At 64.0% G+C, this 54185-nt stretch carries 59 protein-coding genes (1 of these 59 running past the window's edge); 31 read left to right on the top strand and 28 right to left on the bottom strand.

Annotated features, from left to right (window positions below):
- Window positions 1-85: 85 nt before the first annotated feature.
- Window positions 86-523, top strand: coding sequence for a DUF1810 domain-containing protein (locus tag GPL20_RS31520; RefSeq protein ID WP_157335129.1), 438 nt, complete (start codon window positions 86-88; stop codon window positions 521-523).
- A gap of 6 nt (window positions 524-529) precedes the next feature.
- Here GPL20_RS31520 and GPL20_RS31525 read toward each other — a convergent pair whose 3' ends face one another.
- Complete coding sequence (locus tag GPL20_RS31525) at window positions 530-1306, bottom strand: crotonase/enoyl-CoA hydratase family protein (protein ID WP_157335131.1); 777 nt, start codon at window positions 1304-1306, stop codon at window positions 530-532.
- 40 nt (window positions 1307-1346) lie between these two features.
- Window positions 1347-1862, bottom strand: coding sequence for a tautomerase enzyme (locus GPL20_RS31530; RefSeq protein WP_246251113.1), 516 nt, complete (start codon window positions 1860-1862; stop codon window positions 1347-1349).
- A gap of 91 nt (window positions 1863-1953) precedes the next feature.
- Here GPL20_RS31530 and GPL20_RS31535 point away from each other — a divergent pair, with 91 nt between their 5' ends.
- The 3 genes from GPL20_RS31535 (at window position 1954) to GPL20_RS31545 (ending at window position 5628) form a co-directional block, all read left to right on the top strand.
- Complete coding sequence (locus GPL20_RS31535; RefSeq protein WP_246251115.1) at window positions 1954-2541, top strand: TetR/AcrR family transcriptional regulator; 588 nt, start codon at window positions 1954-1956, stop codon at window positions 2539-2541.
- A 15-nt stretch (window positions 2542-2556) separates the two neighbouring features.
- On the top strand, window positions 2557-3342 hold the full coding sequence (locus GPL20_RS31540) for a 2-keto-4-pentenoate hydratase (protein WP_157335135.1): 786 nt from the start codon (window positions 2557-2559) through the stop codon (window positions 3340-3342).
- 204 nt (window positions 3343-3546) lie between these two features.
- A complete protein-coding gene (locus GPL20_RS31545; RefSeq protein ID WP_157335136.1) occupies window positions 3547-5628 on the top strand; it encodes a methyl-accepting chemotaxis protein in 2082 nt (693 codons plus the stop codon).
- A gap of 141 nt (window positions 5629-5769) precedes the next feature.
- Here GPL20_RS31545 and GPL20_RS31550 read toward each other — a convergent pair whose 3' ends face one another.
- Window positions 5770-6360 carry an NADPH-dependent FMN reductase gene (locus tag GPL20_RS31550; protein ID WP_157335138.1) on the bottom strand — a complete coding sequence of 197 codons (591 nt, stop codon included), beginning with the start codon at window positions 6358-6360 and terminating at the stop codon, window positions 5770-5772.
- A gap of 50 nt (window positions 6361-6410) precedes the next feature.
- Window positions 6411-7358: an AraC family transcriptional regulator gene (locus GPL20_RS31555; RefSeq protein ID WP_157335140.1), complete on the bottom strand. Its 948-nt coding sequence runs from the start codon at window positions 7356-7358 to the stop codon at window positions 6411-6413.
- 296 nt (window positions 7359-7654) lie between these two features.
- Between GPL20_RS31555 and GPL20_RS31560 the strand changes: the two genes are divergently transcribed.
- The 4 genes from GPL20_RS31560 (at window position 7655) to GPL20_RS31575 (ending at window position 11337) form a co-directional block, all read left to right on the top strand.
- Window positions 7655-8770, top strand: coding sequence for a DUF2336 domain-containing protein (locus tag GPL20_RS31560; RefSeq protein ID WP_157335142.1), 1116 nt, complete (start codon window positions 7655-7657; stop codon window positions 8768-8770).
- A complete protein-coding gene (locus GPL20_RS31565; protein WP_157335144.1) occupies window positions 8767-9099 on the top strand; it encodes a PilZ domain-containing protein in 333 nt (110 codons plus the stop codon). Before GPL20_RS31560 ends, GPL20_RS31565 begins: the two co-directional genes overlap by 4 nt.
- A 50-nt stretch (window positions 9100-9149) precedes the next feature.
- Window positions 9150-10271, top strand: coding sequence for an HD-GYP domain-containing protein (locus GPL20_RS31570; RefSeq protein ID WP_254126535.1), 1122 nt, complete (start codon window positions 9150-9152; stop codon window positions 10269-10271).
- 126 nt (window positions 10272-10397) lie between these two features.
- Window positions 10398-11337 (top strand): IS630 family transposase gene (locus GPL20_RS31575; RefSeq protein WP_373568294.1). Its coding sequence is split into 2 segments (ribosomal slippage): window positions 10398-10733 and window positions 10735-11337, totalling 939 coding nucleotides; the frame shifts between segments, so codons are not numbered across the junction.
- Window positions 11338-11807: 470 nt separating this feature from the next.
- Here GPL20_RS31575 and GPL20_RS31585 read toward each other — a convergent pair.
- Window positions 11808-12485 (bottom strand): nitroreductase, encoded by a 678-nt coding sequence (locus GPL20_RS31585; protein ID WP_254126533.1) that lies wholly within the window; start codon window positions 12483-12485, stop codon window positions 11808-11810.
- Between the two features lie 125 nt (window positions 12486-12610).
- On the opposite strand from GPL20_RS31585, the gene GPL20_RS31590 reads away from it, so the two are divergent.
- Window positions 12611-13573 carry an alpha/beta hydrolase gene (locus GPL20_RS31590; protein ID WP_167533301.1) on the top strand — a complete coding sequence of 321 codons (963 nt, stop codon included), beginning with the start codon at window positions 12611-12613 and terminating at the stop codon, window positions 13571-13573.
- A gap of 51 nt (window positions 13574-13624) precedes the next feature.
- Here GPL20_RS31590 and GPL20_RS31595 read toward each other — a convergent pair whose 3' ends face one another.
- Window positions 13625-13996 carry a nuclear transport factor 2 family protein gene (locus GPL20_RS31595; protein WP_157335152.1) on the bottom strand — a complete coding sequence of 124 codons (372 nt, stop codon included), beginning with the start codon at window positions 13994-13996 and terminating at the stop codon, window positions 13625-13627.
- Window positions 13997-14081: 85 nt separating this feature from the next.
- Here GPL20_RS31595 and GPL20_RS31600 point away from each other — a divergent pair, with 85 nt between their 5' ends.
- The 3 genes from GPL20_RS31600 (at window position 14082) to GPL20_RS31610 (ending at window position 15876) form a co-directional block, all read left to right on the top strand.
- On the top strand, window positions 14082-14645 hold the full coding sequence (locus GPL20_RS31600; protein ID WP_254125246.1) for a TetR/AcrR family transcriptional regulator: 564 nt from the start codon (window positions 14082-14084) through the stop codon (window positions 14643-14645).
- 105 nt (window positions 14646-14750) lie between these two features.
- Window positions 14751-14999 carry a hypothetical protein gene (locus GPL20_RS31605; protein ID WP_157335154.1) on the top strand — a complete coding sequence of 83 codons (249 nt, stop codon included), beginning with the start codon at window positions 14751-14753 and terminating at the stop codon, window positions 14997-14999.
- 343 nt (window positions 15000-15342) lie between these two features.
- Window positions 15343-15876: an REP-associated tyrosine transposase gene (locus tag GPL20_RS31610; protein ID WP_157335156.1), complete on the top strand. Its 534-nt coding sequence runs from the start codon at window positions 15343-15345 to the stop codon at window positions 15874-15876.
- A gap of 168 nt (window positions 15877-16044) precedes the next feature.
- Here GPL20_RS31610 and GPL20_RS31615 read toward each other — a convergent pair whose 3' ends face one another.
- Complete coding sequence (locus tag GPL20_RS31615) at window positions 16045-17667, bottom strand: ABC-F family ATP-binding cassette domain-containing protein (RefSeq protein WP_157335158.1); 1623 nt, start codon at window positions 17665-17667, stop codon at window positions 16045-16047.
- Window positions 17668-17787: 120 nt separating this feature from the next.
- Window positions 17788-19386 carry a multicopper oxidase family protein gene (locus GPL20_RS31620; protein ID WP_157335160.1) on the bottom strand — a complete coding sequence of 533 codons (1599 nt, stop codon included), beginning with the start codon at window positions 19384-19386 and terminating at the stop codon, window positions 17788-17790.
- Window positions 19387-19631: 245 nt separating this feature from the next.
- Here GPL20_RS31620 and GPL20_RS31625 point away from each other — a divergent pair, with 245 nt between their 5' ends.
- Genes GPL20_RS31625 through GPL20_RS31635 form a run of 3 tightly spaced genes read left to right on the top strand, consistent with a single transcriptional unit; the run spans window position 19632 to window position 23549 of the window.
- Entirely contained in the window at window positions 19632-22403 is a 2772-nt protein-coding gene (locus GPL20_RS31625) for a xanthine dehydrogenase family protein molybdopterin-binding subunit (RefSeq protein WP_157335162.1), read from the top strand.
- Window positions 22400-22924, top strand: coding sequence for a (2Fe-2S)-binding protein (locus tag GPL20_RS31630; protein WP_254125244.1), 525 nt, complete (start codon window positions 22400-22402; stop codon window positions 22922-22924). The genes GPL20_RS31625 and GPL20_RS31630 overlap by 4 nt, the downstream gene beginning before the upstream one ends.
- A 7-nt stretch (window positions 22925-22931) precedes the next feature.
- Window positions 22932-23549, top strand: a complete 618-nt coding sequence (locus tag GPL20_RS31635) for an Isoquinoline 1-oxidoreductase subunit (protein ID WP_157335164.1) — start codon at window positions 22932-22934, stop codon at window positions 23547-23549.
- A gap of 149 nt (window positions 23550-23698) precedes the next feature.
- On the opposite strand, the gene GPL20_RS31640 is transcribed toward GPL20_RS31635, so the two are convergent.
- Complete coding sequence (locus GPL20_RS31640; protein WP_157335166.1) at window positions 23699-24208, bottom strand: GNAT family N-acetyltransferase; 510 nt, start codon at window positions 24206-24208, stop codon at window positions 23699-23701.
- A 1312-nt stretch (window positions 24209-25520) separates the two neighbouring features.
- Between GPL20_RS31640 and GPL20_RS31645 the strand changes: the two genes are divergently transcribed.
- The 4 genes from GPL20_RS31645 (at window position 25521) to GPL20_RS31660 (ending at window position 29803) form a co-directional block, all read left to right on the top strand.
- Window positions 25521-27311, top strand: coding sequence for a vanadium-dependent haloperoxidase (locus tag GPL20_RS31645; protein ID WP_157335168.1), 1791 nt, complete (start codon window positions 25521-25523; stop codon window positions 27309-27311).
- Between the two features lie 166 nt (window positions 27312-27477).
- A complete protein-coding gene (locus GPL20_RS31650) occupies window positions 27478-28449 on the top strand; it encodes an ABC transporter substrate-binding protein (RefSeq protein ID WP_157335170.1) in 972 nt (323 codons plus the stop codon).
- 253 nt (window positions 28450-28702) lie between these two features.
- Window positions 28703-29449, top strand: a complete 747-nt coding sequence (locus tag GPL20_RS31655; protein ID WP_157335172.1) for a class I SAM-dependent methyltransferase — start codon at window positions 28703-28705, stop codon at window positions 29447-29449.
- Window positions 29450-29587: 138 nt separating this feature from the next.
- Window positions 29588-29803, top strand: a complete 216-nt coding sequence (locus GPL20_RS31660) for a hypothetical protein (protein ID WP_157335174.1) — start codon at window positions 29588-29590, stop codon at window positions 29801-29803.
- Window positions 29804-30187: 384 nt separating this feature from the next.
- On the opposite strand, the gene GPL20_RS31665 is transcribed toward GPL20_RS31660, so the two are convergent.
- A complete protein-coding gene (locus tag GPL20_RS31665; RefSeq protein ID WP_157335176.1) occupies window positions 30188-30406 on the bottom strand; it encodes a hypothetical protein in 219 nt (72 codons plus the stop codon).
- Between the two features lie 709 nt (window positions 30407-31115).
- Here GPL20_RS31665 and GPL20_RS31670 point away from each other — a divergent pair.
- On the top strand, window positions 31116-31340 hold the full coding sequence (locus GPL20_RS31670; RefSeq protein ID WP_157335178.1) for a hypothetical protein: 225 nt from the start codon (window positions 31116-31118) through the stop codon (window positions 31338-31340).
- 210 nt (window positions 31341-31550) lie between these two features.
- Here GPL20_RS31670 and GPL20_RS31675 read toward each other — a convergent pair whose 3' ends face one another.
- Together GPL20_RS31675 and GPL20_RS31680 are read right to left on the bottom strand one after the other, a co-directional pair.
- Window positions 31551-32255 carry a GrlR family regulatory protein gene (locus tag GPL20_RS31675; RefSeq protein ID WP_157335293.1) on the bottom strand — a complete coding sequence of 235 codons (705 nt, stop codon included), beginning with the start codon at window positions 32253-32255 and terminating at the stop codon, window positions 31551-31553.
- Window positions 32256-32511: 256 nt separating this feature from the next.
- Window positions 32512-32661: a hypothetical protein gene (locus tag GPL20_RS31680; RefSeq protein WP_007609497.1), complete on the bottom strand. Its 150-nt coding sequence runs from the start codon at window positions 32659-32661 to the stop codon at window positions 32512-32514.
- A gap of 119 nt (window positions 32662-32780) precedes the next feature.
- On the opposite strand from GPL20_RS31680, the gene GPL20_RS31685 reads away from it, so the two are divergent.
- Window positions 32781-33239, top strand: coding sequence for a hypothetical protein (locus GPL20_RS31685; RefSeq protein WP_157335180.1), 459 nt, complete (start codon window positions 32781-32783; stop codon window positions 33237-33239).
- 59 nt (window positions 33240-33298) lie between these two features.
- Here the strand turns inward: GPL20_RS31685 and GPL20_RS31690 are convergent, their stop codons facing one another.
- The 4 genes from GPL20_RS31690 to GPL20_RS31705 form a co-directional block, all read right to left on the bottom strand.
- Window positions 33299-34120, bottom strand: a complete 822-nt coding sequence (locus tag GPL20_RS31690) for a tetratricopeptide repeat protein (RefSeq protein ID WP_157335182.1) — start codon at window positions 34118-34120, stop codon at window positions 33299-33301.
- 32 nt (window positions 34121-34152) lie between these two features.
- Window positions 34153-34836, bottom strand: a complete 684-nt coding sequence (locus tag GPL20_RS31695) for a substrate-binding domain-containing protein (RefSeq protein ID WP_157335184.1) — start codon at window positions 34834-34836, stop codon at window positions 34153-34155.
- A gap of 21 nt (window positions 34837-34857) precedes the next feature.
- Entirely contained in the window at window positions 34858-35559 is a 702-nt protein-coding gene (locus GPL20_RS31700) for a GrlR family regulatory protein (protein ID WP_254125242.1), read from the bottom strand.
- A 196-nt stretch (window positions 35560-35755) separates the two neighbouring features.
- Window positions 35756-36790, bottom strand: a complete 1035-nt coding sequence (locus tag GPL20_RS31705) for a glutamine synthetase beta-grasp domain-containing protein (protein WP_157335188.1) — start codon at window positions 36788-36790, stop codon at window positions 35756-35758.
- A gap of 539 nt (window positions 36791-37329) precedes the next feature.
- Between GPL20_RS31705 and GPL20_RS31715 the strand changes: the two genes are divergently transcribed.
- The gene (locus GPL20_RS31715) at window positions 37330-37533 is read left to right on the top strand and encodes a DUF2735 domain-containing protein (RefSeq protein ID WP_157335190.1); all 204 of its coding nucleotides are present in this window, start codon (window positions 37330-37332) and stop codon (window positions 37531-37533) included.
- A gap of 114 nt (window positions 37534-37647) precedes the next feature.
- Here the strand turns inward: GPL20_RS31715 and GPL20_RS31720 are convergent, their stop codons facing one another.
- The gene (locus GPL20_RS31720) at window positions 37648-37959 is read right to left on the bottom strand and encodes an MliC family protein (RefSeq protein ID WP_157335192.1); all 312 of its coding nucleotides are present in this window, start codon (window positions 37957-37959) and stop codon (window positions 37648-37650) included.
- Window positions 37960-38032: 73 nt separating this feature from the next.
- Here GPL20_RS31720 and GPL20_RS31725 point away from each other — a divergent pair, with 73 nt between their 5' ends.
- Window positions 38033-38776 carry a tyrosine-protein phosphatase gene (locus GPL20_RS31725; RefSeq protein WP_157335194.1) on the top strand — a complete coding sequence of 248 codons (744 nt, stop codon included), beginning with the start codon at window positions 38033-38035 and terminating at the stop codon, window positions 38774-38776.
- On the opposite strand, the gene GPL20_RS31730 is transcribed toward GPL20_RS31725, so the two are convergent.
- Window positions 38777-39517, bottom strand: coding sequence for an SGNH/GDSL hydrolase family protein (locus tag GPL20_RS31730; protein ID WP_157335196.1), 741 nt, complete (start codon window positions 39515-39517; stop codon window positions 38777-38779). It abuts the gene before it with no gap.
- 118 nt (window positions 39518-39635) lie between these two features.
- Between GPL20_RS31730 and GPL20_RS31735 the strand changes: the two genes are divergently transcribed.
- The 3 genes from GPL20_RS31735 to GPL20_RS31745 all read left to right on the top strand — a co-directional run bounded on the left by GPL20_RS31735 (window position 39636) and on the right by GPL20_RS31745 (window position 41502).
- A complete protein-coding gene (locus tag GPL20_RS31735; RefSeq protein WP_254125240.1) occupies window positions 39636-40316 on the top strand; it encodes an SDR family oxidoreductase in 681 nt (226 codons plus the stop codon).
- A gap of 99 nt (window positions 40317-40415) precedes the next feature.
- The gene (locus GPL20_RS31740; RefSeq protein ID WP_157335198.1) at window positions 40416-41102 is read left to right on the top strand and encodes a DUF2161 domain-containing phosphodiesterase; all 687 of its coding nucleotides are present in this window, start codon (window positions 40416-40418) and stop codon (window positions 41100-41102) included.
- A gap of 94 nt (window positions 41103-41196) precedes the next feature.
- Window positions 41197-41502: a hypothetical protein gene (locus tag GPL20_RS31745; protein ID WP_157335200.1), complete on the top strand. Its 306-nt coding sequence runs from the start codon at window positions 41197-41199 to the stop codon at window positions 41500-41502.
- A 59-nt stretch (window positions 41503-41561) separates the two neighbouring features.
- On the opposite strand, the gene GPL20_RS31750 is transcribed toward GPL20_RS31745, so the two are convergent.
- Together GPL20_RS31750 and GPL20_RS31755 are read right to left on the bottom strand one after the other, a co-directional pair.
- Window positions 41562-42167, bottom strand: a complete 606-nt coding sequence (locus GPL20_RS31750) for a GNAT family N-acetyltransferase (RefSeq protein ID WP_212472463.1) — start codon at window positions 42165-42167, stop codon at window positions 41562-41564.
- Between the two features lie 152 nt (window positions 42168-42319).
- A complete protein-coding gene (locus tag GPL20_RS31755; RefSeq protein ID WP_157335202.1) occupies window positions 42320-42718 on the bottom strand; it encodes a PaaI family thioesterase in 399 nt (132 codons plus the stop codon).
- A gap of 118 nt (window positions 42719-42836) precedes the next feature.
- Here GPL20_RS31755 and GPL20_RS31760 point away from each other — a divergent pair, with 118 nt between their 5' ends.
- Window positions 42837-43625 (top strand): cobalamin-binding protein, encoded by a 789-nt coding sequence (locus tag GPL20_RS31760; RefSeq protein WP_157335204.1) that lies wholly within the window; start codon window positions 42837-42839, stop codon window positions 43623-43625.
- A 114-nt stretch (window positions 43626-43739) separates the two neighbouring features.
- Here GPL20_RS31760 and kynU read toward each other — a convergent pair whose 3' ends face one another.
- The 5 genes from kynU to GPL20_RS31790 form a co-directional block, all read right to left on the bottom strand.
- Window positions 43740-44954, bottom strand: coding sequence for a kynureninase (kynU, locus tag GPL20_RS31770; protein ID WP_157335207.1), 1215 nt, complete (start codon window positions 44952-44954; stop codon window positions 43740-43742).
- A gap of 11 nt (window positions 44955-44965) precedes the next feature.
- Complete coding sequence (gene kynA, locus GPL20_RS31775) at window positions 44966-45805, bottom strand: tryptophan 2,3-dioxygenase (protein ID WP_157335217.1); 840 nt, start codon at window positions 45803-45805, stop codon at window positions 44966-44968.
- A gap of 32 nt (window positions 45806-45837) precedes the next feature.
- Complete coding sequence (locus GPL20_RS31780) at window positions 45838-46647, bottom strand: alpha/beta hydrolase (protein ID WP_157335219.1); 810 nt, start codon at window positions 46645-46647, stop codon at window positions 45838-45840.
- A 240-nt stretch (window positions 46648-46887) separates the two neighbouring features.
- The gene (locus GPL20_RS31785; RefSeq protein ID WP_157335220.1) at window positions 46888-48165 is read right to left on the bottom strand and encodes an ArgE/DapE family deacylase; all 1278 of its coding nucleotides are present in this window, start codon (window positions 48163-48165) and stop codon (window positions 46888-46890) included.
- A 55-nt stretch (window positions 48166-48220) separates the two neighbouring features.
- Window positions 48221-48949 (bottom strand): pyridoxamine 5'-phosphate oxidase family protein, encoded by a 729-nt coding sequence (locus GPL20_RS31790; protein ID WP_254125252.1) that lies wholly within the window; start codon window positions 48947-48949, stop codon window positions 48221-48223.
- An 84-nt stretch (window positions 48950-49033) separates the two neighbouring features.
- Here GPL20_RS31790 and pdxR point away from each other — a divergent pair, with 84 nt between their 5' ends.
- Both pdxR and GPL20_RS31800 read left to right on the top strand, forming a co-directional pair.
- A complete protein-coding gene (gene pdxR, locus GPL20_RS31795) occupies window positions 49034-50503 on the top strand; it encodes a MocR-like pyridoxine biosynthesis transcription factor PdxR (protein ID WP_157335222.1) in 1470 nt (489 codons plus the stop codon).
- Between the two features lie 67 nt (window positions 50504-50570).
- Window positions 50571-50816, top strand: coding sequence for a DUF6719 family protein (locus GPL20_RS31800; RefSeq protein ID WP_157335297.1), 246 nt, complete (start codon window positions 50571-50573; stop codon window positions 50814-50816).
- A gap of 6 nt (window positions 50817-50822) precedes the next feature.
- Here GPL20_RS31800 and GPL20_RS31805 read toward each other — a convergent pair whose 3' ends face one another.
- Window positions 50823-51185, bottom strand: coding sequence for a hypothetical protein (locus GPL20_RS31805; protein ID WP_157335224.1), 363 nt, complete (start codon window positions 51183-51185; stop codon window positions 50823-50825).
- A 37-nt stretch (window positions 51186-51222) separates the two neighbouring features.
- The gene (locus tag GPL20_RS39055; protein WP_167533302.1) at window positions 51223-51387 is read right to left on the bottom strand and encodes a hypothetical protein; all 165 of its coding nucleotides are present in this window, start codon (window positions 51385-51387) and stop codon (window positions 51223-51225) included.
- Between the two features lie 416 nt (window positions 51388-51803).
- Between GPL20_RS39055 and GPL20_RS31810 the strand changes: the two genes are divergently transcribed.
- Window positions 51804-52013, top strand: coding sequence for a hypothetical protein (locus tag GPL20_RS31810; RefSeq protein ID WP_157335226.1), 210 nt, complete (start codon window positions 51804-51806; stop codon window positions 52011-52013).
- 29 nt (window positions 52014-52042) lie between these two features.
- Here the strand turns inward: GPL20_RS31810 and GPL20_RS31815 are convergent, their stop codons facing one another.
- Window positions 52043-52591, bottom strand: a complete 549-nt coding sequence (locus GPL20_RS31815; RefSeq protein WP_157335228.1) for a CreA family protein — start codon at window positions 52589-52591, stop codon at window positions 52043-52045.
- A gap of 208 nt (window positions 52592-52799) precedes the next feature.
- Here GPL20_RS31815 and GPL20_RS31820 point away from each other — a divergent pair, with 208 nt between their 5' ends.
- A protein-coding gene (locus GPL20_RS31820) for a L,D-transpeptidase (RefSeq protein WP_157335230.1) crosses the window boundary here: on the top strand, window positions 52800-54185 show its 5' portion. It continues 279 nt past the right edge of the window; only the first 1386 of its 1665 coding nucleotides appear in the window; the start codon lies at window positions 52800-52802; the stop codon falls past the right edge of the window.

Below are 54185 nucleotides of genomic sequence, written 5' to 3' on the forward strand. Positions count from 1 at the left end.
CCCGGAGACTCTCTATACCAGCTACCATATTGGGAGCCAAAAGTTAGGCATAATCGCGGCCGGCAAGACGCCCTCAAGGTATCCAATGACCGATCCTTTCGATCTAGACCGCTTCGTCCGGGCCCAGCACCCGGTCTATCGCGACGTCCAGGCGGAGCTGTCCCAGGGGCGGAAGCAGAGTCACTGGATGTGGTTCGTCTTCCCGCAGGTCGCCGGCCTCGGCCTCAGCGCCATGTCGCAGCGCTATGCCATCGGCTCGCGCGCGGAGGCCAAGGCCTATCTCGCCCACCCCGTCCTCGGCCCGCGGCTGACCGAATGCACCCAGCTCGTGCTCGCCGTCCAGGGGCGAACCATCCACGCAATCCTCGGCGCGCCGGACGACGCCAAATTCCGCTCGTCGATGACGCTATTCGCTGCGGTGTCCGATCAGCCCCTTTTCGATCAGGCGCTCGCCAGATATTTCGCGGGCGCGCGTGACGGTGTGACGCTGGAGATCCTTTCGAAGCTCGATCGGCCGGCTTAGCGCGGATCAGCGTCCCTGGAACACAGCCGCGCGCCGCTCGATGAAAGACTGAATGCCCTCCTTCGCGTCCGCACTGCCGAGCACGCGGTCGCGAATGTTCGGGATATAGGCGATCGCCGCCGCCTCGCCGCCCTCGATATATTTGGCAGCCGCCTCCTTCGTGACCTGGATGCCGAGCGGTGCATTGCGCGCGATGATGGCAGCGAGCGCCATGGCACGCTCGACCTGCTCTCCCGGCGGCACGACTTCCTGGACGAGGCCGATTGTGTGGGCGCGTTCTGCCGAAAACTCGTCGCACAGGAACAGGTGGTACATCGCGTCGCCCCAGCCGGCGCGCGACAGGAAGCGGAAATGCGCCCCGCCGAGTGGCGCGATGCCGCGCCTGGATTCCATCTGACAGAAGCGCGAATCCGCGGCAGCCACCACGATGTCGCCGGCAAGCATCAGCTCGATGCCGATCGTGAACACGATGCCCTGCACGGCGGTGACGATCGGCTTGCGGCAGCGCTTGTTGAGCCCGAACGGATCGACATTCCCCTCTTTGATATTTCGCTTCTCGGCGGACGGACCGAAGAACTTCGGCATATCAAGTCCGGCGGTGAAATCCCTACCCTCGGCACAGATCACGCCGACACGGTAGGTCTCGTTGTCGTGCAGCTCGGTCAGCACATCGGACAATTGCTCCATCATCGCCGGCGTGAACGCGTTCTTCTTTGCAGCGTTATCGATGATGATCTTGAGGACGTGCCCGTGCACCTCGGTGCGGATCTGACCTTCGCTCATTGGTTTCTCTCCGGATTGGTCTGTTGGTGTTGGCCGCAAATCAGGTCGGCGGCTGAATTGCCGCGCGGATCGCGGCGATCCGCTCCGGCGTGAACACGCCGGTATCCAAGAGCTCGAGGATCGAGAGCACGCCGCCCCGCGATCCCCAGCTTCCCTCGTCGATGATCTCGAAATTGACCCACCAGGTTGGCGCAGGCGCCTGCATCCCGCAGGCCGCCGCCAGCCGCGCCAGCACGTTGCGGATCACTTCGGCACGCACCTCGGCAGGCCAGGCTGCGTTCATCACCGCAATATTGACGGTCATGATATCGCGCGGCGTGTCCTGGTCGGAGAGGAGCCGGCCACCGATCGCCATGCAGTCGGGCGGCAGGTCCTTGAAGTGAACCTGGAAGCCCATTCGCGCTGCAGGCGCGTGCTGGCCGATTTCGGGCGCGAGCACGGCATCGGTCAGGCTTTCCGCGAGGCGGCGACGCCGTGTCAGGTCAAGCCGGCCGGCAGGCGCGGTCACGGTGATGATGGTCAGCTTGCCCCCTTTGACTAATATGACAATCGTCATATTTCAGGACCACTTGCCTATGTCAAGCGTCATAGTCTAGATGAGAGGGCCATTCGCGGGACATCCGATGACCTCCAGCACACGCGACAAGATGATCGCCGGCGCCGCCGACCTGATGAGCCGCGGCGGCGTCAATGCCACCAGCATGCGCGATGTCGTCCGCCATACGGCGACGCCCCGCGGCTCGATCAGCCACCACTTCCCGGACGGCAAGCGGCAGTTGATCGCCGAGGCCGTAGTCTTTGCCGGCAAGCAGGTGTCCATTCCCCTGGAGAAGGCCATGAGCGAACGCGGCGTGATCGGCGGCTTGAGAGCTTTCGTCGCATCGTGGCGCCGCCGACTGGAAGCGACCGGCTTCGAGGCGGGCTGCCCGGTGCTTGCCGTCGCCGTCGACCGTTATGTCGGCGAGGTCTCCGACAAGGACGACGATACGGCGCAGCGGCATCTGCTCGACCTTGCCGACGGCGTGTTCGCCGACTGGCAGCAGATCATGCACACCGCCCTGCTGCGCGAAGGGTTGGCTGCGGAACGGGCCGAGCGGCTTGCAACACTCGTCGTCGCCTCGATCGAAGGCACGGTCGCCATGTGCCGCGCGAGCCGCAGCGCCGCCGCGCTCGATCAGGTTCAAGAGGAACTGGAGACGGTGCTGGCCGCTGCCCTCGCCCGCACGGCCAAATAGATCGGATGAGCACCAATGGATTTGTCACGCCAACGCGAACTCGCCCGCCATCTCGCCAATTTGCGCCGCGAGGGCCGGCAGCAAAGCGGCCTCGACGAGCGGCTGGTGCCGCCGGATGCCGAGACGGCGTACCGTGTCGCGGCCATGGTGGAAGAGGAATTGGGCTGGGATGTCGTCGGCTGGAAGATCGCCGGCATGAAGCCCGGGCTCCAGCGCCAGCTTCACATCTCCTCGCCGATCTATGGTCGGGTGTTCGCGCCCTTGATCAAGTCCTCGCCTGCAAGCGTCGAACATGCCAGGCAATGCAGCCCGATTCCGGAAGTCGAGTACCAGGCGTGCCTCGGCGCCGACCTGCCGCCGCGCGCGAAGCCGTATACGGTGGAAGAGGTCGGCGATGCCGTCGCCTCGCTGCATCCCGGCATCGAGCTCGCCGAATGCCGCTTCGTTCACGACGCGGCGTTTCCGCCGATGCCCGCGATCATGGCCGATGGCTCCGGATCGGGAACGATCGTGCTTGGCGAGCCCATCGCCGACTGGGCCAGCCGCGACATCGCGAATCAGGATGTCATTCTCAATTGCAACGGCGCCTTGAGACGCCGCGGGAGCGCTGCGGAGGCAATCGATCATCCGCTGGTGCCGCTCGCCTGGCTCGCCAACGAGCTGTCGCGAACCGGCATCGGCCTTAAGGCCGGCCAGACCATCAGCACAGGCACGCTGACGGGCATGTTGCGGCCGAAGGCCGGCGAAACCTACGTCGCCGATTTTGGTCCTCTGGGAACTGTGAGCGCGACTTACGCCTAGGCCGTTTTCGAGCAACGTGAATTCCGGCGCGCGCAACGAAAACGTGTCAAACCCAGAATCCCATTCGGAACGGGACTGGCTCCAGGACGAATGGACGCACGCGCGAGGGCTGTAAGGGCCACCAGCGTAAACCCGCGATTAATACGGTCCCGCTATTTTTCGGAGAAATATCCTTCCTCTCCCGCGCCAGTTGCCGGACAGATCATGAAAATCGGTACGCTCCTGACCACCGCCATCGTCTCGCTCTCGACCGTGGGCGGCGGTCTTGCCGTCTACGTCGCCGTGACGAAATACCAGACGATGGAGCGGATCACCGAGGCACAAGGCCGCCTGGCGATCGTCCGTGCTGTCAGCGACATCCCGCGTTATCTCAATCCCGAGCGCGGCTTTTCCACCAACATCCTCTATGGCCCAGCCAGCATCGACCCGGCGCTGCTTTCCGAGCAGGACAAGCTGCGCAAGCAGACCGACGGCGCCCGCGACAGGATGAATGCGCTGCGCAAGGAGCTGCCCGGCCCGTTCGACGACGGCAGCACCATCGGCAGCAACATCGACGGCATCAATGCGAAATTCGCCGCGCTGCGCGAGGCCATCGACAAGGCCCTCGCCGGACCTGCCGAGGCGCGCAAGGACGCGGCCAGGAAGATCGTCGCCGACAATGCCGTGCTCAACGGCGGCGTGACGGCGCTGCTCAACGAGCAGGTCCGCCGCATGGCGATCCTCAACGGCGACGCCTACCGGCAGGCCAGCTACGCCAACATCGCGATGACGCTGCGCGACGTCGGCGGCTTCAATTCCAGCCTGCACAAGAATCTCGTGGGCGGCAAGAAACCGGCGACTGACGCGGAGAAAGCCGACATCAGCCGCTCGCAGGGCCGCAACGATCAGATCGTGATGGCGCTACAGGAACTGCGCGGCAATCCCGCAACTCCGGCGAACGTCGCCGCTGCGCTGGAGAAGTTCAACGCGATCTATATCGAGGAGTTCGGCCGCGAGCTCAAGCTGGTGAAGGACGGCGCTGTCAGCGGCAAGTACGAACACGACATGGAGACCTATTACGCCGCCACGCAGCGCGGCCTCGCCACCATCATCGACGTGCGCGACGCCTTCTACGACAACGCCGAGCAGATCCTCGCCGGTGCTTCCTCGGCCGCGCGCACCAGCTTCACCGTCGCGCTGCTCGGCCTTGTCGCCGTTCTGATCGCGAGCGTCGGCCTCGTCGTAACCGTCCGCCGCCGCGTCTGCGCGCCGATCGTCAGCCTGACGAGCCGGATGTCGCGGCTGGCCGACGGCGAGGTTGCAGACAGCATCCCCGGTGCCGAGCGTTCCGACGAGATCGGGGCGATGGCCGCAGCGGTTCAGGTGTTCAAGGACAACATGATCCGGGCCGACCGGCTCGCCGCCGAGAAGCAGGCCGAGAACGACGGCAAGATGCGCCGCGCCCAGGCGCTCGACGACCTCACCCGCGCCTTCGAGGCCAAGGTCACCGAGCTGGTCGGCGGCCTCTCGCAGGCCTCTTCGACCATGGAGAGCACGGCGCAGTCGATGACCTCGACGGCGGCCCAGACCAACAGCCAGGCCGCGGTCGTCGCCGCCGCCTCCGAACAGACCTCGACCAACGTGCAGACGGTCGCCAGCGCCACCGAGGAGCTGACCTCCTCGATCGCCGAGATCGGCCGTCAGGTTGCCCAATCCACCGAGATCGCGGCCCGCGCCGTCGACAACGCCCGCCGCACCGGCGACACCGCGCGCGCCCTCGCCGAGGGCGCCCAGAAGATCGGCGACGTCGTGACGCTGATCCAGAGCATCGCCGAACAGACCAACCTGCTCGCACTGAACGCGACCATCGAGGCTGCCCGCGCCGGCGATGCCGGCCGCGGCTTTGCGGTGGTCGCCTCCGAAGTGAAGTCGCTGGCCGGCCAGACCGCCAAGGCCACCACGGAAATCTCCGAGCAGATCACCGCGATCCAGACCGCGAGCGACGAGACCGTCGCCGCGATCCGCAACGTCGCCGACGTCATCGCCGAGATCGACCAGATCGGCACCGCGATTGCGGCTGCGATCGAGGAACAGGGTTCGGCGACCAAGGAGATCGCCCGCAGCGTCCAGGAGGCCGCCCGCGGCACCCAGGAGGTCAACAGCAACATCTCCGGCGTGCAGCGCGCCGCCGACGACACCGGAACTGCCGCCCGGGAGGTATTGGGCGCCGCCGAGCAGCTCTCGACGCAGTCGCGCGACCTCGCCGGACAGTTCGACCGCTTCCTCGGCGAGGTCAGGGCGGCCTGAGCGAAGCCCGCGGCTCCGAGTCGCGCACAGCTTTGTAGCCCGGATGGAGCGCAGCGTAATCCGGGACATCCCACGACGCGGACAGAACCCCGGATTGCGCTGCGCTCCATCCGGGCTACGGCACGACCGCGCAACGCGAGATCAATAAGGCGGCGCTTTCCGCGCGCGCTGCGCCTTTGCGGCTTCGATCCACCACGAGAGATCATCGGCAAAGCGCGGGAACGAGCGTTCCAGCGCCTTGCCCCCCTCGCCGATCGGCTCGCCCTCAGCCGATAGCGTCTGGGCGATCGGTCCGACGCCGATGGTGCTCGACACCACCACCATGCCCATCTCCGACAGCGTACCGTGCCAGGCGGTGGAGGCGCGCGCACCGGACAGCCGGCCGGCCGAGTAGCTCACGATCGCGGCCGGACGCCAGAACCACTCTTCGAGGAAATGGTCAGTGAGGTTCTTCAGGCCCGGCTGGATACCCCAATTGTACTCGCCGGTGACAAAGACGAAACCATCGGCGCCGCGGATCTGTCCGGCCAGCTTTTCCAACGCCTCGGGCGCGGAGCCCTTGGGATATTCCTTGTACATGCGGTCGAGCATCGGCAGCCCGATCGCCTTGGCGTCGATGAACGCGACGTCCTCGCCGCGGCCGCGCAGGCCATTGATGACGAAATTCGCAAGGCGGATGCCCATGCGGTCGGACCGGTAGGAACCGTAGAGGACGAGGATGCGATTGCTCATGACCGGACGGTAGCACGAAACCGGCGTCCGGCCCTACTCGATTTGCCGAACTATCGTCCGCGTCCGCGCTCCAGCGTTTGCGACGGTGTCTCGCCGAACTGGTCGCGATAGCTTCTGGAGAAGTCGCTGAGATGCCAGAAGCCAAACGCCAGTGCGACCGCCTTGACGCTGTCGGCGCCGGCAAGAAGCCGCCGGCGCACCAGCCAGAGACGACGCAGGCGCAAGTAACGGTGCAGGCTCATGCCGCGATAACGGCGGACCACGTCGTGCATCGTGCGAACGGACAGGCCGAGCTTGCCCGCGATCTCGTCGCTGTAGATCGGCTGCGACAGGTCGTCAGAGAGCAGCGCGCGGATATCCTGGAATATCTTGAAGTTCCGCCCGTCGTTGGCCTGCCGGGTCCAGCGGGCGGGAACGACGCTCTCGAAGGCGCCGTCGACGGCTCCGAGCAGCGATTCCTTCATCGCCGCGCCTTTCAATGGAAGCTCTGGTGCATCGACCAGATCGGACGCCTCGGCCAGCACCTCCCGAACCACGCTGCGCAGCCGGTGCAAGGCCACCGCGGACGTTTCGAAAATCTTGAAGCTTGAGACCGTCTGTGGCCAGCCGCGATCCCTCACCTCCGGCCTGAAAAACACCGAGGCGATTTGCCGCTGCACCTCCTCGATGGTGGTGTAGGCCGCTCCGCCGCTGCCAATGACCACGACCGGCCGCGCACGTTGCGAGCCGTTGAAGCGAATAGGTACGTTGAGGTCGTCCATCGTGAAGCCGACCGCCGTGCAATTGTCGACGAGCTGTGCGTCGACCACTCGCGGAAACGCGCGCGTCAAGTTCACGTCGCAGCCGGGCAACGACAGAATGATCTGCTCCGCCGAAATCTTCCTGACGAAAGGCGTGAACTCGAAATTCAGTCCGCGTATGGAGTTTCGAAATTCGTCGACATCGGAAAAGCGGAATATCTTTAGCGCCGTCCCCGGCGCGTCATCACTATTGTTCATGGCGGTATGAAACGCAGCGTCGCGCTCTACGCGTCCGGCGACAACGCCGGTTCGCTTCCCCCTTTCGGTTTCCCGTCAGACCGGAAGAATCACCCTGACCCATCCCTCAGTTGGCGGGCGTCCCACTCAAAGGACAAGCCATAGTTGCACGCCTGCCAAATTTCGATAGCATTTTCCCAGGAAGTAGCGGTGCGTTGATACCTGAGGAAACCAAACCTCAAATCCAAATTAACGCCTGTAGGTCGCAATGATGGTCGTTGGATCGTCAAAGTTATTTCAAATTTCAGGCACCTGCCATGATGGCAAACTCGCCTGCCGTTCGTCTCGTTGAATTGGAAGACGCGGTCGCAGCGTGTCCGCCGGAGCGTTGCGCGCGCATCCTCGAGGGCATTGTCGGTTTGCTCGCGGCCAGCAGCGACCGGCCTCAGGACATGCTCGTCAATATGGTCGATGGCGTCCTGCTGTGCCTGACCGAAAGGGTCGCCCCCAGCTCGCTGGTCCGGCTCAGCACAGCGCTCGCCGAGCTGACGGCGGCTCCGCAGAAGACATTGCGTCGCCTGGCCTCGCACGAGGATCCGGACATCGCTTGTCCGCTCCTGATCAAGTCGCAGGCACTGTCCACGACAGATCTCGCGACGATCGCGACCGCGAGGGGCGAACGGCAGCAAATCGCGATCTGCGCCCGCGACACGATCGAGCCGACGGTGACCGAGGCACTGATCAAGCATGGCGGCAGCGGGATTTGCCTTGCGCTCATCAGGAACCCCGGCACCAGATTCTCCGAGACGGCCTATGCCGCGCTGATCGCCGCAGCCGGGCGGGATGACGAGATCACGAAGGCGCTGGCGCTCCGGCCTGATACCCCCGACCACGTCACAAGGACATTGCTGTCGGCCTCTTTTGGCAAGAAGCCCCCGGTCAAGCCCAACGCGTCCGACGTGCCGTTGGCACAGGATGCTGCACCCGCTCCGGCAGCACCAAGGCTGCCCTCCCCGGCGGACTATGCGAACGCGAGGCCGGAGATCGTCGCGCTCAACCGCGTCGGCAAGCTCAACGACTCCACGGTGAACCGCTTCGCGATCCGCGGGGAGAAGGCCAATTTGGTGACGGCGCTCTCGGTGCTCTCGGGCGCACCGATCGAGATCGTCGAGCACGTCCTGGTCGACGACGACTGCGAGGGCCTGGTCATGGCCTGCCGCGCCTCGCGGCTGAACTGGGCGACCACTCTCACGATCCTGAGCAACCGCCGCGGCGTGCGGCTTTCCTCCGGAGAGCGCGAACGCGCGCGGACCATCTTCGAGACGCTTCTCTTATCGACCAGCCAATGGACGGTCCGCTGGGGCCAGATGGCAGCACGCGCCGGCACAAGCGATCCGGGACATCGCAACGCAAGAGGGGGAGATAACCGATGAGATTCGACGGTCGTAAAGCGTCTCGCGTGCGAATGGACCACCGGCAGCCCGTGCACCTGATGGGGGCGGACGGCACGTGGCAGCGCAGCTGCGTCCTGCTCGACGTGTCGCAGACCGGCGCGAAGCTCGAGGTCGAGGGCACGCTCGATGTCCTCCAGGCCAAGGAATTCTTCATGCTGCTGTCGTCGACCGGGCTGGCCTATCGGCGGTGCGAGCTGGTGTGGATCGACGGCACCATGGCCGGCGTTCACTTCATCAGAGCGGTCGGCAAGAAGAAGACGGCAAGCGCGCCGTCGGCCGCCGCGCAGAGCGCCACCCCAAGCAAGTAGGCAGATACTTCGTCCCACGCATTGAACATCACCGCATCTCAGGCCGCCCCGTGCAGAGCACGCGTACCATATCAAGCCCCGTCCAGCGCGACGGCGGTCTCGGAGAGAGGGAGGGGGCCCGCCCCATCGTCCATGTGCTGGCCGATTCATCCGACAAATTGTCGGCGGTCTGCTCGATCCTCGAAGCGCGATTTACGGTCGCGGGCGAACGGCTCGACACCGAAGCCAAGCTGTCGCAGGTGCCGTCCGCCATCGTGGTTCGCGCGGAGCTGCGCGATGTCGACAACATCGCGGCCATCAAGAAGCGGGCCAGCACGCTGGCCAAGGCCAAGAAGCGGATCTTCCTGCTTGAGCACAGCTCTCACGTCAGCATTTCCCAAGCCTATGCGCTCGGCGCGACGCTCGTGCTTTCCGGAATGGTCAACCGAGCCAGATTGCTGGCGGCATTGTCCGACCCGGCCAAGCCGCTACCGGTCTCGTCAGGCGACCAGGCGCAGCTCGACAACGCGGTTGAAACCGCAGCGACCGCCATGGCATCGATGTTCACGGCCGTCGCTCTCGGCCAGCCACTCGATGTCGACTGCGCCAGGCAAGCTGGTCGCCAGATCGCCGATCATATTACCGAGCATGGCCTGTCCGAATGGCTCGTAACGGTGCGGCGCCATCACGAGGGAACCTATCAGCATTGCCTGCTCGTGACCGGCGTCGCCATCGACTTCGGCCTCAGCCTCGGCGTCGGCAAATCCGATCTGGAGCGGCTTTACTCGGCCGCCATGTTCCACGACATCGGCAAGGCCCAGATACCGCTCGCCATCCTCGACAAGCCGGGCCGCCTCGATGCCGAAGAACGCGCCCTGATCGAAACGCATCCGGCGGCTGGCTATGAGTTTCTAAAGGCCCACCACCGGATTTCGCCTGAGATCCTCGATGCCGTGCGGCATCATCACGAATATCTCGACGGCAGCGGCTATCCGGACGGGCTCTGCGCCGAAAACATCGGCGACATCGTGCGGCTTCTGACGATCTCCGACATCTTCGCGGCGCTGATCGAGCACCGGCACTACAAGCCGACGATGCCACGCGCGGAAGCCTACGACATATTGTGCGGGATGAGCGGAAAGCTGGAGAAAGCGCTGGTGCGTTCGTTCAAGCAAGTCGCGCTCACGCGGTGAGCTCGTGACGCCGGCGGCGTCGCAAATTCACTCTAAAGCGGGATGGGGTTAGGTTGAATCGATTTGGGATTCCCAAATCAGTGCATTTCTGATTCACCATGCTGGCTGGATTGGAGGCCAGCATGGATGGGCAAGCCTTATTCTCTGGATCTTCGCAAGCGTGTCGTGGCCGCGATCGAGGGCGGGATGTCCCGCAATCAGGCCGCCAAGCAGTTTGGGGTCGCGATCAGTACTGCCATCGGCTGGATGCAGCGGGTCGAAGAGACCGGCAGCGTTGAGCCTGGCCAGATGGGCGGGCACAAGCCGAAGGCGGTTTCGGGAGACCACGCGGTCTGGCTGTCGCAACGGATCAGGGACGGCGATTTCACCATCCGCGGGCTCGTTGCCGAGCTTGCCGGTCGCGGCCTGAAGGTCGACTACCACTCGGTGTGGGACTTCGTGCATGCCGAGAAGCTCAGCTTCAAAAAAAAGCGTGGCGGCTGGCGAACGCGATCGTCCCGAGGTCGCGCGCCGGCGAGCCCAGTGGGCAAAGTATCAAGGTCGCCTCGAAGCTGAGCGGCTGGTCTTTATCGACGAGACCTGGACCCGGACCGACATGGCGCCCTTGCGGGGATGGGCCCCCCGCGGGCACAGACTTCACGCCAAGGTTCCCCACGGCCGCTGGAAGACCATGACCTTCCTGGCGGCCCTGCGCCATGACCGGATCGATGCGCCATGGTTCATCGAGGGGCCGATCGATGGCGTGAGCTTTCGCACCTATGTCGAGAAGGTTCTTCTGCCCGTCCTTCAGCCCGGCGATATCGTCATCTTGGATAACCTTGGCAGCCACAGGAGCAGAGCAGTTCGCCAGCTCATCCGTTCGGTCGGCGCCAAACTCTTCTTCCTGCCAAAATACTCGCCCGACCTGAACCCGATTGAACAGGTCTTTGCCAAGCTCAAGCACCTGCTCCGCAAAGCTGCCGCACGAACCGTCGACGCCGTCTGCGCCGCAATCGGCCACGCACTCGATGCCTTCACCTCCGAGGAGTGCGCCAACTACCTCAAAAATTCAGGCTATCGAACTTAATGCCATCACGCTTTAGAGCATGATCCGGACCCGGAGGGCCGCGTTAGCGCAAAGTGTGCAGCGGTTTTCCGAAAAGATCATGCTCAAACAAATAACCTAAAGCGCGATGACGATTCATCCTAATCTCGTCGCGCTTTAGTGCGTGGCGCGATATCTGTCGCGGCGCCGAATGGACCGGCCCGCCAGCCCCTCGGCAAGCAGCTTCATGTCCTCGCGCCTACCGCTGCGTATCAGTCGGCCGAACTCTTCGGGAGTGAAGGGAAGACTTGGATCATCATCAATCGGGCGCCGCACTCGCGGGCCGAAGAACCGCCGAACCAGGCTAGCCAGCCGCCGCATGTCAATTCCCTCGCGCCAGCAACAAACCTTTCAGTCTCCGTATTGTTCCTCCTGCGTGATGGAGATTGCAAGAGGCCACCAACGAGTCCGCACCAAATATTTTAGCGCGAGAATAATCTCCTCCATGTGCACTAATCGGCGAATCCCACGTAGCGCACGAACTCCTCGTTGTGTTCGCGATCTGAGCGAACGGCGTTCGCGGCAAAGCTGTCGTCGGGATAGCCCATCGCGACGCAGGTCATGATCACCTCGTCCTCCGGGACGTCTGCGACCTCGCGCACGATGTCGGAGCGCATGATGCCCTGCCCGTTGATCACCGAGCCGAGACCGCGGTCCCAGGCCGCAAGCACAATGCCGTAGCAAAGCGCGCCGAGATCGAAATGGCAGACCGCGCCGGGATCGAGCACGCGGTCGTAGGTCAGGACCAGCGAGACCGGCGCGTCGAACTGGCGGAAGCCGCGCAGCACCCAGTCCTGGCGCATCGGCTTGTCGTCGCGCGCGATCCCCATCGCGCCGAACAATTTCTTGGCGATGTCGACCTGCCGGTTGCGGTGCACGCCCTGATACTCGCCATGGCTGATGATGTCGCGCTTGACCTTGGCGCCGCCGACCATCTCCTCCATGTTGCGGCGGCGCACCTCTTCCAGCGGGCTTCCGGTGAGCACGTGGACATGCCAGGGCTGGGTGTTCATCGACGACGGCGCACGCTTGGCAGTCTCGATGATCGCCTCGATCACCGCGCGCGGCACGGGCTCGTTCCGGAAGCCGCGCACGCTGCGGCGCGACTGGACCAGCGTTTCGAATTCCACCTCTTGAACCTCCCTGCCCGTTCAATCCGGCAGCAACACGCTGCCGGTTGCTGATGCGGCGCGCAAAATCTATGCTAGCCCGCAAGCAAGACCAAGAACCCTGCAAGAACCCTGAAGGACTCGCCATGGCCGCGCCGCTCGATCCCGTCATCGCCCAGATCATTCCGCTGCTGCCGCTGCGCGATCCCACGGTGATGACGCCACAGAGCGCCCGCGATTCCTTGCGCGCACTGGCTGCCGCGCGCGCAGCCATCCCGCCGCCGCCGGTCGACACCGTGCAGGATATCAAGGTGAAAGGCGGCGCCGGCCCGCTGGATGCGCGCCTCTATCGTGTCGGCACCGGTCGGGCGCCGACCGTGGTGTTCTTCCATGGCGGCGGCTGGGTTGCCGGCGATCTCGAGACCCACGACCGGCAGGCACGCAACCTCGCCATCGAGACGGGCGCCGTCGTCGTCTCCGTCGACTATCGCCGCCCGCCGGAGACGCGCTTTCCCGGCGCGTTCGAGGATGCCTTTGCCGCCGTGCGCGACGTCTTTGGCCGCGTCACGGAATTCGGCGGCGACGCAAAGCGCTTCGGCGTCGCCGGCGACAGCGCCGGCGGCAACCTCGCCGCGACCACCGCGATCGCCTGTCGCGACGCCGACATCAGCCTCGCCGCGCAATTGCTGGTCTATCCCGTGACCGACGTGGTCGGCAGCTATGCCGATGCGCAGGAGAACGCGCGCTATCTTTCGCGTGCCGAGAACGCCGACGGCTACTTCCTCACGCGCGCCACGATGGAATGGTTTTGCGGCCATTATCTCGCCGAGCCCGGCCACGGCGCGGACTGGCGGGTCTCGCCGCTGCGCGCGGCCTCGCTCGCAGGCCTTGCGCCCGCGATCGTGACCACCGCTTGGTTCGATCCCCTGCGCGACGAGGGCGCGGCCTATGCGCGGGCGCTGGAAGCTGCCGGCGTAAGGGTCAAGCACCATGAAGGCCCCGGCCTGATCCACGGCTATTTCGGCCTCGGCGATGCCTCCGAAGTCGCACGCGCCGAAGCGCAGCGCGCACGGGCCGATTTCAAGGCGTTGCTCGCGCGCGGGGTCTGACGCAAAGGCGCGCAACGCCGACGCATTCGTCCTCGCCGCACCTGCCGGCGATCAGACCCGGGCAGCCGGCACCTCGAAAAAGCCGGTCGCCTGAACCAGGCGCCCGTCTTCGCCAAAGCGGCCGAAGCTCTCGCCCTTGACGAACACGCGGCCGATCCCGTCGTACATCGTCCAGCGGAAGAGTCCTTGCTCGTGGTGTTCGACGAAGCTGTCATTCCTGAAATAGGCTCCGGGAAACTTGAGCTGCGTCTGACCGATACGGACCATCAGCGCATCTCGCCCCTCAATCCGCGAGCCGGGATCGGTGTACACGCAATTTGCAGCCACGCTTTGCTCAAGCAGGCGACGGCGCTCGTCCTCGCCAACGGGGCCCCAAGCGGCTTGATAGGTGTTCCAGGTTCTCAGGCGTGCTTCGTCGTTCATCTTGCCATCCTCGCTATCCTACAAATTGACATTGTTCGATATTGTGTCAAGAGTGACGGCACCACGCTTTCATGGAGCGAAGATCGTGTCTCGTCCCCGTGCTGCAAAGGAGGAGCTTGCCGTCGAGGCTGCAACGGAGGTCTTCTCGCGCTACGGCTACGCCCGCACGACGATGGGTGACATCGCCGCGCAGGCCGGGATCTCGCGGCCGGCGCTCTATTTGCTCTTCCCCGACAAGGACGCCGTGTTCGCGGCGGCGATTCGAAGAATGGACGAGCAAAAGCATCGCGAAATTCAGGCCGCCGTCGCGCGGCTGGACGGACTTCACGCCAAGCTGCTCCACGCCTGCAAATCCTGGGGATCCCACGGCTTCGATCTGATCGAGGCGCATCCCGATTCGGCAGATCTCTTCGACCTGCGCTTCCCCGCGGTCCGGAAGGTCTACGACAATTTCCAGGCTGTGGTCGCCGACCTCATCCGCGAGCAGGTGCGGTCCGCAAGCATCACTGACGAGCCTGAGGTGCTGGCGCGATGCCTGGTCTTTGGCATGCGAGGACTGCGCGAGACCGCCAGGAACGGCAAGGACATGAGACGCCTGATCGCGGTTCAGGTTACCATGCTCATCAGAAGCATCGGTGGACACACCTGAGACTGCGCCGATCGAAAAATCGACGACGTGCGCCGATCCTGCTTGATTGCGCCACGATTCGCGGCTCCAATCCGCTCGCCATCTTTTTGGTTTGAGGAGACACCCATGATGAAGCGGATTTTCCTGGCTGCGATCGTTGCCACCTTCGCGGCGGGCTCGGCCTTCGCGGAGGACACCTGCGAGAGCAAGGCCGTCGGCAAGGACGGCAAGCCGCTGGCCGGCGCCGCCAAGACCTCGTTCCTGAAGAAGTGCAAGCAAGACGCCTGCGCGCCCAAGGCCGTCGGCTCCGACGGCAAGCCGCTCGCCGGCGCCGCCAAGAACAGCTTCATGAAGAAGTGCGAGGTCAGCGCGTAAGGCGCGCGACGATTTTGCGGCCTCCTTAGCGAACAGTCCTTCCACGAACTCGTCATGCCCGGGCTTGTCCCGGGCATCCACGTTCTTGTTTCCGGCCAAAGAGAACGTGGATGGCCGGGACAAGCCCGGCCATGACGGCGAGCCTTACTCCCGCTTGAACCGATATCTCTCGATCTAGTTGTAGCCCGGATGGAGCGAAGCGTAATCCGGGACAGACCATCGGCGTCGCACGACCGCTCGTGTGGCACGAATCCCGGATTGCGCTGCGCTCCATCCGGGCTACGGAGTTCACCGCAGTTCTGTAGCCGGATGGAGCGAAGCGCAATCCGGGGAAAGCCTCGATATGGTTCGCTATCGACGAAACTTCGTCCCCGGCGGGACTTTCTTTTTCACCGTGACGCTGGATGATCGAAGATCGTCCGCGTTGGTCGATCATGTGGACAAGCTACGCACCGCATTTCGCGTCACGCGCGCCGAACGACCATTCACGATCGATGCCATCGTCATCCTGCCCGACCACCTTCATGTCATCATGACACTGCCGGAAGATGACTCAGACTTCTCGGGTCGATGGAAGCGACTCAAAGGCCTCTTCACCCATCAACTTGCCGCTTCCGGTGTACCGATCTCTGGCAATGGTCGAGGTGAATTCGCTCTGTGGCAGAGGAGGTTTTGGGAGCATACGATACGCGACGAGACCGATTTCGAGCGCTGTACCGACTACATCCATTACAACCCGGTGAAGCACGGCCTGGTCGCATCGCCGATCGACTGGCCGCACTCGTCGCTCCACCGCTACGTTCGTGCCGGCGTGCTGCCCGCCGATTGGGGTGGCGCCGGTGAGATCACCGGCAACTTCGGAGAACGCGGAGACTGATCCCGGATTACGCTTACGCTCCATCCGGGCTACCGCGACGCACTCCGCTTCCCCCTCGAAGCCCGGATGGAGCGAAGCGTAATCCGGGACAGACCATCCGCATCGCACGAGTGCCCGTGTGGCACCGAACCCGGATTACGCTATCGCTCCATCCGGGCTAGCCGCTCCCTACGACCGCAACCCCGGCGCTTCCTGTCCCGTGCGCGCGACATATTCCGTGTAGCCGCCGCCATACTGGTGGATGCCCTCCGGCGTCAGCTCCAGCACGCGGTTCGACAGCGTCGCCAGGAAGTGGCGATCGTGGGAGACGAACAGCATGGTGCCCTCGAAATCCGACAGCGCCGTGATCAGCATCTCCTTGGTGGCGAGGTCGAGATGGTTGGTCGGCTCGTCCAGCACCAAAAAGTTCGGCGGGTCGAACAGCATCTTCGCCATCACCAGGCGCGCCTTCTCGCCGCCCGACAGCACGCGGCAGCGCTTCTCGACGTCGTCGCCGGAGAAGCCGAAGCAGCCGGCGAGCGCGCGCAGGGATCCCTGCCCCGCGGTCGGAAACTGGTCTTCCAGCGACTGGAACACGGTTCGTTCGCCGTCGAGCAGGTCCATCGCATGCTGGGCGAAATAGCCCATCTTGACGCTGCCCCCCAGCGCCACCGTGCCCTGATCCGGCTCGCTCGCACCGGCAATGAGCTTGAGCAGCGTCGACTTGCCGGCGCCGTTGACGCCCATCACGCACCAGCGCTCGCGGCGGCGGATCATGAAGTCGAGCCCGTCATAGATGCGCTTGGCGCCATAGCCCTTGTGGACGTTCTTGAGCGCGACGACGTCCTCGCCCGAGCGCGGCGCCGGCGGGAAGTCGAACGCCACCGTCTGGCGGCGGCGCGGCGGCTCGACCCGCTCGATCTTGTCGAGCTTCTTGACCCGGCTCTGCACCTGGGCCGCGTGCGAAGCGCGCGCCTTGAAGCGCTCGATGAACTTGATCTCCTTGGCGAGCATGGCCTGCTGGCGCTCGAACTGCGCCTGCTGCTGCTTCTCGTTCTGCGCCCGCTGCTGCTCGTAGAATTCGTAGTCGCCGGTGTAGGTGGTGAGCGAGCCGCTATCGATCTCGATCACCTTGGAGATCACGCGATTGATGAACTCGCGGTCATGCGAGGTCATCAAGAGCGTGCCTTCATAGCCGTGCAAAAATTTCTCCAGCCAGATCAGGCTTTCCAGATCGAGATGGTTGCTCGGCTCGTCGAGCAGCATGACGTCGGGACGCATCAAAAGAATACGAGCCAGCGCGACGCGCATCTTCCAGCCGCCGGAGAGCTTGCCGACGTCGCCCTCCATCATCTCCTGGCTGAAGCCGAGGCCGTTGAGCGCCTCGCGCGCGCGGCCGTCCAGCGCGTAGCCGTCGAGCTCCTCGAAACGGTGCTGCACCTCGCCATAGCGCGCGATGATCTCCTCCATCGCGTCGGCCTTATCAGGGTCGGCCATCGCAGCCTCGAGCTCGCGCAGCTCGGCCGCGACCTCGCTCACCGGCCCCGCGCCATCCATCACTTCGGCAACCGCGCTGCGGCCACTCATCTCGCCGACGTCCTGGCTGAAATAGCCGATGGTGATGCCGCGATCGGTCGAGACCTGGCCCTCATCGGGCAGTTCCTGGCCGGCGATCATGCGGAACAGCGTGGTCTTGCCGGCGCCGTTCGGGCCGACGAGGCCGATCTTCTCACCCTTGTTGAGGGCGGCGGAAGCTTCGATGAAAAGGATCTGGTGGCCGGCTTGCTTGCTGACGTTGTCGAGGCGGATCATGGGGTCTTTGGGGGATTTTTGCGTTGCAGCGTCATAGGCCATGCCGACGGCCAGGGGAAGCCCGGCCGCACCCGGATTTCGCCCCGCCGGACGCCAAATTCCTGCAATCCGCCCTGAGGCTTAGGGTTTGTAGACCTCCACGGTCTGCATCATGCCCATCTCCTCGTGGTTCATCATGTGGCAGTGGAGCATGAACACGCCGGTGAAATCGAGGAAGCGGGATCGGAACACGACCTGCCCGCCCTTGCGCTCGACGATCACGGAATCCCGCCATTCCGGCGTCGCCAGCGGCTTGCCGTTGACCGAGACCACCTGGAACGGATTGGTGTGGATATGGAAGACGTGGTCGTCATGCTCATGCGTGTTGACGATCGTCCACTCCTCGACCGCCCCGAGCTTGACCCGATGATCGATGCGGGCGGGGTCGAACTTCTTGCCGTCGATGAAGAAGCCGAACTCCTGCCAATGGCCGGCGGCGTCGGCCTCCGGCGCGGTCGCCGACAGCACCACCTTGCGGCGGTTGGTGATCTCGGTGTCCTTGATGGACGCGAGCGGCGCCGGGGGCAGTGCGCGCGGTAGCTTCATGTCCATCGGCGCGCCCGACACCACGACCCGCGCCAGCGGGCCGACCGGCGACGGATGGCCCTGGTCATAGGGCGCGGCGTTGAACCCATAGGTGCCGGGGCCGCCTGCCTTGACCAGGATGTCCGCGCGCTGGCCCGGCGCGATCAGGAGCTGCTTCAGCGGCTGCACGGCACCGAGCTGGATGCCGTCATAGGCGATCGCGTGCAGCTCGTGCTTCTCGAGGTCGAGCAGCATGTCGTCCTGATAGGCGGCATTGAGGATGCGCCAGCGCTGCACCTCGCCGGGGCGCATCTCGATGACGGGCCGCCGCTGGCCGTTGATCGCGAGGAAACGCGTCGCCGTCTCCGGGAACAGCGTCTCGAAATTCTCGATCATGCCGCTCGCATCGAACACCACCTGGCTCAGGACCAGCAGCCGCTCGCGCGCGGCCACGATCTCCGGCACGTCGGCGAAATCGCCCTCGACGATGACGGCGCCCACCATGCCGCTCGACATCTGGATGTCGGCGCTGCCGTGGTGGTGCGGGTGATACCAGTAGGTGCCGCGCGTGTGGTCGGCCGGCAGCGCGATCTCGATATTGTAGCTGTGGCCGGGCGCCATCGAGCGCATCACGTTGTCGGCGATCCCGCTCGGGCTCGCATGCGCGCCGTGAAAATGGAAATTGGTGTTGTTGAACTGATGCGGGTGGCTGATGTCGGCGGGCAGCCCGTCGCGGTTCGGCGGCAGGTCGTTGATCATCTTGATCCGCAGGGTCTCGCCGGGCTTCATGCGCAGGGTCGGACCGGGGCTGCCGCCCTCGTAGGACCTGACATAGAGCCTGACCCCGCCGATCTGGCGATAGGCGTAGCCGACGCGCAAGGTCGTGCTCAGTACGCCGTCGACGGACCGCCGCACCTCGGGCTCAACCAGCGGCTGATCCATCGCCGGAACCGGCGGTTCCGGCACCATGCCCATCGTCGGCGACATGTCCGCGGTGTGCGAAGCGCCCGCGTGGTTGTGCATCGCATGCTGGGCCGTCGCGGTGCCCGCCATCAGCGACAGCGCGCCGGCCGCACCGAGCAATTGGCGCCGCGACAGTGTGGTCGTGCCGGTCACGAAGCTGGCCGAAGATCCATCGCTCGGATCGTGCTGCATCTGAGTTCCCCAACCCCTTGTTGACGCCATTCGTCTTTCAATTTGATTCGACTGCAAGGCAAGTGAAATCGATTTCTCAATCCGGGCACGAACGCAAGCACCACCTTCATCGGATGTAAACGCCCCTGCGGTTTCTATGCCCGCATGACGAATCATGACAGCTTCAGGCCAGCGTTGGCGCGTACCAATCAGGCACCGATGCCGTCAGCATCGTAGCCCTCACAGCCCTGTACAAGGATCAGATCATGCGGCCTTCGCGACGCGCGTTCGTGAAGTGGTTGTCGGCGGGAGGCATTTCAGTCAGCCTGTCGCATCTCGGATTGGCGAAGGAAGCTCCTTTCGCGTCGCACGAGACGCTCCCGGGACGCGGCAATTTCAATCCCGCGACGATGGGCGCAGGCCGCGTCGACGGCGTCGCCAAGGTCACAGGCGCAAAGCTCTACGCGTCCGATTTCCGCGCCAACGACCTGCCCGGCTGGCCGCAGATCACCTCGCATGCGATCCTGGTGCGCGCCAATGACGCCACACATGTCTACACCGGGCTGGACCTCGCCCGCCTGAAGGGCGCGCTGAAGCCGTCCGTCGTGGTCACCGCCGCCGATCTCGATCGCATCGGCACGCAGGTTCCCGAGTTCTACGCCGGCGACCTGTTCTGCCCGCTCGGCAAGACGCCGCTCTACCTGGGGCAGCCGGTCGCGCTGCTGATCTTCGGGACATTCGACGCCTTCGACCAGGCGCGGCTCGCCCTGCGCGACGGCACCTTCGTCAAGTTCGGCGAGGAAACCGGCCCGGTGATCGTGCCCGATTACGGCGCCTACCGTTTCACGCGCGTGGCGGGCCCCTCGCCCGACAAGCCCGACGTCTATTCGCCGATCCAGGCCGGCTGGGTCTCGCCCAAGAAGGTGCAGAGCGCCGCGCTGCCGGTGTGGTCGCCGCTCGCGAAGGACATGCCGCCCGATTACGCCAGGGCCGCGAAACATGGCGAGCAGATCCGGGCCGAGCTTGCCGCGGACGATGCTTCGCTGCTGGTGCTCGATCGCGAGTTCGAGACGCAGTCGGTCGACCCGATGTTCCTGGAGCCGGAATGCGGGCTCGCCTGGTACAACAACAAGGGCGGCAATCTCGAGCTCGTGCTCGGCGTGCAGTCGCCCTATGAGGCCGCCGAGTCGCTCGCGCATCTCCTGGCCAAGGCCCGCGCGCCCTACAAGCCGTCGCAGATCAACGCGCAATTCGCTCATGTCGGCGGCGGCTTCGGCGGCCGCGATCACACGCCGTTCATCCTCTATGTCGCGCTGGCCGCGCTGTTCTTCCCCGGTAAGCCGGTGCGGCTGGCGCATGACCGCTACCAGCAGTTTCAGGGCGGCATCAAGCGCCACCCGATCAAGATGCGCTCGCGCATCGGCATCGACCGCGCAACCGGGGTCATCAAGGCCTTCGCCGCCGATCACGTGCTCGACGGCGGCGGCCTCGCCAACTTCTCCGCCAACGTTGCCGTGGTCGCCGCTACCGGCGCGATCGGCATCTATGACATTCCCAAGGTCGACGTCACCACGGTCGCGATGCACTCGCGCGGCGTGACCGCGGGCTCGATGCGCGGCTACGGCACGCTGCAAACCATGACCGCGCTCGAAGTGCTGATCGACGAAGCCGCCGGCGAGCTCAAGCTCGATCCGATCGAATTCCGCCGTCGCAATGCCCTGAAGCAGAACGGCCGGACCATGACCGGCAATCCCTACATCGTTTCGGTGCGCACGCCGGAAATCCTCGACAAGCTCGAAAAGCATCCGATCTGGCAGCAGCGCGCGCAGTTCCGGCAGGCGTCCTCGGACAGGCTGGTCGGCACCGGCGTTGCCTGCGTGACCAAGGATTACGGCTCCGGCGCGGACTGCTCGCTCGGGCGCGTCGAGCTCGGCGCCGACGGCAGGATCGCGATCTTCTGCGATCACGTCGAGATGGGCAACGGCATCGGCACCGCGCTGGCGAACCGCGTCGCCGCGCATCTCGGCGCGATCGCCGACGAAGTCTCGGTCGCCCGCGTCGACAGCTACGACATGCTCGGTCTCGTCACCTCGGGCGATCCCTACACCATGGACCAGAAGACCCAGGACGCCGCGGCGAGGAATCCGCGTTGGGTACCGTCGATCAGCTCGGCGACGTCGGCCTCGATCGGCGCCCATGTCGGCACGCATTCCTCGGCGGAGGCCGCCCGCGTCATCTTCCGTTTCGGCCTGTGGCCCGCGGCGCTGGAGCTATGGCGCATCCCGAAGATCGACCCGCGCGCCCGGCAATGGGCAACCGCGCGGTGGGAGAATGGGCAGCTCGTGATGCCCGGCCTCGAACCGCTGGCGCTGCCTGCGCTTGCCGCAACCGCTCATGCGCGCGGCTTCGTCACCGGCGCGGTCGCCCACAGCTTCTCCCGCTGGGCCTGGTCGCGGGCGCGCTTCGCCCTGCCCGGCGAGCAATATCGCGCCGACATCGACGCGCTGGCGATCCGCCGCGGCAACGGCAAGTTCGAGCGGATCAACCGGACCAGCGTCAAGTTTCCGCCGACGGACAACAACCGGATCGGCACCGCCTACACCTCGATGTGCGGCACGGTCGTCCGCGTCGAGATCGAGCGCGCGACCGGAGCCTTGCGCATCGCCAAGGCCTACAGCGTGTTCGAATGCGGCACCGCGCTCGTGCCCGAGGTCGTGATCGGCCAGTCCCATGGCGGCTTTGCCATGGGCGTCGGCTACGCGCTGCTGGAAACCCTGCCGCCGTTCGAAGGCGGCCCCGGCAATGGCGAGTGGAATCTCGGACGCTACCTGATCGCGCGCGGCTCCGACCTGCCCTTGCGCGATCTCGAAATCGAGATGCTCAAGCCGCTGACGCCGGACGAGGCACCGAAGGGCATGGCCGAAGTCGTCATGATCCCGATCGTGCCGGCGCTGATCAATGCGATTCACGATGCCACCGGCCACCGCTTCCGCGCGCTGCCGGTCACCGCAAACCTATTGAAGGGAGTGCTCGCGTGACGACCCTCAGCCTCACCATCAACGGCCGCAAGCACGGTCCGATGGACGTCCGCGACGACCTCTCGATGAACGATTTCCTGCGCGAGATGCTCGGCATGACCGGCACGAAGTTCGGCTGCGGCGCCGCGCAATGCCTGAGCTGCGCCATCATCGTCGAAGAGCCCGACGGCACCAGCTACACCAGCCCGACCTGCGTCGCGCCCGCCGTGAATTTCGACGGCAAGTCGATCCGCACCGTCGAGGGTCACGCCCGGGATGGCCAGCTCTCGGCCCTGCAAAAAGCCTTCATCGATCATTTCGCCTTCCAGTGCGGCTACTGCACCGCCGGCTTCCTCAACGAAGGCCAGGTGCTGCTCGAACGTCTGGCGCGCGCGCCGGTGCCGCGCGAGGCGCTGGAGCAGACCATCGCGGATGCGCTCGATGGTCATCTCTGCCGCTGCACCGGCTACATCAAGTATCACGAGGCGGTGCGCGACGTGATCCTTGCCGATTCAAATCGCTATCTCATCGCGACCAAGTGAGCGGCCAATGATCTCCGACGCGCGGTTCAAGATGGTTGCCGTGATCGCGGCGCTCGCCGGCAGTCTCGGCGCGGGCTACGCTGCCTCGGACACGGCGAGCCACGCGCTGGCTTCACCCGAGAGCTTCGCCGGCATCGCCGACACCGAGAAGCGCTCGGCCGCGATCTTCACCGAGCTCGGCAAGGTGCTGACGCATCCGCGCTGCACCAACTGCCACCCGGCCGGCGACAGCCCGCGCCAGGGCGACAATCCGCGCCTGCACCAGCCGCCGGTCACGCGCGGCGCCGACGGTCACGGCGTGGTGGCGATGCGCTGCCACAGCTGCCACCAGAAGGCCAATTTCGAGCCCGGCCGCGTCCCCGGTCATCCCGAATGGCACCTCGCGCCGCGCGAGATGGCGTGGGAGGGCAAGACCATCGGCGAAATTTGCGAGCAGATCAGGGATCCCGCGCGCAACGGCGGGCGCAAGGTGGACGAGCTGATCGATCACATCGGCAAGGACACGCTGGTGGGCTGGGCCTGGAAGCCCGGCTTCGGCCGTTCGCCGGTGCCGGGCACGCAGGCGCAAGCCGGCGCGCTGGTCGAAGCCTGGGTGAAGACCGGAGCCGCCTGTCCCGCGCCGTGACGAGGCACCAGGCGAGGACTTCTAAACATCGGCCTCCGCTTCCAAGGGCAAAGCGGAAGTCGTTTCGCTTGGTCGTCGTCGACGGCTTGTGACCCCGTTGCGGAAATCGTGCCTGCTGGTGAGCAGTCGATGTCTGTGTCGCAAACAATTCAGTGCCGCGAGAGATCCTTTGCCATAAGAACCAGGTCGTAATAGCGGCCAGCTTGCTTCAGAGCGTTCTTCTCGACGCCGTACTCCAGGAAGCCCAATCTCGCGTAAAGATTCCGCGCCTGTTCATTGTCCACCACCACGCTGAGCTGGATCAGCTCAACTTGCTGTTGGGCGTGATTGCATACCTCTTCGACCAACCGTCGACCGACCTTGGCATTCCTTGCGGCGGGTCGAACGTACATTCCCCAAAGCGCGCCTTTGTGAGCTTCTTTCCGGCCCTGTTGGACAGCAAAGCCAACAATGCCGACGAGCTCTGTGTCGCGGAACGCGCCGAGCACTGTAGAATTGCCGAGCCGATCCGAGAACAAACTCAGCGGCTGAGCATCTTCAACCTCGAAGGTGCTACCGAACGCTTCCGGGTTGGCTTGGAGAGCCTCCAGTCGAATGTCTCGATAGAGGACCGCGTCCTCCCGTGCGAGGCGACGTATCTCAAAGTCGTCGTCGGTCATTCTTCGGCTTCACCAGCAGGCAAGAAATATTCCTAAAGCATGATCCGGAAAAGTGCGGCGGTTTTCCCTCGCGACAAACGCGGAACGCGTTTGCGCGGAGATCATGCTCAAACAACAACCTAAAGCGCGATGACGATTCATCCTAATCTCATCGCGCTTTAGTTTGTGAGTTGCACGAGATAACTTCTGCGACACCGCAAATCCAGAGAAGCTCGACTTCTGATTTTGGCCCGGAGACGACCCAAGCTCCGGCCGCTCTTATGCCTGCTGTCGGTGGTAAATCGGACGTGAGACCGCGCTCGCCGAGCGGCACGCTGTTCGCAATCCTTACTCCGACAAAAGAGTTATGTAGTCACAATGTAGGACTGTTGGTCTTGCATCCCCATCCAAGAGCACTGTAACGCCGCTGGTGCGCCGGCTGAGTTCGACAATCGTGCCGGTTTCGTGAGCCAAGTCCGGGCATCGAAGCGCGCCAAGCTTGCTTATTTTGAAACGGGCGCCGACGGCAAATCTGCCTGCTTCACGAGCAATCATTTCAGAATCCGAATTAATGAAAAAAGCATGATTTAAGGTGACCATTATAGCGCAATCTGCAAATTACGCAACCTAAGGTGCGTATCAGGGAGCGCGCTCGGATGTGAGCTCCGCGACCGTGCTATTCTGAGTGCCGGACCATCGTGCACGTCGAATGCGGGAGGTCGGCTATTGGCCCGCAGCGACGAACCGTTAGGCCATCGCAACGTCGTCTCTCGGGCACAGATCGGACACGAAAAGGCTCGTGCCGGACCGACGCTCGTGACCTCGTTCTAATGCCCCTCATGAGACTCAGCGCGAGCCATTCCGGGTTTGACCCGAAGCCGACCTATGTCGTCTCTCTACCTGCTCGGACTGACGCGATGATGATCCCAACGATCGCACTTAAGTCGGCTTGTGGCCCATCAGCGAAGTGGCAGCCCGCCTAACTGAAGTCCGCTGAGCGAGGTATGCCGGACTAGATTTGCTCAGGTTGAGTTCTTCGCGTTTTGCCCCAAAGCGGAAGTCGTCCAAAGATCAGGCGTCTTTTCAGGACGCACGGGATCGTATACTCTTTGAATAGCTGTCGTCGCAGGCGGGAAAATGCCGAATTCCTCGCAGGATTGAACAGACAGCAATCGTGCCATCGGCAAGCATTGCACTCAAATCACCGACTTCCTTTTTTCGCCGGTCCTTCAGCATTCGCATCCTAACGCGAGTGCGCGTAAGCGCGACTGAATGCCATTTGAGTCCTGAAAGCGCGGCCCCAGAGCGGTGCCTGCGAGAGAGGAGAATCTCCATGGCTGACCACCCCACCATTTCAACTGAATCGAACCTGGCATCGCCGGCCCTGCCGACAACCACGGTCACTCGCCGCTCGCTGCTCGGCAGCGCGGGCATCGCGGCTGGTGCAGCCGTGCTTGCGTCTCCACCGAGTATGCTCGGGACTACTGCGGCGTCGGCCCAGCCTGTGAGCACGGACCCGAGACCGCTCGACGCGGCGTTCAAGCGTCGCGCCTTCGACATCCGAGAAGAATGCGCGCGCAACAACGACAAAATTCCGATCGCGCCACATCCGACGAATGGCGACGAGGCGCGCTATACCAATAAGATCGGTTCCGATTCACGCGGCCTGCCGCACGACAAACGCGGCGAAGTGGAACAAGTGGCATGGCAGGCGCTCTATGCCGCTTGCCAATCGGGCGATCCCGCTGATTTCGAAAAAGTCCCGCTCGGCGGCACGCGCAAACTGATCAATCCCATCGGCACGCAAGCCGTCAGTCTCACCGGCATGAATCCCACCCAGATTGCGATTCCGTCGGCACCAGCCCTCGCAAGCGCGGAGCGCGGCGGCGAGGCGGTCGAGGTCTATTGGCAATCTCTGCTTCGTGACGTTCCGCTTACCGAGTTGCGCGACGACACCTCCAATCGCGACGTCCTTGCAGCAACCGAGGAACTCAACAAGCTCGCCGATTTCCGCGGGCCGAAGTCTGGTGGGCGGGTCACACCGGGTACGCTGTTCCGTGCCAATGCGCTTTATTTCGACCCGACTGACCCAAAGGGCCGCTCGGTCACGCCTCCAGGCGTTTTGGACGGCCCGCTCGTCTCGCAATTCCTGCTCCGGGACGTGCCTTATGCCCCACAGTGGATCAGCGCTCAGATCCGCACCGTATTGCCGGCCAACGATTTCCTGACCGACTATGATGAGTGGCTGGCGACCCAGAACGGCGCCGCAGCGAAACGCCGGTTGCAATTCGACGCGACACCGCGATACATCGCGACAGGACGAGATCTCGCGGAGTATGTCCGCGCCGGTCCCGCACTCGGGTGGGCGGCAGCGCAGATGCTTGCAACGCCTGGCGGTGGAACGGACCAACGGTACTCCGGGATGTATCCACTGGCGGAGCCCGTGTCCTACCCGTCCAACCCGTATCGGAAATCGAAAACACAGGGACCTGCAGGTGCCACCTTCGGGTTGGCCCATGTGCAGGCACTACTCACCACGGGGATCAGCAACTCCGTCCGCGCGTCCTACTGGCAGAAGTATTTTGTGCACCGGTCCGTGCGACCGGAAGCCTACGGCGGTCTGGCGCACCATCGCCTCGCGAACGGTGTGAGCGACTACCCACTGCATGATAGCTTCCTGAAATCGGAAGCCCTCGATCGCAGCAAAGCCAAATCCGGCACCTATCTTTTGTCGCAAACCTATCCGGACGGCGCGCCCTTCCACTCCACCTATCCCGGCGGTGCCACGGGCGTCGGCGCCGTCACAGCTACCATATTGAAGGCGTTTTTCGACGAAAGCCGCGTCATCGCCAATCCGGTACAGCCCGATCCGGCCGACCCGACGAGGCTCGTGCCCTATACCGGGCCGCCACTGACGGTTGGTGGAGAGTTGAACAAGCTCGCGGTGAATTACGGTTTCGGACGGAATTGGGCGGGCATCCACTGGCGTTCCGACGCTTCGGCCTCAATGGCGATCGGCGAAGAAGTGGCTATCGGCATGCTGCGGGACGAGCGCATGACCCTGCGCGAACCTTTCGACGGCTTCTCCTTCACGCGCTTCGACGGCAGCCGCGTGACGATCTGACAGCAGCCGGGCGACGCCCCTGCCGTGGGGCGCCGCCCCGGTCATTGAGACGCAGCTTCGGACATTATTATTTGCCCATTCTCACTGGCCGCCTCGTCGCAAAGTGCTAGCCTTTGGGCATAGACCGGCGTTTCCTCCGCGGTGCTCAATGAGACGACGCGAGTTCATGGGGCTGATCGGTGGCGCGGCAGCGACGTGGCCGCTCGGCGCGCGTGCGCAGCAACCGGCAAGGCGGGTCTACAAGGTAGGTTATCTCGCGAGCGCGTCGCGGGAGCAGACACTTCGTAATGTTAGAGCCTTCGAGGCCGGCCTGCGGAGCCTTGGCTATCGCGTCGGCGAGAATGTCGTCATCGAGTACCGTTTTGCCGACGGAGACATGGGACGGCTGGCGGCGCTTGCCACAGAGGTGGCCGGGCTCGGCGTGGACGTCATCGTTTCCGGAACCAATGCGACCACGGTTGCGGCCATGAAAGCGACCCGGACGACCCCGATCGTGATGGCCAACAGTGCCGAACCGGTCAGTGCAGGATTTGTCGCCAGTCTGGCGCGACCGGGCGGCAATGTCACTGGGTTCAGCTCGGAGCCCGGCGATGAGATCAACGGCAAGCGGCTCGAATTTCTGAAGGACACTCTGCCGAACCTCTCGCGTGCGGGCATCCTGTGGAATCCGGACTTTGCGCCCAATCAGGACCGGCTGACGTCGCTGCGGGAAGCTGCCAAAACACTGGGGTTGACGCTTGTCCCGGCCGAAGCGCGCGGCCCGGACATACTTGAACAAGCGTTCGCGACAATGGAGAGTGAGCGAGCGCAGGTGCTCGTCGTGCTGAGCGATGGAGTGCTGTTCAACCATCGCGGCCTGATTGGCGCCATGGCCGTCCGAAATCGGCTGCCTGCAATCTCTGCGGTGAGAGAATATGCGGAAGCAGGCTTCCTCTTGAGCTACGGCACTGACTTGCCAGATCAGTTTCGTCGGTCTGCGACCCTTGTCGACAAGATTTTCAAGGGTACGAAACCTGGCGATCTGCCGGTCGAACGGCCGACCAAGTACGAACTTGTTATAAACCTCCGAACCGCCAAAGCACTCGGCATCAACATGCCACCGGCCCTTCTGACGCGGGCCGACGTAGTGATCGAGTAGGCACTCTGACGTTGCTTATTGGCCCAAGGCCGAAGAACGTCCATCCATCATCATGTCGCCTGTCTGGGGCAAACCGGACACCGAGCCGCACTCGCCTTGAGCGCCGCTTGTGACCCGAAGCGTTCATTGCCCAGTCCCTTGGCGCAACTTCGATGAACTGCCACACCAACGAGAGGTGTGATATCCTGGCATTTCCTAAGGCTCGGAGCGTATCCCCGACTGAGAGTCGTGAACAAGCTTTGGCAGGCCCGTGATGGCACCGGCCCGTGCAGCGACCCTAACACTACTTGTGGCGTTTACCGCGACGCGCGCATACGCCGCTGACATTCGTTATCTGGCTCCCCCCGGGGTCGCTGCGAACGAGTTTCCCTCACCTCGGCGCCCTGTTGCGCAGATTGTCAGCCCACGCCGCGCTGCCGAGGAGCACCGCGACGCTCTGGATGAGGCCGGTCAAATCGCCCGTCTGCTTGAATTGAAGCCGGGCATGACCGTTGGCGACATTGGTGCAGGCAATGGCTACCACACGGTCAGGCTTTCGTACCTCGTCGGGCCCGCCGGCTCAGTTGTTGCTCAGGACGTCACGCGAGATTTCCTCGTCGAGCTCGCCAAGCGAACCGAACTCATGAAGTTGACGAACATCCGATTCGCGCTCGGCGAAGCGCACGACCCACGCCTGCCCGCCTCCTCGCTGGACGCCGCAATCCTTGTGCACATGTATCACGAGATAGCCCAACCCTATGCTTTCCTCTACAATCTCGTGCCCGCCTTGAAGCGGGGAGCGCGCGTCGGAATTGTCGATCTTGAGCTTCCGACGTCAAAACATGGCACGCCAATTGAGCTTTTGCGTTGCGAACTCGCGGCCGTCGGATATCGTGCGGTCGTCACATATGAGCTAGCAGGGGACGGCGGATATCTGGCGGTGTTTTCTCCGCCGGAGGGGGCGGCTCGAAAATCCCCCCGGGATATCGTGGCTTGTCGGGATCGTGCTGGCAGGCGCTGACCACTTGATGAACGCCGGCAACCGCCAAGCCCCCGCTTGACCCATTGCCGACCTCATCGACCGTTCCCCTAGTTTGTTCTGACGGGTGTCCTGAACTCGACATTGAACCGAAACCGACCTGGGATATTCTGCCTGTCCATGAAAGAGATGCTGGCCCATCTAGAACTGCTCCGCGTGCAAATCGCCGAGTGCGAGCGCCTTCAACAGACAGCAAAGAGCCAGCTTAAGCGCGACGTCTATGCGCGGGTGCTCTCTCGCTACAAGGCAATCGCAAGAGAGCTGGAGCAGGCGATAGCGTGCCTGCCCGACTTTAGGCCCGCGCGTCGGCCACAAAGGCAAGATGAGGAAAAGTGAGCCCTCGTTCGCGCCTTTTAGGTTGCGTTGCCACTTTTTCCCGCCTAGATTGCTATGCTGAGATACCCACTATGGTGGCGAGCAAGATGAGTAATGACCAAATCGCTACGGCCGCCATCGTCGCAGTTGGCGCCCTCAATGCGGTGCTCGCGGCGATAGCCCTTCTGTCTTTCTGAGCACCCGTAATTTAGTGACAAGAGGCCGCCTCGGTTGGCAGCCTCTTTCGACGGGCGGATGCTTTGCATCGCCTCCCCGCTGACGACTGCCGCTTCTGGCCCATCAGCGAAGTTGCGGCCCAAATCATTGAGGTCCGCTCCGTGAGGATGGCGGACGAGATTTGCTCTGGTTGAGTCCTTCGCATTAGCGCGAGCTGCTTTTCCGCGCTTAGGACCCCGGCGGCTCTTCGCTCGGTCCTGCTGGATCGTTGTGAATCGTGACGCCCGCCGAACGCAAGCCGGTCAGCAATACAGTTCTCACAAAGGCAGGATCGAATCCAATGTCCTTGGCGTTTGGTGGATGCGCCTCGCTGCCCTTCAATCGGAGCGCCAGGTGCAATTGTTCGCAAAGGTGCTGAACGACGAGGTTGACCTGATCGTCAGTCATGATCTGCTTTTCCTGCTAGCATTTGCCGTCCGACTAAAGCGCGATGAGATTGAGATGAATCTTCATCGCGCTTTAGGTTGTTGTTTGAGCATGATCTTTTCGGAAAACCGCTGCGCACTTTTCCGGATCATGCTTTAGGTAGCACACATGAAGACAGGACGGTACGCGATTGGACCGCACCGGGGTCAACGCCCTATGAGCGGGAGTCCAAAATCGTCCGCCGATCGCGGCGGTGCGTTGTTCTGATCGCGGCGGCGGCCCCACCAACGCGGTTGCACATGGCGAGGCCGCCTGCGCTCCGGGCCGGGGCTGGTGCTTATGCCCGGAGGCCGCTCAACTGTACGCCCGTCGTCGAAGAATGATGACAACCCGAAAGAGGCACCCCTTTGGGATGCTAAGCGAGGCCCGGAAAACGAAAGGGGCCGCTTTTCAGCGACCCCTTGCCGGTTGAAATCTTGTTCGGGATGAAATGCCAGCCCCGGCATCGACTACCTTAGAGGCGGCGCTGCAATAAGGGGATTCCGTACAAATACTGAACGCGGCACTGTTCCAATTAGGACAGCACCGCGCCCCTATCTGAACTTTTGTAACTTCGCAACCGATCCGAAATGGGTCTATTGTTCCAATATCACCGGCTGAGGCTCTGCCTGTAGGCGCTGGTGGCTGAGAGACCGATCGCGCTCCCGCCTGCAAAACAGGGAGTGTCGCCATGTGGTTGCCATTCCAAGTCTTTCATCCGAACAAAATGAGCGATGCCGAGCAGATGCGGACAATTCGCGAGGGCTTGGCGCGGAGCATGGAATTGCTTAGGCGCGCTCCAGTCGCAGACACGTTCCTGGGCCGCAAGACACAAGAACCGTTTCCCCGAGAGGACGAAGCGATCCGCATCGACCGTTGGCTCAGTTCCAGGGAATTGCAGCCGCCCAAAAAATAAGGCCGCCTCAGTAGGCGGTCTCGGATGTTGCCTACTCGCCCAAAGCTGAAGCTGCGTCGCAAATGGTTCCGTTAGCTGCAATCGAGCCCACAGGCACCTCGCCGTCATGTCCGCTAGCGTCAGAAACGGCCTTCGCCCGCGCTCGCCGATGGGCTCCAACGTCGCCTGCCAATAGCAACGCGGACGCGACGAATTTATGGAGTACGCGCCCTACGCCCGCCGCATCAGCTTGAGCGAAGCGGCAAGGCGAAGACTGCGCTTGCCCGCGAGCGCGATGCCTTCGAGCTCGCCGCTGTCTTTCGTGCAGGTCCCGGAAAATCCGATCCCGACCTCGTAGCCGCCGAAGACGGGATTCTCGTCCTTCGCCGGCGTGTGCTCCTGGTTGAGCATCTCGCCCTTCCAGCGACCATCCGCCGAGGAATAGGAGCCGAGATAGTAGAAGAACGCATCGCCGCCGAGAATGCGGCCGTCCATCAGCAGCATGACGCCGGAGAGCCCGGCATCGATACCGTCGAGCGCGCGGATGTGGATCGAGTACAACCCGTTCACGATGCCGTCGGGACCGACGGTGCCGCGCGGCGGCAGTGCCCCATCGTCGAGCGGCGCGAGGTTCGCCCAGAACACACCGTCGGGCATCGTATCCGCCTTGCCCTCGAACAGGATCGTCGACCCCTCCGTCCTGCCGCGCACCTCGATCGCAGCGACGTCGGCGCCCATCAGCGGCTTGTAATGAGGATCATGATTGTGGCGCTCGGTGATCACCTCGCCGATGATCTCGCCATCGCGTTCCTGATAGGTCCCGAGATGCGCGAAGGCGGAATTGCCGCCCAGCAGCTTGCCGTCATGCATGCACATGATGCTGCGGCCGAAGGCGCCATTGATGCCGTATTCAACCTTGTACAGTCCGTCCAGCAACGTCATGAACCCGCAAAATCATAAGGGAATCACGGGCTACCTAGCACTGCCGCGGCGTCGGTTCCATCGGCTTTTCCGCGCAGGGGGCACCGGGACCTTCCGCTGCCATGATGCCATCATGCCCCTGTTTTGCCCGACGGGGCAATGGTTTATTTCGTAAAATCCGCAATAGAGCGATTTCAACCACTTGGCTACTGTGCATGGGGTTGTTTTTGCGTTTTTTTGTTTGCCGGTCCCGAAGAGCCAGTCTCACGCATCAGTGGCGCTTGAAATACTGCACCTCGCGCTCGTGCTTCTCGGCCGCCGCGCGGCTCTTGAAGGTGCCGAGGTTGCGCCGCTTGCCGGTCTTGGGATTCACCTTGCGTGAATAGAGGCGATATTCGCCGGATGCCAGTTTACGGATCATGGCTTGCTCCCGCTTGTCCGCGGTTTCAACGGCCGCCGCGCGGGCCGGTTCCGCGAAAGCGACTTGCGCGCGATCGACACCGGCTCGAACCCGCCGGTGCGAACACGCGACAAAGCGGCATGGATACGCCGCAGCAATCAGCCCAGGACGAGATCAGCGCGATCATAGCCAGCGCCGCGAAGCAGCCGCTGCTCGATGCGGCGTACGAGCTCTGGCGGCGGCGCTACCGGCTGGACCTGATCGAGGGACGTCCGACCGCCGAAGAGATCCGCATCAATCGCACCCTCACGGCGGAGCAGTTCAGCGCGAAGTATCGCCACGATCGCGACCACGCCCATGAAGGGCCGATGTTCGCCTATCTGAAGCGCGCGCATGCGAGCGCCGACGATCCGGCGATCAAGCAGGCCATCATCACCGCCGTCGAATTCGAGGACGAATACAACAAGCATTTCGACTGGAACGGCGATTTCTGGGATTGCGTGGTGCGCGCGATGGCGCAGGCGGCGCGAAGATATCCCGACTATCTCGAGACCACCTATCGCGACGCCCGCAACGATCTCGCCTACTACATGAAATGAGACGAAGCCTTCACCTCTCCCCGACGAGGAGAGGTGAACCGAACCCAGACCAGCGCGCCTCAGAAGCACAGCGTGGTGACGAGCTTGCCCTGCTTGTCCTTGATCGCATAGGGGCAGCGAATGCGCTCCAGTGCCTTCTTGGCGTCCTCGTCGCCGAGCGCTGCGGCGCGCTCGTAATAGGCTTTCGCGGCGTCCTTGTCTCTTGCGCCGCCGCGGCCTTCCTGCGCGAAGGCACCCATCCGCTCCAGGGCGCCGGGATGGTTTTGCGCAGCCGCCTTCTCGAACAGCGCCCGCGCCGCGACGTCGTCCTTCGCACCGCCCGTGCCTTCGGACAGCATCAGGCCGAGCTGGTACTGCGCCTCCGCATTGGTCTCGGCGGCCTTGCCAAGCAGCGCGCGCGCCTGCGCGGGATCGGCCGGGGCGGCGCCGCCAGCGCCGCCGAGGGCTGCGAGATTGCTGACGCCGCGGGGATTGCCGGCCTGGGCTGCCTTCTCGAACAATTTGCGCGCCTGCGCCTCATCCCTGGCAACGCCGGAGCCGGTGCCGTAGAGCACGCCGAGCTCGACCATGGCCGCACTCGATCCCTTGTCCGCCGCCTTGCGCCAGGCCGCCATCGCCTCCGCCGTCTGCCGGTTGGCCGCATAGGCACGGCCGAGCTGGAACATCGCACGCCGCGACGATGCTGCGGCCTGCTTGCAGAACTTGACGGCGGTCGCGACGTCGGATGCCGCAATCTCCGTCACACCCTTCACGTCGGTCGGCTTGTCGGGATCGCTGGGATCGGCCGCCACGCGGTCGCACAGGACGAGATCGGCCGATTGCGCCTGCGCCGCAAGGGGCGCCGCGAGCGAGAAGAGGATGGCAAGGAGACAAATCCGCATGGACGCCAAATTGCGTCTCCGCCCCGGTAAATTCAAGGCTCGAGTCCCGATTGGCGCAGCACAGGTACGGTCTCCGGTGATGCCAGGTAACGCAGCAGCCGCTCCGCGGCTTCGGCATGTTTCGCAGTCGCCATGCGGCCGGCGGAGAACACGGCCGGCGTCTGCAAATCGTGCGGGATCGGGCCGATCACCTCGATGCCGCCAACCTGCTTCAGCTCGCTGATCTGCTGCACGGCGAGGTCAGCCTCGCCGCTCACGAGCCACTCTGCCGTGAAGCCCTGCTCGACGATGGTGGCCTTGGCGTTGATCTCGGCCGCGATCCCCATCCGCACGATCAACTGGGCGAAGTACACCCCGCTGGCGCCCAGCCGCGAATAGGCGACGGACCGCGCCGCAAGCAGCGTCCTGCGCAGCTCAGCTTCGGTGGCGATGTCGGGATGCGCCTGCCCTGCCCGCACGGCCATGCCGATATAGGAGCGCGCGAGATCAGCCGCGCTCGCGGCGACCACGCGGCCCTCACCGATCATCTCCTCGAGCCCCTCGCGAGTGAGGATGACGAGATCGGCGGCCTCGCCGTCGCGCAGCCGCTTGAGCAGCGCCAGGGTCGGCGCGAAGTCGGCATCGACATGGATACCGCTATCGGCCTCAAACGCGGAGGACAGGCCGCGCATCGCGCCCATCAGGCCGAGCGTCGAGAGCATACGGACGTTTTCCATGAGCAATTCCCAGGATGGCGATCAGGCGCGGTGCATCAGCTTGAGCGCGGCGGTCAGGCGCAGGCTGCGCTTGCCGGCCAGCGCCGTTGCCTCCAGCACGGCCTCGTCTCCGTCATAGCAGCCGGAGAAGCCGATGCCGACCTCGTGGCCGCCGAAGATCGGATCGTCCTTGGCCGGCGTGTGCTCCTGATTGAGGATCTGCCCCTTCCAGCGCCCGTTCGCGGCGGTGTAGCTGCCGAGATAATAGAATGCCGCATCGCCGCCGAGGATACGGCCCCCGTTGAGCAACATCACACCGGTGAGGCTGCCGTCGACTCCGTCGAGCATGCGCAAATGCACCGAATAGAGACCATCGGCGATGCCGCCTTCGCCGACGCCGCCGGCGATCGGCACCTCGTCTTCCGCGATCGGCGTCATGACCGACTGGAAGGGCACACCCGGCAGCTCCTTCAGTTCGCCCTTGAAGCGGTAGAGATTGCCGTCAGCCCAGCCTTTCGCGAGCAGGGTCGCATCATCGGTGCCGGCCATGGCGCGGTAGTTCGGGTCGGGGTTGTGACGGACGGTCTTGATGACGATGGCGACGCCGCCTTCGGTCTTCTCGTAGGTGCCGATATGGGCGAAGGCCGAATTGCCGCCGAGCATCTTGCCGTTGCCGGCATGCATCACGCTCCGGCCGACGCCGTCGCCGAGCTGAAACCGCACCTTGTAGAATCCCTCAAACACCAGCCGTATCCCCGGCCCTGCGCGCATCCAGGAACACTCTATCCCGCTTTCACCAGCGATGGACAAGTTTCACTCGGCGAGGTCCGCAAGGCGCGGGAGCGGCTGTCATCAGAATGCAAAAATCCGCCGGAGCCTTTCAGCTCCGGCGGATTGAATGCCAACCCGGGCCAGCCCCCCAGCCCGAGCCGGGAGGATCTTAGGCCGCAGCCTTTTTGTCGGTCGGGACCGAAGCGATCGTCTTCAGGATCTGCGAAGCGATCTGGTAGGGGTCGCCTTGCGAGTTCGGACGGCGGTCTTCCAGATAGCCCTTGTAGCCATTGTTGACGAAGGAGTGCGGAACGCGGATCGAAGCGCCGCGGTCGGCCACGCCGTAGCTGAACTTGTTCCAGGGCGCGGTCTCGTGCTTGCCGGTCAGACGCTTGTCGTTGTCCGGGCCGTAGACGGCGATGTGGTCCATCAGGTTCTTGTCGAAGGCGGCCATCAGTGCCTCGAAATACTCCTTGCCGCCAACCGTACGCATATACTCGGTCGAGAAGTTGGCGTGCATGCCGGAGCCGTTCCAGTCGGTGTCGCCGAGCGGCTTGCAGTGGAATTCGATGTCGATGCCGTACTTCTCGGTGAGGCGCAGCATCAGGTAGCGGGCCATCCACATCTGGTCGGCAGCGGTCTTCGAACCCTTGCCGAAGATCTGGAATTCCCACTGGCCCTTCGCGACTTCCGCGTTGATGCCTTCGTGGTTGATGCCGGCAGCGAGGCAGAGGTCGAGATGCTCTTCGACGATCTTGCGGGCGACGTCACCGACGTTCGAGAAGCCGACGCCGGTGTAGTACGGACCCTGCGGGGCCGGATAGCCGGCAGTCGGGAAGCCGAGCGGACGGCCGTCCTTGTAGAAGAAATATTCCTGCTCGAAACCGAACCAGGCGCCGGAATCGTCGAGGATGGTGGCGCGCTTGTTGGAGGCGTGCGGGGTCTTGCCGTCGGGCATCATGACTTCGCACATCACGAGCACGCCGTTGGTGCGCGCGGCGTCGGGGAACACGGCGACCGGCTTCAGCACGCAATCGGAGCTGTGGCCTTCGGCCTGCTGGGTGGAGGAGCCATCGAAGCCCCAGAGCGGAAGCTGCTCGAGCGTCGGGAACGACGCGAATTCCTTGATCTGAGTTTTGCCGCGCAAATTCGGAGTCGGCGTATATCCGTCGAGCCAGATGTACTCGAGCTTATACTTGGTCATTGAGCCTCTCTGTAGATGATGCGAAAGGTTGGGGGCCCGAGGGCCCCCGCACGTTTTGTACCCGGCCATCATCGGCCGGCCCTTCACAAGCATTTAACGTGCCAAAAGGCCGCACTGCGGGAGGTTTTCCACCGCGGCCGGCCCGTCCTTGCTGTCGGCCGAACGTCCACAGCGCCGTGCGTCATAGCCGCGCACCTTCGCGTGAAGCTGCGCTGCAAAAATCCCGCGGAAAACGCCTTTTTCTGAAGCAGTAGCCCGCCTGCCGGAGGTTGCCGATGAAACGCGCATCAACGTCCGGCAATTTTCGTAAAGCGCTCGCCCCTGCCTAGCAACCTTTGGAATGGCCCAGGCGTTAGTCACCTACATGGTGCCTTGGGGGATGCAGATGGCTGCCTGCCTACAAATTGGGCGGCAACTGATTTCCTTTTCAGCACTTTCCAATTCGGGACGCGCGGCCGATATGGGGATTCCAGTAACCACAATCGAACGAGTCGGGCGCACCATGGAGGTCAAGCGCTTTGACCGGAGGAGAAATCGAAATGATGAACAATGGTCTCAGTCACGGATCTGCGAAGATCTACCAATTCCCCGTCGGCGGCCGGGCCGCTCTCGGGGGACGCCGCTACGGTGAAGCCCCCATTCCCGCCGATCACGCCTCGCTCCCCGTGAACGAGACGATCTGCAGCGGAAGCTGGTACCACCAGGACGCGGTCGACGAAGCCAAGCCGAAATGGGATCGCTGATGCCTGTGGTTGGTTTGATACCGCCGCGCTCTTGCAAGCGCCCGGCGGCAGTTCGGAAAAGGGTCGAAACAACGATGTTTCGGCCCTTTTCGATTCTTGCCTGAACCAGCCCGTTCAGATCACCGCGCAGGCCGTGACCGGCCGCTTCAGATGCTTCACCGTGGTGGTCCCGGTCTTGCCGATCACAAGCGTGATCCCCGCCCCCGAATAGCGCGCGCCCGAAACCGTCAGCCGCTTGGCAAGCGTGACCGGCTCGCCGTCGATCTGGAGGAAGGCGCGTTTGTCGTAGTCATAAAAGCCAACGATGAACTGCGTACCATCGGCGCAACGGTAGGTCTTGAACGTCTGCGCATCGGCCTGCCGCGCGCCGCAAGTTCCGCCCACCAGCATGATGATCGCCAAAAGAATGGCCTTGTGCCGGCCCATGATCGCCCCCTGTAATAGACCTCAAGGACGCCCCACAAGCGCGTCCAATGGAAACATAACCCAAGCTGATCCCATGTCAGACTCCCCTGCCCGTCACCTTCCCCTGCAAGGCGCCAGCAATTTTCGCGACCTCGGTGGCTATCCGACCATCGACGGCCGAACCACGCGCTGGCGGCGTCTCTTCCGCTCCAACCATCTCGGTCAACTCACGGCCGCCGACATCGAGATCGTCCGCGCGCTGGGCGTGCGGAGCGCACTTGATTTTCGTGGGCTGGAGGAGCGCGCGGCCGGCATTTGCGTGGTCGACGAGATCACCGTCTATTCGCTGCCGATCGAGCCGACCGTGGTCGCCACGTTGCGCGCCGAGCTCGCCAGGGGCACGCTGACCGCGCCGGTCGCGCTCGAGATCATGCGCGAGTCCTACCGCAACTATGTCCGCCACAACACGCACAGCTTTCGCAACCTGTTCGGCCACTTGCTGGAGGACCGTGCGCCGCTCGTGATCCACTGCACGGCCGGCAAGGACCGCACCGGCTTCGCCTGCGCGCTGATCCTGCACGCGCTGGGCGTACCCGATGACGTCATTGCCGATGACTACCTGCTCACCAACCAGCACTACAAGCGCGACGCGACGGCTGCCATCGACCTGCCCGAGGACGTCCGCAATGCCATCGGCAGCGTCGAAGCCTCCTATCTTGCCGCTGCGTTCGAAGCCGTCGGCAAGGAATACGGCGATCTCGAAACCTATTTGCGCGACGGCCTCAAGCTCGGCGCGGTCGAGCGGACCGCGCTGAAGGAGCGCTATCTGCAAGCGTGATCAGGATTTCCATTCGGCTGGCAGCCAGCTTGCGGACAAGGTCGCGTCGGTGACGGACCGGCATAGAGCCTTGGAAACCTGGAGCGTGCTCCAGTCGCTCTGATGAAGCATGTCAGGACGATCCGTTGGATCGAGCATCTGCTCGAAGGACACACCGTTCTGGACGTGCCAATGCCGCATCAAGGCCCAGCGCTGAAATACGCTCACGTTGGCCTCGTCTGCGATCCTGCGGATCTCGGAAACCATCTCCTCCGATAGGCCTGCCCTGTCGTCTCGGAGCATGGCGGTCACATATTGCGGGTCAATCAACACCACATCCATCGGGTGCTCGCACAATTGGCGAACCCCCTCGGCTATCTTCTTGACCACGTCTTTGAAATCGAACTGCTCCTTGCGAAAGACGGCGTTAGTGCCAACCTGCCAAAGCACAAGGGACGGTTTGTCGTCGAAAATGTCCCGACCGAAACGGTCGAACTCCTGGGGTGCCTCTTCTCCACCTTTGCCCCGATTCAAGACGTCGATCCGAACTTTCGGCAAATGGTCAGCATAGCTCTGCCTCAGATACATCTCGAGGTAGTACGGATACGGCACAACATCCGCGCGACCAGCGGTCGAAGATGACCCCATGGCCACGATGCGAACCGGACCTTCCCCACGCAACGCCCCGACGAAGTTTCGCAGCGGATGTTTCAGTTTGATGATGTCCCGGGGGAAGTCGACGGCCGGCAGACTCTCGGACATATCAATCCCCTCCCGCTATCCAAGGTTGCAGCAACCATTCAGCCTTGAAGCCGCCGCCATTGCAAGTCCAATTCACCGCGCGCAATAGTCGGCGCGAAGTGAAACGACGGAGCGTATCGTGCAGGGAAAAGTCATTGTCGTGACCGGCGCGCTTGGCGCGCTGGGCAAGGTGGTTGCCGAGACCGCGCAGTCACGCGGCGCGCGCGTTGCGGGCATCGATCATGCGCCCGCGCAAATCCCCGCGACGCCTGACAGCATCGAGATCGGCGGCGTCGACTTGTCGGACGCCGTGCAGGCGAAGACGGCCGTGGAAGCGGCGGCAAACCATTTCGGCAGGCTCGATGGGCTGATCAACATCGCCGGCGGATTTGCTTTCGAGACCGTGGGCGACGGCGACACCGCTACGTGGCAGCGCATGCATGCGCTGAATGTCCTCACCGCGCTCAACACCTCGCGCGCGGCGCTGCCGCATCTGGCCGCCTCCAGGGCGGGCCGCATCGTCAACATCGGCGCCATGGGCGCGCTCCAGGCCGGCAGTGGAATGGGACCCTATGCGGCGTCGAAGGCCGGCGTGCATCGCCTCACCGAGGCGCTGGCGAGCGAGTGGAAGGGCAAGGTGACCGTGAACGCGGTGCTGCCCTCGATCATCGACACCAAGGCCAACCGCGCCGACATGCCGAAGGCGGACTTCGCCAAATGGGTCACGCCGCAGGAGCTCACGGAGGTGATCCTGTTCCTCGCCAGCGATGCCGCAAGCGGCATCACCGGCGCACTGATCCCGGTGGGCGGACGGGTGTAATCGCAGCGCGATCGGCAGCATCCGAATATCAGCTCTGATTCAATCGGAGCCGGGAAGGCACTAGACTGGTCTCGACTGATTCTCCGATCGGACGTTCCCTTGGAAACCACGCTTTATCTGCCCGTCAAACGCTTCCTCGAAGAGCTCGGCTTCACCGTCAAGGGCGAGATCGGCGGCTGCGATCTCGTGGGCCTGAGTGCCGGCGATCCGCCGGTCGTCGTGATCGGCGAACTCAAGCTCGCCTTCAATCTCGAGCTGATCCTCCAGGCGGTCGATCGCGCGCCGGCCGGCGACGAGGTCTGGATCGCCGCAAAGATGTCGGCGCGCGGCAAGGGACGCGAGAGCGATGCGCGCTACCGCAATCTCTGTCGCCGACTCGGCTTCCGCATGCTGGGGGTCACCGATCGCGGCCAGGTCGAGGTCTTGGTGAAGCCGCCGACAGCGGCGCCGCGCCGCGAGCCGAAGGTACGCTCGCGCCTCGTCGCCGAGCATCAGCGCCGCCAGGGCGATCCCGTGCTCGGCGGCAGCACGCGGGCGCCGATCATGACGGCCTACCGGCAGCAGGCGCTGGCCTGCGCCTCGGCGCTCGCCGACGGCCCACGGCGCGTGAGCGAGCTGCGCGCACGCTGCCCCGATGCCGGCAAGATACTTCTGCACAACGTCTATGGCTGGTTCGAGCGCGCCGAGCGGGGAATCTACGGGCTGACCGAGGCCGGCCATGCGGCCTTGATCCGCTGGCCGCAACCACGCCCTGAGGTCGATGCCGGTGTCGCGTCACCACCCTGACACCCGACCGGTGCATAGCTGAGATGCCACGAGAAATTCATATTGCAATGCAACATATGCGGCACTAGGTATCCGGCATCGAAACGAGGCCCCTATGAGCGCAGACTGGAATACCAAGTACGGCACGCGGCGCGTCCGCCACGATCCGCCCACCCTGGACGAGGCGATCTTCGCCGCCGTCGGCATCACCGACGATCAGGAGCAGCAGGCCGAGATCGCAGCGGCACTGATGGGGATGCCGCTCGACGTCGTTCAGGTCGAAGTGAAGAAGCAGGCCCGCACCAACAGCCGCATCACCGCAACCCGCGTGATTGCCGGCGAACAGGGCGCGCAGCGCTCGGTGGTGGTGGAACGCCGCGTCGTCCGCCGTTTCGGCAACGACAAGCGCACCGGCACCTGACGCGCTACTTCATCGCGAATACGAAAGCGGACCGGCCTTGCCGGTCCGCTTTTTGATTCTCAGGCGGCGCGGTTGCCATACATGCTGGAGATCAGCTTCCAGCAGGTGGAGTTGAAGCTGAGCAAGGCCCGGCCTGCCGTGAACGGCGCGGCCGCGAGATCGGCGAGCTCGGCCTCGGGCGTCTTGGCCAGATCGATCGTACCGGTCGATTCACCATGGCGGAAAGCCAGATGCGCGCCGAACTTCCGGGCAAGCGCCCGCATGGCATGGTTCTCGGCGCCGGTGGTGATGCGCAGTCGCTTGTAGCCTTTCCAGCGCGCTTCCGCGATCAGGCGGCGGAACAGCACGGTACCGACGCCCTGGCGGCGCGCGGAGGCCTCCACGCTGAAGGCAACCTCGGGCAGCGAATCATCTTCCGGCGGATGCAGCTCGGCCGCACCGCGGACCACGCCATCGACGATATAGGCGACGATGACCGTGCCGTCCTCGGCGCAGCGGGCGGCGTAGCGCTCGATGAAGCTGTCGTCGAGAAAACCGTTGAAGCGGTCGTGCCGGCTTTCGGCATCGAGTCTGAGCAGGTGATCGCGCAAAAGCGGCAATTCTTCCTGCTGGCTCAGGGTCCGCACATAGCCGGGAGCGGTGCGGACGGTCTTTTCAAGTACCACGTCAAAACTCCTCTTGGTGTCCCTCGAGGAGGCGTTCGAATCCCTAGGACCCCTATATTGTGCGTCGCAACAAATTTTTCAAGACGGGAACCCGCCCAAGTTTCGGGCATCGGCGGCACCAATTCGTTAACAAAATCAAAGCCCCCGTAGTCTTACAGGACCAGCTGCGTCTGGGTCACCACGGCGACCAGCTTGCCATCCTCGGTCTCCAGCCGGGTGGTCCAGACCTGGGTCCGCCGGCCCCTGTGGACCGGGGTGGCAGTCGCGATGACCGTGGCTCCCTCCTTGGCGCCGCCGATGAAATTGGTCTTGCTCTCCAGCGTGGTCGTCCCCTTGGCGCCCTCGGGCAGGTTGAGCACGGTCGCCGCCGCGCCGACGGAATCGGCCAAAGCCATCACCGCGCCACCGTGAATTGTGTGGTGAAGCGTGCAGAGCTCGGGCCGGACCGTCATCCGCGCCACGACCCGGTCCTGCTCGGCCGCGACGAACTCGACGCCCTTGAGCTCTGCGAACGGCATCTTCATCGCTTTAAGTTTCTCGAGCGCCGTCATCGGATCTCCTCCCAATTCATTGTTGTCCCAGCGTGATTTGCTTCGCGCGGCAAAGCAATGACGTCCGGGGTAATGACCGTGCTGACATCGGCGCCGCATTTGCGCATATGCTTCGGCCATGCGCCACTTCCCGCCCCGCCGCATCGTCTGCCTGACCGAGGAGACGGTCGAGACGCTCTACCTGCTCGGCGAGCAGGACCGCATCGTCGGCGTTTCCGGCTACGCCGTCCGCCCGCCCCAGGTGCGCCGTGAGAAGCCGCGGGTCTCGGCGTTCGTCTCCGCGGACATCCCGAAGATCCTGGCGCTGGAACCCGACCTCGTGCTCGCCTTCTCCGATCTCCAGGCAGGCATCGTCGCCGATCTCGTTCGCGCCGGTGTCGACGTCCATGTCTTCAACCAGCGCGACATCGCCGGGATCTTGGCGATGATCCGCACACTGGGCGCGCTGGTCGGCGTGACGGAGCGGGCGGAGGAACTCGCACAAGGTTTTGAGCGGCGCCTCGCCGCGATCGCCGCAACGCCCCGCCCCTCGCCGCGGCCAAGGGTTTATTTCGAGGAGTGGGACGATCCGTTGATCTCGGGTATCGGCTGGGTGTCAGAGCTGATCGAGATCGCCGGCGGCGCGGACGTATTCCCGGAGCTACGGCAGCGGCAGGCGGCAAAGGATCGCATCGTCCCCGCCGAGACGGTACGGGAGGCGGCTCCTGAGGTGATCCTCGCTTCGTGGTGCGGAAAGAAGGTCGTCCCTGCCCGGATCTGCGCGCGTGAAGGCTGGAGCGATCTTCCGGCTGTGCGCAATAACCGCATCGTTGAGATCAAATCGCCGATCATCTTGCAGCCGGGGCCAGCAGCGCTGACGGATGGGCTCGATGCGATCGTGCAGGCGCTGTGGGGCGAGCGCTGCTAATCCTCCGCCGTCATTGCGAGCGAAGCGAAGCAATCCAGGACGCCTCTGCGGAGAGATTCTGGATTGCTTCGTCGCAAGGGCTCCTCGCAATGACGTCTGCGGTGAGTCCCCTCCTCACGTCACCGCATTGACGACCTGATATTCCGGCCATCGCCACACCTCGCCTGTGATCACGTCTTCGATGATCTCGGCCGCCCTCAGCACGTCCGCCTCCCCGATATACAGCGGCGTGATGCCGAACCGCATGATGTCAGGCGCGCGGAAATCGCCGATGACGCCACGGGCGATCAGGGCCTGCATGGCGGCGTAGCCGCCGTCGAAGGCGAAGGAGATTTGCGAGCCGCGGCGCTCATGTGCGCGCGGGGTCACCAGCTTCAGGGATGGGCAGCGGCGCTCGACTTCGCTGATCAGGAGATCGCCGAGCGCGAGCGAACGGGTGCGGACATCCGCGATGTCGACACGATCCCAAATGTCGAGCGAGGCTTCCAGCGCCGCCATCGCCAGCACCGGCGGCGTGCCGACACGCATGCGCTCGACGCCGCCGGCGGCGGCATAGGCAAGCTCGAACGCGAACGGCTTGGCGTGTCCCATCCAGCCCGACAGCGCTGCGCGTGCGCTGTCGGCGTGACGCGGCGCGACGTAGAGGAAAGCCGGCGCGCCGGGGCCGGCGTTGAGATATTTGTAGGTGCAGCCGGCGGCGAAGTCGGCGCCGCAGCCGGCAAGATCGACCGGCAGCGCGCCGGCCGAGTGCGCGAGATCCCAGACCGTGACGATGCCGAGCGCATGCGCTTTCGCCGTCAGCTTCGCCATGTCGTGACGGCGGCCGGTGCGGTAGTCGACTTCGGTGATGTAGAGGACCGCGATCTCCTCCGACAGCGCGGCCTCGATCTCCTCCGGCGCCACCAGGCGCAATTGATGGCCGCCCCCGAGCGTCGCGATCAGGCCCTCGGCCATGTAGAGGTCCGTCGGGAAATTGCCGGTATCCGACAGGATCACCTCGCGCTCGCTGTTCATATCGATCGCAGCCGCGAGCGCCTGATAGACCTTGAGCGACAGCGTGTCTCCGACCATCACCGAGCCAGCTTCGGCGCCGATCAGCCGCGCGATACGGTCGCCGACATGGCGCGGCTGGACGTACCAGCCGGCGGTGTTCCAGGCGCGGATCAGCTCATTGCCCCACTCGTCGGTGATGACGCGGCTGACGCGCTCGGCAACGCCGAGCGGCAGCGCGCCGAGCGAATTGCCGTCGAGATAGATCACGCCGTCGGGCAGATAGAACAGCGCTCTGGTGTCGTTGTAGACGCGAAGCTTGGCGTTGCGAGTAGACATCTTGGACTTCTCTACAGAATGGTGCGGACGCGCCAGAGTTCGGGAAACAGCTCGATCTCCAGCATTCGCTTGAGATAGCTGACGCCGCCGGTGCCACCGGTGCCGCGCTTGAAGCCGATGACGCGTTCGACCGTCGTCACATGGTTGAATCGCCAGCGGCGGAAATAGTCCTCGAAATCGACCAGCTTCTCGGCGAGCTCGTAGAGCATCCAGTGCGTCTCCGGCGCCTCGTAAACGATACGCCAGGCCTGCAGCACGCCCTCGTTGAAGCTGTGGGTCTCGCGGACATCGCGCGCCAGCACCGCCGCAGGCATCTTGAGCCCGTTGCGGTCGGCGAGCCGCAGCACCTCGTCATAGAGGCTCGGCGTCGCGAGTTCGGCTTCGAGCAGCTTGGTCGTTTCCACATCGTGCGCGTGCGGCTTCAGCATGGCGTGGTTACGGTTGCCGAGCAGGAACTCGATCAACCGGTACTGACGCGACTGGAAGCCCGAGGACTGGCCGAGCTGCGAGCGGAAGCGCGTGTATTCGCTCGGCGTCATGGTGCGCAGCACGTCCCAGGCGTTGTTGAGCTGCTCGAAGATGCGCGACATCCGCGCCAGCATCTTCATCGCCGGCTGCACCTCGTCCCGAGAGATGGCGCGGCGCGCAGCGCTGAGCTCGTGGATGGCAAGGCGCATCCACAGCTCCGTGGTCTGATGCTGGATGATGAACAGCATCTCGTCATGGGCCTCGGAGAGCGGATGCTGCGCGCCGAGGATCGCATCCAGCGCCAGATAATCTCCGTAGGACATGCGCCGGGCGAAATCCGTCTCGGCGCCTTCGCTTGCAGGATCGTAATCGCTGGACGTCATGACAGGCCCTCTCGATCGATCATCTGGCCTCGTCAGTTGAGGCCGATCAGGCGCGCAGTGATCGGCGACGACGGGTCTTTCAAGGCGTCGATCACGGTAAAATGGTTGAGCCCGGGATCGATGACGAGGTGCGTCGGCACGTCGAAACCGGTCCAGACGTTGGCCATCAGGTCGGACTGGCGGATGAACTCGGGCCGCTCGCTGCCGCCGACCCAGGCGGTCACAGGCGAATGTCCGCGAGGCAGATGCAGCGCCGCACTCTCGAGCGTCGCCTCTTCCATGGTCATGCGCAGCGTCTCGTTCATCTTGGTCTTCAACAGCGGACGTAGATCATGCAGCCCGCTGATCGAGAGCGTGCCGGCGATACGGTTGTAGACGGCGGGCTCGAGCCGGCTGTCGTCGCACAGCATGCGCGTGACGAGATGACCGCCGGCGGAGTGGCCGGCGAGCCGGATCGGCCCTGCGACCAGCGAAGCCGCCTTGACGATCGCGGCGGTGATTTCCGCAGTGATGTCGGAGATGCGCGCGGCGGGCGTCAGCGTGTAGCTCGGCAGCGCCACCGTCCAGCCGTGATGCCGTGCGCCTTCGGCAAGATCGGTCCAGGCCGACTTGTCGAAGCGCATCCAGTAGCCGCCATGGACGAACACGACGAGGCCCCTGCTGTCGCCGTCGGGCAGGATCAGGTCGAGCCGCTGGCGCTCGCCGGCGCCATAAGCGATGTCGGGACGAAAATCCTTCAGCCCCGCACGGTAAGCCGCCGCCTGCTCTGCCCAGAGCGCCGGCATCTTGTCTGAGCCCGGGATATGGGCCGAATTGGCGTAGGCATCATCCCAATCGCGCATCGTCATTCCCTCGACGGACTCAAGCCCTGCGATCAGGCATCAGTCTGCCACCGCCTGCGCCGGCATCCTAGTCTTTATTTTAAGCTTAAAGTATTTCGGGCAAAGCACCGTTGGTCTCTTCACTTGTCATTCCGGGGCGATGCGACGCATCGAACCCGGAATCTCGAGATTCCGGGTTCGCCCTTCGGGCGCCCCGGAATGACGGTGTCGTCGCTCGCACCGCCGGCGGAGAAAGCGGACCTACGCCTTCTCCACCCCGCACCATTCCGCGATGAACAGTGCCATGGCCTTGGTCGCCTTCTTCAGCGAGTCCAAATCGACAAACTCATTGAAACCGTGCATTTCGCCGCCGCTCGCGCCGAAGCAGAGACTCGGAATGGCGTAGTTGAGACCGTAGAAGCGCGTGTCGGTGAGTGCGGTAAAGACGAGATCCTCGACCGCGCCGCCATAGACCTTGCTGAAGGCCTTGCCGAACGCGGCCTCGGGCGCGGCGGCGTCGGTCAGTTCATAGCCTTCCGACAAGAAGCCCGACCATTCGATCTCCGGCGGATTGTTGGCGAGGAAGCGGTGGCTGCGCGCGGCGGCAGCGACGCAGGCCGCGATCTCCTTCTGGTGATCGGCGACCGACCAGCCCGGCAGGATGGCGATCCGGCAGTCGATGTCGCACCAGGCCGGGACGCTGGAGGCCCAGTCACCGCCCTTGATGATACCCGGGTTGAAGTTGATGGGATTGGTGAGCGTCTTGAAGTGACGATCGCTCCTGGCGCGCTCGTTCCACTCGATCTCGAGCTTCTGGATCGCCTGAATCAAATGATACGCCGCCATGATGGCGTTGGCGCCGGAGCCGGCATAGGCTACGTGGGTCGGATGGCCCTTCACGCGCAGGCGAAACCAGATCACGCCGACCTGCGAGCGCACCATCTTGCCGCCGGTCGGCTCCGGAATGAAGCAGGCGTCGGCCCGATAGCCGCGCTGAAGCGTCGAGAGCGCGCCGACGCCGGTGCTCTCCTCCTCGATCACCGACTGGAAATGAATCCGCGCCGTCGGCTTGAAGCCGGCCGCCTTGATCGCATCCAGCGCGTAGAGCGCGCCGATCGTGCCGGACTTCATGTCACAGGCGCCGCGGCCGAACATCTTGCCGTCCTTGATGACGGGCGAAAATGGCGGCGTGTCCCACAATTCCAGCGGCCCCGCCGGCACGACATCGCAGTGGCCCTGGAGGATCAGCGATTTGCCACCGTTCGTTTGCGGACGGTAGGTGCCCACCACCGAACGGGCCTTCGAGAAATCGTGCTCGATCGGGCCGAAGCCGCGCAGGTCCTTGAGATCGTCGACATCGATATGCCAGTCGTCGACCTCATAGCCGCGTTCGCGCAAGAGGTCGCCGATCATGTCCTGGCACGGTCCCTCCGCTCCGCGGGTCGAGGGGATCGCAACGAAATCGCTTGTGGTCGCGAGCTGGGCTTCGAAGCCGGCATCGACGGCGTCAAGAATCCTCTGCTGCGTCTCGGCATTCATCAGGCTACTCCAATCGAACATTTCAAATCATCGAAGGAGCGCAAGCTAGCCGATTTCAGCCGTTCGGGTACTCCACAAAATAAGCATCCCGCAATGCATCTTCGAGCAAACGGCCCTCGGAATAGCCGCTCAATGTCGCAGGCCGCGTCACGCCGTCGCGCAGCCGCGGGCAAGGTTCCGGTGCTCCCAGCACGGTGCGCACCGGGATGCGCTCGGCATAGATCGGCAACGCATAGTCCTCCTCGTCGTCGGCGACACCCTTGGCGCGGATTTTCGCCGAGGCTTCCTCGATCTCCATGGCGATGAAGGAGGTCGCCTTGATCTCCTGCGTGTTGCTCGCCCGCAGGCTCGCAGTGCGATCCGGGAAAAAGCGGTCGACCATCGCGACCACCGCCCGCTCCTTCTCCTCGGCGTCCGTGACCAGGTAGGCGGTGCCGAACGCCATCACGGCGCGGTAGTCCGCGGAATGGTTGAAGCCGCAGCGCGCCAGCACGAGGCTGTCGAGATGGGCGACCGTCAGGCAGACCCGCTCGCCTTTGGTCTGGCTGCGCAGCATGCGGCTCGCGCTCGAGCCGTGCCAGTAAAGTCTGGTCCCTTCGCGCCAGAAGAAGGTCGGCGTGCAATAGGGCTGACCGTCGATCACGTAGGAGACATGGCAAAGCATGGAGGAATCCAGGATGCGATGGACGGTGGCGTGATCGTAGAAGCCGCGGTCGTGCCGGCGCTTCACCTGGTTGCGCGCTGACGTCGGATAGGACACCTGGGTCTCGATTTGGGTCTCGATCTGGCTCACGGCCGCTCCTGTCGGGATTGGAAGACTTCCGGACCAGTTGTAGCTGCGGATTTGGTCTGCGATAGTGCCAATTCCATGCGAAAAATTCCGACCAATTCTCCCTCGCCGGCCAAGGCCGAGCTCCCGCTCGACCTCACCGGCCCGCACATCACGACGGGCGCCTCCGCCGCGCACCGGCTGTACCAGGCCCTGTGCGAGATGATCGTCTCCGGGCTGGTTAAGCCCGGCGAGCCGTTGCCGCCCTCGCGCAGCTTGGCCAAACAGACGGGTTTTCGCCGCAACGCGGTCGTCACGGCCTATGAGCGTCTGATCGCCGATGGCTTTGCCGAGGCGACGGTCGGCTCCGGCACCTTCGTCGCGGCGCGCATCCCGGCGCGGGCGGCCGGTCCGAACAAGCAGAAGGCCGTGGTCGAAGCGCCGCGGCAGGGCGCATTCTCGCTCGGCTGCACCCATATCGACGCGCGCGCCGTGCAGCACTTTCGCGCCTTCGTCGGCCGGCGCATGCGCGCGTTCGGGTCCGAGCATCTGCACTATGGCGATCCCCGCGGCAGCCGCGAGCTGCGCGCGGCGATCGCCGATCATCTGTTGTCGGCGCGGGGGCTGCGCTGCGACCCTGATCAGATCATGCTGACGTCCGGCACGCTGCACGCGCTGCGCATCGTGCTGAGCGCGATCCTCAAACCCAACGACCAGGTGTGGTGCGAGGACCCCGGTTACCCCGCCGCGCGAAAAACCATCACGCATTGCGGCAATCGCGCCGTGCACGTTCCCGTCGACGAGCAGGGACTGCGCGTCGCGCGCGGACGCGCCACCGCGCCGTCGGCGCGCGCGGCCTATGTGACGCCATCGCATCAGTTTCCGCTGGGCGTGCAGATGTCGATGCCGCGGCGGCTCGAGCTGCTCGACTGGGCGAAGCAGGCCGGCGCCTTCGTGCTGGAGGACGACTACGACAGCGAGTTTCGCTATGACGGCGCGCCGCTGAAGGCGCTCGCCGGCATCGATCATCTCCAGCGCGTGATCTACATGGGCACGTTCGCCAAGACCTTGTTTCCAGGCCTGCGCATCGGCTATTGCGCCCTGCCCGAACGCCTGATCTCGGACGTGACGGCCGCACGCGCTGCACTCGACCGCTTTCCCGGCACGCTGATGGAAGGCGCGGTGGCCGACATGCTCAACTCCGGCGCATTCGCCGCAAATCTCAAGCGCGTGCGGAAACTCTATCGCGAGGCGCGCGATGCGCTGGCCGAGACGCTGGAGACGGCGTCCGGCGGCGCGCTGTCCGTGCCGGTGCCCTCGCAAGGGCTGCACCTTGTCGCCCGGTTCGATCCATCGATCGATCTGTCGGTGGCCGCAGTTGCAAAACAGGCAGCCGGCGCGGAAGGCTGGCTGCTCGCCGACACCTATTCGCGGGCGCAGCCCCTGCCCGGTTTCGTGCTGGGATTCTCGGGCCACGCAGTTCCACAACTCGTGGCCTCAGCCGAACGGCTGGCGCGGGAATCGCGGACAGCCCTGCGGGCGAGCGGCAAACCGGCGCGACGGGCGTGACGAAGCTTCACTATGAGAATCGCCGGCCGGTCCCTACATTGCAGCATCGATGACGGAACCTCTCATCATGCTTCTCTGCCGTGCAGCCAGCCTCTCGCTCGTGATCTCCATCGCCCTCGCCGCGACGGCGCATGCGGGCACGGTCGGACGTGAACAGGACATCGGCGACCTCAAGCTCGGCCAGCGCGTGCTCGTCGATGATGGGACCTGCCCTGCCGGGCAGGTCAAGGAAGTGCGCGGCGCGAAGATGACCGACAAGGGAGTCTCGCGGACGAGCGCCTGCGTGCCGCGCTACGGTCCGAAATCCAGGTGATGAGAACTATTTTGCCGGATCGAACATGCACTGCAGGGTCGGCTTGGCGATCTTGGTGAAGGTCGGACCGATCTCGCCCTGCTTGGAGGTCGGCACCCAATCGGTCTCGATCGTCGGCACGCCGGTCTCGCTGATGCCGCGCAGCAGCGCCTCACGCAAATCGCGGTCCTCGACGACGGCGGCAGCATGGTCATGCAGGCAGCCGCAGACTTCCTCCGGATGCTCCCAGCGCCCGAGCATGTGCGGCGCACACTGACGCACGAATTCGCTGCGTGGATCCGGTAGCCTCGAGGGCGTACGCACCTGCGCCTGCGCGGAACTGATCGTCAGAAGGGAAATGCACGCTGCGGCGCAGAGGCGAACAAGCATGATGGCCTTTATCGGCTGATTTTTTTCTCGCGGGCGATCAGAAGCGCGCCGCGACCATGATTGGCTGCGCCACCGCGGTCGTGACCGGCGAGCCGCTGTACTGGAACGTGCCGACACCGGGGAGATTGCCGTCCGGCGAGCCCGCGAACGAGGAACCGACGAGCACGAAGCCGAAAGCGAGGATGAAGCTGAGCGCGCGCATGGACCTGTCTCCGAATTCCGTAGCCGGCGGTGAGCCGTCGTCGTTGCCAAGCTGATAACCATGGGCGGTTTCGCGCGTGATGCGCCAAAGGCCGAAAATGGTTTCATTTCCGTGAGAATTGTTTCGTCCCGTCCGAGGCGACGAAACATTCGGCGGAAAATCTCAATCTTTTCAGTAAGGTCCTCCCGGCGCTCAGAGTGACCCGGCAGGCCGAGCGGGAACTCGCGAGCACGCTGCATGCAGGCGCCGTCACCTGTGCGCCTTGCACGCTTCACATGCATTTTACGTTTTTCTGCTGAAGAGAGGCCGAAACGAGGGCTGGGACTTGCCGAACCGGGGGCGCTTCGGCTGCGACCCAAGCCATCGAAACCCAGACGTCCGGATCACCGGACGCATTCACGTGAGGGATGGCCACCATGATGGCGCAAGATCGCGCAACGATGCGCGACGCGGACCAATGCACGGACCGCTCCGATCAACGACAAATTCGCAGCCCCGCCACGTCGCCCGGCGAAATGGCGCTGCAATCGAGCCGCGGCTACGAGGCCGCGCCGCAGGCATTCGTGCGGCTGACCGGCTCACATCTCGCCAAACCGCGCGGCTGCCGCGCGGTCGTCACTACATGAACGGAGGCGTCACTGAGTGAACGCAGGCGTCACTGAGTGAAGAAGTCGCCGCACTTCTCGACGTTGGCGTCAGCCGGTCCCCACGGCATGATCGGCACGGTCGAGGTCGAGTTCTTCGGCGAACCCTCGATCAGCTTGTCCGAATAGACCATGTAGACCAGCACGTTGCGCTTGGCGTCGCAGCCGCGCACGATCTGCATCTTCTTGAAGAACAGTGAGCGGCGCCGGCGGAACATATCGTCGCCCTGCTCCATCTTGTTCTTGAACTTGATCGGCCCCACCTGCCGGCAGGCGAGCGAGATGTCCGAGACCTCTTCCGCAAGTCCCAGCCAGCCCTTGAATCCGCCCTTCTCCGGCACCGTGAAATGACAGGCCACGCCCTCGACCTCGGGATCATCGAGGCCATAGGTCGCGAGCTTGTCGTTCGGGCTCATCCACTTGAACACGGTCGAGCGGCGGAAGATCAGATCCGGCTCATCGGCGGCAGAGGCGGACGCCATTGGCATGGTCAGAGCCAGGAGGAATAAAACGAGGTCTTTCAAGCGGATGCGGGAAAGACCGGGGAAACGAGATGACATGAAGTTCTCCGGTAAGAAGTCCCCGCAATGTAGGCATGAGGCCGCCGGTCAGGAAGACGACGGACGCCCGGGGCGCAGCCGCCGTTTACCGCTCCGTGAGGCTTTTTTGTTACGTGTTGGACAAAAGTCGCTGATGGCAGAACCGCCGTGCTGGTGAACGCGTATCCCCTCTGCGAGACTAACGTCTGATTGGATTGTGGATTCGAGGATGAATAGCGTGAACGGGTCCGGTTTTTCTGCCAAGCCGGCGCGTCTGTGGCAGGTCGCCATTTTGACGGCGGCAGGTGCGATCGGCACGACCAGCCAAGCGGACGCAGCGTTCTACTACTGGACGGATTATTCCGACGGGTCCTACTACGCCCGGCCGGACCGGTATCCCGAAATTCCGCGCCAGAAGCCGCAGAAGCGCGGCACCGCCGGCAAGAAACAAGTCGTCACCGAGAAGGAAGCCGGCACGAAGCCGCAAGGGCCGCTGGTGATCGTCGTATCGATCGACCGGCAGAAGGTCACCATTTACGACACCAACGGCGTGTTCGCGGAATCCCCGGTCTCGACCGGCATGAAGGGCCATTCGACGCCGATGGGCGTCTTCAGCGTCATCCAGAAGCACAAGTTCCACCATTCCAACATCTATAGCGGCGCGCCGATGCCGTACATGCAGCGGATCACCTGGTCCGGCGTCGCCATGCATGCCGGCGTGCTGCCAGGCTATCCGGCGTCCCATGGCTGCATCCGCATGCCGATGGCGTTCGCGGTGAAGATGTGGAATTGGACCAGGATGGGCGCGCGCGTCATCGTCGCGCCCGGCGAGATGACGCCGCACAGCTTCTCGCATCCCCTGCTCGCCTCCGTGCGCGTGCCGCCGCAGCCTGCGGCCAGCCTCGAACCGCACACCAATGTCGCAGACAAGGCCGACAAGGGCGCGGCGCAAACCAAGAGCGCTGAAGCCAAGCCGGTCGAAACCAGGACCGCCAGCGCAGACACCGTGCTCGACCTTCGCTCGTCGGTCGGCCATACCGTGATGTCCGATGTGACGACCGGCAATGCACCGGTCCGCGAAGAGGCCGCGGCATCAGCCGACAAGATTGAAGCGCCCGCCAAGTCCGAGACCCGGACCGCCGAGACCAGGACCGCCGAGGCGTCCGACGCGGCCAAGCCGGCGAGTGCTGAAGCGAAGCCCATTGAGGCCACGGAAGCGCCCAAGGCTTCTACGGCAGCTTCCACGGCCACCGCTGACAAGCCTGCCGGCAAGATCGGACCTGCCAAGATTGGACCTGCCAAGATCGAGGCCGCCGACTCCGCGAAGAAGCCGGATGCACCGTTCACGCCTCCAGCAGTCGCCGCCTCACCCGATGCGAAGAAGGACGAGACCCGCGTTGCCGATCCCGCGCCCGCCGCAAAACCGGAAGCGCCCAAGCGGGCCGGCCAGATCGCCATCTTCATCAGCCGGAAGGACTCCAAGCTCTACGTCCGGCAGAACTTCGCGCCGCTGTTCGACGTGCCCATCACCATCGCCGCGAGCGATCGTCCGCTCGGAACCCATGTGTTCACAGCCGAGGTCGACAAGACCGACGCCAATGCGCTGCATTGGTCG

The sequence above is a fragment of the Bradyrhizobium cajani genome (assembly GCF_009759665.1).
GTDB lineage: Bacteria > Pseudomonadota > Alphaproteobacteria > Rhizobiales > Xanthobacteraceae > Bradyrhizobium > Bradyrhizobium cajani.

Bases quoted from the DNA above. Each gene is read 5' to 3' on its own strand.
- GPL20_RS31550 (WP_157335138.1), bottom strand. From the start codon at position 6,360: ATGAGCAATCGCATCCTCGTCCTCTACGGTTCCTACCGGTCCGACCGC.
- GPL20_RS31545 (WP_157335136.1), top strand. From the start codon at position 3,547: ATGAAAATCGGTACGCTCCTGACCACCGCCATCGTCTCGCTCTCGACC.
- GPL20_RS31640 (WP_157335166.1), bottom strand. From the start codon at position 24,208: ATGACCGACGACGACTTTGAGATACGTCGCCTCGCACGGGAGGACGCG.
- GPL20_RS31730 (WP_157335196.1), bottom strand. From the start codon at position 39,517: ATGTCCGAGAGTCTGCCGGCCGTCGACTTCCCCCGGGACATCATCAAA.
- GPL20_RS31535 (WP_246251115.1), top strand. From the start codon at position 1,954: ATGATCGCCGGCGCCGCCGACCTGATGAGCCGCGGCGGCGTCAATGCC.
- GPL20_RS31665 (WP_157335176.1), bottom strand. From the start codon at position 30,406: ATGACTGACGATCAGGTCAACCTCGTCGTTCAGCACCTTTGCGAACAA.
- GPL20_RS31565 (WP_157335144.1), top strand. From the start codon at position 8,767: ATGAGATTCGACGGTCGTAAAGCGTCTCGCGTGCGAATGGACCACCGG.
- GPL20_RS31705 (WP_157335188.1), bottom strand. From the start codon at position 36,790: ATGACCAAGTATAAGCTCGAGTACATCTGGCTCGACGGATATACGCCG.
- GPL20_RS31725 (WP_157335194.1), top strand. From the start codon at position 38,033: ATGTCAGACTCCCCTGCCCGTCACCTTCCCCTGCAAGGCGCCAGCAAT.
- GPL20_RS31560 (WP_157335142.1), top strand. From the start codon at position 7,655: ATGATGGCAAACTCGCCTGCCGTTCGTCTCGTTGAATTGGAAGACGCG.
- GPL20_RS31635 (WP_157335164.1), top strand. From the start codon at position 22,932: ATGATCTCCGACGCGCGGTTCAAGATGGTTGCCGTGATCGCGGCGCTC.
- GPL20_RS39055 (WP_167533302.1), bottom strand. From the start codon at position 51,387: ATGCGCGCGCTCAGCTTCATCCTCGCTTTCGGCTTCGTGCTCGTCGGT.
- GPL20_RS31645 (WP_157335168.1), top strand. From the start codon at position 25,521: ATGGCTGACCACCCCACCATTTCAACTGAATCGAACCTGGCATCGCCG.
- GPL20_RS31715 (WP_157335190.1), top strand. From the start codon at position 37,330: ATGATGAACAATGGTCTCAGTCACGGATCTGCGAAGATCTACCAATTC.
- GPL20_RS31815 (WP_157335228.1), bottom strand. From the start codon at position 52,591: ATGTCATCTCGTTTCCCCGGTCTTTCCCGCATCCGCTTGAAAGACCTC.
- GPL20_RS31780 (WP_157335219.1), bottom strand. From the start codon at position 46,647: ATGCGCGATTGGGATGATGCCTACGCCAATTCGGCCCATATCCCGGGC.
- GPL20_RS31595 (WP_157335152.1), bottom strand. From the start codon at position 13,996: ATGAACGACGAAGCACGCCTGAGAACCTGGAACACCTATCAAGCCGCT.
- GPL20_RS31755 (WP_157335202.1), bottom strand. From the start codon at position 42,718: ATGACGGCGCTCGAGAAACTTAAAGCGATGAAGATGCCGTTCGCAGAG.
- GPL20_RS31660 (WP_157335174.1), top strand. From the start codon at position 29,588: ATGAAAGAGATGCTGGCCCATCTAGAACTGCTCCGCGTGCAAATCGCC.
- GPL20_RS31520 (WP_157335129.1), top strand. From the start codon at position 86: ATGACCGATCCTTTCGATCTAGACCGCTTCGTCCGGGCCCAGCACCCG.
- kynU (WP_157335207.1), bottom strand. From the start codon at position 44,954: ATGTCTACTCGCAACGCCAAGCTTCGCGTCTACAACGACACCAGAGCG.
- GPL20_RS31690 (WP_157335182.1), bottom strand. From the start codon at position 34,120: ATGCGGATTTGTCTCCTTGCCATCCTCTTCTCGCTCGCGGCGCCCCTT.
- GPL20_RS31655 (WP_157335172.1), top strand. From the start codon at position 28,703: ATGGCACCGGCCCGTGCAGCGACCCTAACACTACTTGTGGCGTTTACC.
- GPL20_RS31805 (WP_157335224.1), bottom strand. From the start codon at position 51,185: ATGCTTGTTCGCCTCTGCGCCGCAGCGTGCATTTCCCTTCTGACGATC.
- GPL20_RS31625 (WP_157335162.1), top strand. From the start codon at position 19,632: ATGCGGCCTTCGCGACGCGCGTTCGTGAAGTGGTTGTCGGCGGGAGGC.
- GPL20_RS31680 (WP_007609497.1), bottom strand. From the start codon at position 32,661: ATGATCCGTAAACTGGCATCCGGCGAATATCGCCTCTATTCACGCAAG.
- GPL20_RS31650 (WP_157335170.1), top strand. From the start codon at position 27,478: ATGGGGCTGATCGGTGGCGCGGCAGCGACGTGGCCGCTCGGCGCGCGT.
- GPL20_RS31800 (WP_157335297.1), top strand. From the start codon at position 50,571: ATGCTTCTCTGCCGTGCAGCCAGCCTCTCGCTCGTGATCTCCATCGCC.
- GPL20_RS31530 (WP_246251113.1), bottom strand. From the start codon at position 1,862: ATGACGATTGTCATATTAGTCAAAGGGGGCAAGCTGACCATCATCACC.
- GPL20_RS31620 (WP_157335160.1), bottom strand. From the start codon at position 19,386: ATGCAGCACGATCCGAGCGATGGATCTTCGGCCAGCTTCGTGACCGGC.
- GPL20_RS31605 (WP_157335154.1), top strand. From the start codon at position 14,751: ATGATGAAGCGGATTTTCCTGGCTGCGATCGTTGCCACCTTCGCGGCG.
- GPL20_RS31760 (WP_157335204.1), top strand. From the start codon at position 42,837: ATGCGCCACTTCCCGCCCCGCCGCATCGTCTGCCTGACCGAGGAGACG.
- GPL20_RS31610 (WP_157335156.1), top strand. From the start codon at position 15,343: ATGGTTCGCTATCGACGAAACTTCGTCCCCGGCGGGACTTTCTTTTTC.
- GPL20_RS31615 (WP_157335158.1), bottom strand. From the start codon at position 17,667: ATGATCCGCCTCGACAACGTCAGCAAGCAAGCCGGCCACCAGATCCTT.
- pdxR (WP_157335222.1), top strand. From the start codon at position 49,034: ATGCGAAAAATTCCGACCAATTCTCCCTCGCCGGCCAAGGCCGAGCTC.
- GPL20_RS31670 (WP_157335178.1), top strand. From the start codon at position 31,116: ATGTGGTTGCCATTCCAAGTCTTTCATCCGAACAAAATGAGCGATGCC.
- GPL20_RS31685 (WP_157335180.1), top strand. From the start codon at position 32,781: ATGGATACGCCGCAGCAATCAGCCCAGGACGAGATCAGCGCGATCATA.
- GPL20_RS31525 (WP_157335131.1), bottom strand. From the start codon at position 1,306: ATGAGCGAAGGTCAGATCCGCACCGAGGTGCACGGGCACGTCCTCAAG.
- GPL20_RS31720 (WP_157335192.1), bottom strand. From the start codon at position 37,959: ATGGGCCGGCACAAGGCCATTCTTTTGGCGATCATCATGCTGGTGGGC.
- GPL20_RS31695 (WP_157335184.1), bottom strand. From the start codon at position 34,836: ATGGAAAACGTCCGTATGCTCTCGACGCTCGGCCTGATGGGCGCGATG.
- GPL20_RS31785 (WP_157335220.1), bottom strand. From the start codon at position 48,165: ATGAATGCCGAGACGCAGCAGAGGATTCTTGACGCCGTCGATGCCGGC.
- GPL20_RS31555 (WP_157335140.1), bottom strand. From the start codon at position 7,358: ATGAACAATAGTGATGACGCGCCGGGGACGGCGCTAAAGATATTCCGC.
- GPL20_RS31810 (WP_157335226.1), top strand. From the start codon at position 51,804: ATGATGGCGCAAGATCGCGCAACGATGCGCGACGCGGACCAATGCACG.
- kynA (WP_157335217.1), bottom strand. From the start codon at position 45,805: ATGACGTCCAGCGATTACGATCCTGCAAGCGAAGGCGCCGAGACGGAT.
- GPL20_RS31590 (WP_167533301.1), top strand. From the start codon at position 12,611: ATGGCCGCGCCGCTCGATCCCGTCATCGCCCAGATCATTCCGCTGCTG.
- GPL20_RS31540 (WP_157335135.1), top strand. From the start codon at position 2,557: ATGGATTTGTCACGCCAACGCGAACTCGCCCGCCATCTCGCCAATTTG.
- GPL20_RS31745 (WP_157335200.1), top strand. From the start codon at position 41,197: ATGAGCGCAGACTGGAATACCAAGTACGGCACGCGGCGCGTCCGCCAC.